Source organism: Leclercia sp. LSNIH1 (genome assembly GCF_002902985.1).
Classification (GTDB): domain Bacteria; phylum Pseudomonadota; class Gammaproteobacteria; order Enterobacterales; family Enterobacteriaceae; genus Enterobacter.
In genome coordinates, this window is the sequence record NZ_CP026167.1 from 4,745,636 (window position 1) to 4,803,306 (window position 57,671).

At 56.9% G+C, this 57,671-nt stretch carries 50 protein-coding genes and 3 tRNA genes (2 of these 53 running past the window's edge); 17 read left to right on the plus strand and 36 right to left on the minus strand.

The annotated features are described in order from the left end of the window. The 10 genes from surE to cysG form a co-directional block, all read right to left on the minus strand. On the minus strand, positions 1-128 hold the beginning of the coding sequence (surE, locus tag C2U54_RS23365) for a 5'/3'-nucleotidase SurE (RefSeq protein WP_103180914.1). Its footprint begins 634 nt before the window's first position; 128 of the gene's 762 nt are visible here — the first part of the coding sequence; its start codon is at positions 126-128; the stop codon falls past the left edge of the window. Further along, on the minus strand, positions 109-1,158 hold the full coding sequence (gene truD / locus C2U54_RS23370) for a tRNA pseudouridine(13) synthase TruD (RefSeq protein WP_103180915.1): 1,050 nt from the start codon (positions 1,156-1,158) through the stop codon (positions 109-111). Before truD ends, surE begins: the two co-directional genes overlap by 20 nt. Then, positions 1,155-1,634, minus strand: coding sequence for a 2-C-methyl-D-erythritol 2,4-cyclodiphosphate synthase (gene ispF / locus C2U54_RS23375; RefSeq protein WP_048959481.1), 480 nt, complete (start codon positions 1,632-1,634; stop codon positions 1,155-1,157). Before ispF ends, truD begins: the two co-directional genes overlap by 4 nt. Continuing rightward, on the minus strand, positions 1,634-2,344 hold the full coding sequence (gene ispD, locus C2U54_RS23380) for a 2-C-methyl-D-erythritol 4-phosphate cytidylyltransferase (protein WP_103180916.1): 711 nt from the start codon (positions 2,342-2,344) through the stop codon (positions 1,634-1,636). Before ispD ends, ispF begins: the two co-directional genes overlap by 1 nt. A gap of 19 nt (positions 2,345-2,363) precedes the next feature. After that, the gene (ftsB, locus tag C2U54_RS23385) at positions 2,364-2,675 is read right to left on the minus strand and encodes a cell division protein FtsB (protein WP_032613637.1); all 312 of its coding nucleotides are present in this window, start codon (positions 2,673-2,675) and stop codon (positions 2,364-2,366) included. Between the two features lie 167 nt (positions 2,676-2,842). Beyond that, a complete protein-coding gene (locus C2U54_RS23390; RefSeq protein ID WP_103180917.1) occupies positions 2,843-3,166 on the minus strand; it encodes a DUF3561 family protein in 324 nt (107 codons plus the stop codon). 58 nt (positions 3,167-3,224) lie between these two features. Further along, positions 3,225-3,830: an adenylyl-sulfate kinase gene (gene cysC / locus C2U54_RS23395; RefSeq protein ID WP_103180918.1), complete on the minus strand. Its 606-nt coding sequence runs from the start codon at positions 3,828-3,830 to the stop codon at positions 3,225-3,227. Next, the gene (gene cysN, locus C2U54_RS23400) at positions 3,830-5,257 is read right to left on the minus strand and encodes a sulfate adenylyltransferase subunit CysN (RefSeq protein WP_103180919.1); all 1,428 of its coding nucleotides are present in this window, start codon (positions 5,255-5,257) and stop codon (positions 3,830-3,832) included. Before cysN ends, cysC begins: the two co-directional genes overlap by 1 nt. Positions 5,258-5,266: 9 nt before the next feature. Further along, positions 5,267-6,175, minus strand: a complete 909-nt coding sequence (cysD, locus tag C2U54_RS23405) for a sulfate adenylyltransferase subunit CysD (RefSeq protein WP_015963247.1) — start codon at positions 6,173-6,175, stop codon at positions 5,267-5,269. A 155-nt stretch (positions 6,176-6,330) separates the two neighbouring features. Further along, complete coding sequence (gene cysG / locus C2U54_RS23410) at positions 6,331-7,689, minus strand: siroheme synthase CysG (RefSeq protein ID WP_103180920.1); 1,359 nt, start codon at positions 7,687-7,689, stop codon at positions 6,331-6,333. A 240-nt stretch (positions 7,690-7,929) separates the two neighbouring features. Here cysG and C2U54_RS23415 point away from each other — a divergent pair, with 240 nt between their 5' ends. Next, on the plus strand, positions 7,930-8,973 hold the full coding sequence (locus tag C2U54_RS23415; RefSeq protein WP_103180921.1) for an aminopeptidase: 1,044 nt from the start codon (positions 7,930-7,932) through the stop codon (positions 8,971-8,973). A gap of 74 nt (positions 8,974-9,047) precedes the next feature. On the opposite strand, the gene cysH is transcribed toward C2U54_RS23415, so the two are convergent. The 3 genes from cysH to cysJ all read right to left on the minus strand — a co-directional run bounded on the left by cysH (position 9,048) and on the right by cysJ (position 13,399). Next, positions 9,048-9,782, minus strand: a complete 735-nt coding sequence (gene cysH, locus C2U54_RS23420; RefSeq protein ID WP_103180922.1) for a phosphoadenosine phosphosulfate reductase — start codon at positions 9,780-9,782, stop codon at positions 9,048-9,050. Between the two features lie 99 nt (positions 9,783-9,881). Next, on the minus strand, positions 9,882-11,594 hold the full coding sequence (gene cysI, locus C2U54_RS23430) for an assimilatory sulfite reductase (NADPH) hemoprotein subunit (protein WP_103180923.1): 1,713 nt from the start codon (positions 11,592-11,594) through the stop codon (positions 9,882-9,884). After that, entirely contained in the window at positions 11,594-13,399 is a 1,806-nt protein-coding gene (gene cysJ / locus C2U54_RS23435; protein ID WP_103180924.1) for an NADPH-dependent assimilatory sulfite reductase flavoprotein subunit, read from the minus strand. Before cysJ ends, cysI begins: the two co-directional genes overlap by 1 nt. Positions 13,400-13,706: 307 nt before the next feature. Here cysJ and queD point away from each other — a divergent pair, with 307 nt between their 5' ends. Continuing rightward, a complete protein-coding gene (gene queD / locus C2U54_RS23445; RefSeq protein WP_103180925.1) occupies positions 13,707-14,069 on the plus strand; it encodes a 6-carboxytetrahydropterin synthase QueD in 363 nt (120 codons plus the stop codon). On the opposite strand, the gene C2U54_RS23450 is transcribed toward queD, so the two are convergent. Beyond that, the gene (locus C2U54_RS23450) at positions 14,070-16,394 is read right to left on the minus strand and encodes a helix-turn-helix domain-containing protein (RefSeq protein ID WP_103180926.1); all 2,325 of its coding nucleotides are present in this window, start codon (positions 16,392-16,394) and stop codon (positions 14,070-14,072) included. Positions 16,395-16,565: 171 nt separating this feature from the next. Here C2U54_RS23450 and C2U54_RS23455 point away from each other — a divergent pair, with 171 nt between their 5' ends. Next, positions 16,566-17,735, plus strand: a complete 1,170-nt coding sequence (locus tag C2U54_RS23455; protein WP_103180927.1) for a M20 aminoacylase family protein — start codon at positions 16,566-16,568, stop codon at positions 17,733-17,735. 26 nt (positions 17,736-17,761) lie between these two features. Beyond that, entirely contained in the window at positions 17,762-19,156 is a 1,395-nt protein-coding gene (locus tag C2U54_RS23460) for an MFS transporter (protein WP_103180928.1), read from the plus strand. Positions 19,157-19,176: 20 nt separating this feature from the next. Here C2U54_RS23460 and queE read toward each other — a convergent pair whose 3' ends face one another. Continuing rightward, the gene (gene queE, locus C2U54_RS23465) at positions 19,177-19,848 is read right to left on the minus strand and encodes a 7-carboxy-7-deazaguanine synthase QueE (RefSeq protein ID WP_103180929.1); all 672 of its coding nucleotides are present in this window, start codon (positions 19,846-19,848) and stop codon (positions 19,177-19,179) included. A 251-nt stretch (positions 19,849-20,099) separates the two neighbouring features. Here queE and C2U54_RS23470 point away from each other — a divergent pair, with 251 nt between their 5' ends. Further along, positions 20,100-21,314 (plus strand): glycosyltransferase, encoded by a 1,215-nt coding sequence (locus C2U54_RS23470; RefSeq protein ID WP_103180930.1) that lies wholly within the window; start codon positions 20,100-20,102, stop codon positions 21,312-21,314. A gap of 57 nt (positions 21,315-21,371) precedes the next feature. On the opposite strand, the gene eno is transcribed toward C2U54_RS23470, so the two are convergent. The 5 genes from eno to rlmD form a co-directional block, all read right to left on the minus strand. Next, on the minus strand, positions 21,372-22,667 hold the full coding sequence (eno, locus tag C2U54_RS23475) for a phosphopyruvate hydratase (protein ID WP_103180931.1): 1,296 nt from the start codon (positions 22,665-22,667) through the stop codon (positions 21,372-21,374). 82 nt (positions 22,668-22,749) lie between these two features. Then, positions 22,750-24,387 (minus strand): glutamine hydrolyzing CTP synthase, encoded by a 1,638-nt coding sequence (gene pyrG, locus C2U54_RS23480; protein ID WP_103180932.1) that lies wholly within the window; start codon positions 24,385-24,387, stop codon positions 22,750-22,752. A 224-nt stretch (positions 24,388-24,611) separates the two neighbouring features. Continuing rightward, the gene (mazG, locus tag C2U54_RS23485; RefSeq protein WP_103180933.1) at positions 24,612-25,403 is read right to left on the minus strand and encodes a nucleoside triphosphate pyrophosphohydrolase; all 792 of its coding nucleotides are present in this window, start codon (positions 25,401-25,403) and stop codon (positions 24,612-24,614) included. A 69-nt stretch (positions 25,404-25,472) separates the two neighbouring features. Continuing rightward, positions 25,473-27,710, minus strand: coding sequence for a GTP diphosphokinase (gene relA / locus C2U54_RS23490; protein WP_103180934.1), 2,238 nt, complete (start codon positions 27,708-27,710; stop codon positions 25,473-25,475). Between the two features lie 52 nt (positions 27,711-27,762). Further along, on the minus strand, positions 27,763-29,061 hold the full coding sequence (gene rlmD / locus C2U54_RS23495) for a 23S rRNA (uracil(1939)-C(5))-methyltransferase RlmD (protein ID WP_103180935.1): 1,299 nt from the start codon (positions 29,059-29,061) through the stop codon (positions 27,763-27,765). A 57-nt stretch (positions 29,062-29,118) separates the two neighbouring features. On the opposite strand from rlmD, the gene barA reads away from it, so the two are divergent. Continuing rightward, positions 29,119-31,890 (plus strand): two-component sensor histidine kinase BarA, encoded by a 2,772-nt coding sequence (gene barA, locus C2U54_RS23500; protein WP_103180936.1) that lies wholly within the window; start codon positions 29,119-29,121, stop codon positions 31,888-31,890. 38 nt (positions 31,891-31,928) lie between these two features. Here the strand turns inward: barA and C2U54_RS23505 are convergent, their stop codons facing one another. The 8 genes from C2U54_RS23505 to syd all read right to left on the minus strand — a co-directional run bounded on the left by C2U54_RS23505 (position 31,929) and on the right by syd (position 40,437). After that, complete coding sequence (locus tag C2U54_RS23505; RefSeq protein ID WP_103180937.1) at positions 31,929-33,068, minus strand: glycerate kinase; 1,140 nt, start codon at positions 33,066-33,068, stop codon at positions 31,929-31,931. Between the two features lie 87 nt (positions 33,069-33,155). Next, a complete protein-coding gene (gudD, locus tag C2U54_RS23510; protein WP_168192060.1) occupies positions 33,156-34,496 on the minus strand; it encodes a glucarate dehydratase in 1,341 nt (446 codons plus the stop codon). Positions 34,497-34,508: 12 nt separating this feature from the next. Further along, a complete protein-coding gene (locus C2U54_RS23515) occupies positions 34,509-35,849 on the minus strand; it encodes an enolase C-terminal domain-like protein (RefSeq protein WP_103181129.1) in 1,341 nt (446 codons plus the stop codon). A gap of 2 nt (positions 35,850-35,851) precedes the next feature. Then, on the minus strand, positions 35,852-37,204 hold the full coding sequence (gene gudP, locus C2U54_RS23520) for a galactarate/glucarate/glycerate transporter GudP (protein WP_103180939.1): 1,353 nt from the start codon (positions 37,202-37,204) through the stop codon (positions 35,852-35,854). 484 nt (positions 37,205-37,688) lie between these two features. Continuing rightward, complete coding sequence (locus tag C2U54_RS23525; RefSeq protein WP_103180940.1) at positions 37,689-38,138, minus strand: flavodoxin; 450 nt, start codon at positions 38,136-38,138, stop codon at positions 37,689-37,691. A 3-nt stretch (positions 38,139-38,141) separates the two neighbouring features. Continuing rightward, positions 38,142-38,936 carry a tRNA pseudouridine(65) synthase TruC gene (gene truC / locus C2U54_RS23530; RefSeq protein ID WP_103180941.1) on the minus strand — a complete coding sequence of 265 codons (795 nt, stop codon included), beginning with the start codon at positions 38,934-38,936 and terminating at the stop codon, positions 38,142-38,144. Next, a complete protein-coding gene (locus tag C2U54_RS23535) occupies positions 38,933-39,259 on the minus strand; it encodes a YqcC family protein (RefSeq protein WP_103180942.1) in 327 nt (108 codons plus the stop codon). Before C2U54_RS23535 ends, truC begins: the two co-directional genes overlap by 4 nt. 632 nt (positions 39,260-39,891) lie before the next feature. Continuing rightward, positions 39,892-40,437, minus strand: a complete 546-nt coding sequence (gene syd / locus C2U54_RS23540; protein WP_103180943.1) for a SecY-interacting protein — start codon at positions 40,435-40,437, stop codon at positions 39,892-39,894. Positions 40,438-40,505: 68 nt separating this feature from the next. Here syd and queF point away from each other — a divergent pair, with 68 nt between their 5' ends. The 5 genes from queF (at position 40,506) to xni (ending at position 46,971) form a co-directional block, all read left to right on the plus strand. Further along, positions 40,506-41,348, plus strand: a complete 843-nt coding sequence (gene queF, locus C2U54_RS23545; protein ID WP_103180944.1) for an NADPH-dependent 7-cyano-7-deazaguanine reductase QueF — start codon at positions 40,506-40,508, stop codon at positions 41,346-41,348. Between the two features lie 116 nt (positions 41,349-41,464). Then, positions 41,465-42,829, plus strand: a complete 1,365-nt coding sequence (ppnN, locus tag C2U54_RS23550) for a nucleotide 5'-monophosphate nucleosidase PpnN (RefSeq protein ID WP_103180945.1) — start codon at positions 41,465-41,467, stop codon at positions 42,827-42,829. 550 nt (positions 42,830-43,379) lie between these two features. Next, positions 43,380-44,669 (plus strand): HAAAP family serine/threonine permease, encoded by a 1,290-nt coding sequence (locus C2U54_RS23555; protein WP_103180946.1) that lies wholly within the window; start codon positions 43,380-43,382, stop codon positions 44,667-44,669. A gap of 63 nt (positions 44,670-44,732) precedes the next feature. Next, positions 44,733-46,100, plus strand: a complete 1,368-nt coding sequence (locus C2U54_RS23560; RefSeq protein ID WP_103180947.1) for an L-serine ammonia-lyase — start codon at positions 44,733-44,735, stop codon at positions 46,098-46,100. Between the two features lie 112 nt (positions 46,101-46,212). Then, positions 46,213-46,971, plus strand: a complete 759-nt coding sequence (gene xni, locus C2U54_RS23565; RefSeq protein WP_103180948.1) for a flap endonuclease Xni — start codon at positions 46,213-46,215, stop codon at positions 46,969-46,971. Between the two features lie 91 nt (positions 46,972-47,062). Here the strand turns inward: xni and rlmM are convergent, their stop codons facing one another. The 4 genes from rlmM to C2U54_RS23585 form a co-directional block, all read right to left on the minus strand. Further along, positions 47,063-48,163: a 23S rRNA (cytidine(2498)-2'-O)-methyltransferase RlmM gene (gene rlmM, locus C2U54_RS23570; RefSeq protein WP_103180949.1), complete on the minus strand. Its 1,101-nt coding sequence runs from the start codon at positions 48,161-48,163 to the stop codon at positions 47,063-47,065. Beyond that, positions 48,156-48,551 carry a DUF423 domain-containing protein gene (locus C2U54_RS23575; RefSeq protein ID WP_039029918.1) on the minus strand — a complete coding sequence of 132 codons (396 nt, stop codon included), beginning with the start codon at positions 48,549-48,551 and terminating at the stop codon, positions 48,156-48,158. Before C2U54_RS23575 ends, rlmM begins: the two co-directional genes overlap by 8 nt. A 45-nt stretch (positions 48,552-48,596) precedes the next feature. Further along, complete coding sequence (gene gcvA, locus C2U54_RS23580; protein WP_103180950.1) at positions 48,597-49,511, minus strand: glycine cleavage system transcriptional regulator GcvA; 915 nt, start codon at positions 49,509-49,511, stop codon at positions 48,597-48,599. Between the two features lie 350 nt (positions 49,512-49,861). After that, positions 49,862-50,089, minus strand: a complete 228-nt coding sequence (locus C2U54_RS23585; RefSeq protein ID WP_039029916.1) for a YgdI/YgdR family lipoprotein — start codon at positions 50,087-50,089, stop codon at positions 49,862-49,864. A gap of 192 nt (positions 50,090-50,281) precedes the next feature. Here C2U54_RS23585 and csdA point away from each other — a divergent pair, with 192 nt between their 5' ends. After that, positions 50,282-51,487 carry a cysteine desulfurase CsdA gene (csdA, locus tag C2U54_RS23590; protein ID WP_103180951.1) on the plus strand — a complete coding sequence of 402 codons (1,206 nt, stop codon included), beginning with the start codon at positions 50,282-50,284 and terminating at the stop codon, positions 51,485-51,487. Further along, positions 51,487-51,927, plus strand: a complete 441-nt coding sequence (gene csdE / locus C2U54_RS23595; RefSeq protein ID WP_103180952.1) for a cysteine desulfurase sulfur acceptor subunit CsdE — start codon at positions 51,487-51,489, stop codon at positions 51,925-51,927. The genes csdA and csdE overlap by 1 nt, the downstream gene beginning before the upstream one ends. Here the strand turns inward: csdE and tcdA are convergent. Both tcdA and mltA read right to left on the minus strand, forming a co-directional pair. Continuing rightward, positions 51,918-52,724 carry a tRNA cyclic N6-threonylcarbamoyladenosine(37) synthase TcdA gene (gene tcdA, locus C2U54_RS23600; RefSeq protein WP_103180953.1) on the minus strand — a complete coding sequence of 269 codons (807 nt, stop codon included), beginning with the start codon at positions 52,722-52,724 and terminating at the stop codon, positions 51,918-51,920. The two genes, csdE and tcdA, sit on opposite strands and share 10 nt — an antisense overlap. 70 nt (positions 52,725-52,794) lie before the next feature. Next, on the minus strand, positions 52,795-53,892 hold the full coding sequence (mltA, locus tag C2U54_RS23605; RefSeq protein ID WP_103180954.1) for a murein transglycosylase A: 1,098 nt from the start codon (positions 53,890-53,892) through the stop codon (positions 52,795-52,797). 207 nt (positions 53,893-54,099) lie between these two features. Here mltA and C2U54_RS23615 point away from each other — a divergent pair. The 3 genes from C2U54_RS23615 (at position 54,100) to C2U54_RS23625 (ending at position 54,397) form a co-directional block, all read left to right on the plus strand. Beyond that, a tRNA-Met gene (locus C2U54_RS23615) sits at positions 54,100-54,176 on the plus strand. Positions 54,177-54,210: 34 nt separating this feature from the next. Then, positions 54,211-54,287, plus strand: a tRNA-Met gene (locus C2U54_RS23620). A gap of 33 nt (positions 54,288-54,320) precedes the next feature. After that, positions 54,321-54,397: transfer RNA gene (locus tag C2U54_RS23625), tRNA-Met, on the plus strand. Between the two features lie 103 nt (positions 54,398-54,500). Here C2U54_RS23625 and amiC read toward each other — a convergent pair. After that, entirely contained in the window at positions 54,501-55,754 is a 1,254-nt protein-coding gene (amiC, locus tag C2U54_RS23630) for an N-acetylmuramoyl-L-alanine amidase AmiC (protein ID WP_103180955.1), read from the minus strand. Between the two features lie 229 nt (positions 55,755-55,983). Here amiC and argA point away from each other — a divergent pair, with 229 nt between their 5' ends. Next, the gene (gene argA, locus C2U54_RS23635) at positions 55,984-57,315 is read left to right on the plus strand and encodes an amino-acid N-acetyltransferase (RefSeq protein ID WP_103180956.1); all 1,332 of its coding nucleotides are present in this window, start codon (positions 55,984-55,986) and stop codon (positions 57,313-57,315) included. Positions 57,316-57,363: 48 nt separating this feature from the next. On the opposite strand, the gene recD is transcribed toward argA, so the two are convergent. Then, positions 57,364-57,671: the 3' portion of an exodeoxyribonuclease V subunit alpha gene (gene recD, locus C2U54_RS23640; protein WP_103180957.1), read on the minus strand. The gene runs 1,513 nt beyond the window's last position; 308 of the gene's 1,821 nt are visible here — the last part of the coding sequence; its start codon lies beyond the right edge, outside the window — the gene reads right to left on this strand; its stop codon occupies positions 57,364-57,366.

The window sequence follows — 57,671 nt, forward strand, 5'->3', positions numbered from 1 at the left end:
TTAGAGGCACCGCTGCGGTTACGATCGGGAGCCACCACCTGCACCTCGGCGAACTCACGTAGCGCTTTCGCCAGCGTCTGAATGCCTGGCGCATGGATCCCGTCATCGTTACTCAGCAATATTCGCATAGTCACCCGAAGTGTTGATAAGTTCCCTGACAACACTGGTGGCAAAGCTGCCTGCCGGCAGCCAGAAACGTAGCTCGACGGTTACGTCATCCCACCAGTTCCAGCTCAACTGTTGCGGATAGAGCAGCATCGCCCGGCGTGCCGCTTCGACTTTTTCCCGCCCCAGCAGTGAGCATAACTCTGTTTCATCGGCGATGGCAGACTGTTCAAAGCGCAGCGCATCACCCTGCGGACCCCAGTCGCCGGTACCCGGCAGGGCCGCAGTGATCATCAGCGTTTTTGCCTCGACGCGCGCCTGCACATCGCGCAGCTCTTCGTCAGTGGCGACAAACCAGCTGCCGCGTCCCGCTAATTGTAGCGCATCGCCGACAACAACTTGATTCGCGTCTGTTTTTTTCAGTCGCTCGCTGACGATTTGATTAAACAACGCGCTGCGGGCTGCCGACAACCAAAAACTGCGTTTATTGCGATCGCGCACCGGGGCATTGCTCTGCGCCCAGCGTAGCGCCCCCTGCAGGTTACTGCCGCCGATGCCAAAACGCTGCGCGCCAAAGTAGTTCGGCACACCCTGCGCCTGGATGGCGTTAAGACGCTGTTCTACCTCGTCGCGGTTGCTTACCTCGCGCAGCACCAGGGTAAAGGCGTTGCCCTTTAACGCGCCGAGGCGCAACTTGCGCTTATGGCGGGCATATTCCAGCACCTGGCAGCCTTCGAGCTGGAACTGGCTTAAATCGGGCATCCCGTTACCCGGCACCCGCGCGCAGAGCCACTGTTCCGTCACGGCGTGTTTGTCTTTCTGCCCGGCGAAGCTTACTTCACGAGCGTGAATTTTCAGGAACTTTGCCAGCGCATCGGCCACAAAACGGGTGTTACAGCCATTCTTCAGGATCCGCACCAGAATGTGCTCGCCCTCGCCATCCGGCTCGAACCCCAAATCCTCGACGACCACAAAATCTTCCGGGTTGGCTTTCAGCAGCCCCGTACCCTGCGGTTTACCGTGCAGGTAGGTCAGGTTGTCGAAGTCCGTCATTTCACCGCCTTCACCAGCAGCGCCACGGCTTCGCAGGCAATGCCTTCACCACGGCCGGTAAAGCCGAGTTTCTCGGTGGTGGTCGCTTTGACGTTGACGTCGTCCATATGGCAGCCAAGATCTTCGGCAATAAAGACGCGCATCTGAGGAATATGCGGCAGCATTTTCGGCGCCTGGGCAATAATGGTCACATCCACGTTGCCAAGGGTATAGCCTTTGGCCTGAATACGGCGCCAGGCTTCGCGCAGCAGCTCGCGGCTGTCGGCCCCTTTGAAGGCCGGATCGGTATCCGGGAACAGCTTGCCGATATCGCCAAGCGCCGCCGCACCAAGTAGCGCATCGGTTAACGCGTGCAGTGCAACATCGCCATCAGAATGCGCGAGCAGTCCTTTTTCATAAGGGATGCGTACGCCGCCAATGATAATTGGGCCCTCGCCGCCAAAGGCGTGTACGTCAAAACCATGTCCAATTCGCATTATGCCTTCTCCTGATGGGTCGAACGGGTAAGATAAAATTCTGCCAGCTGTAAATCTTCGGGGCGCGTCACCTTTATATTATCTGCGCGCCCTTCAATCAGTTCCGGGTGAAAACCGCAGTACTCCAGCGCCGAGGCTTCGTCGGTGATGGTTGCGCCTTCGTTCAGCGCACGGGTTAAGCAGTGGTGCAACAGCTCGCGAGGGAAAAATTGCGGCGTGAGTGCATGCCAGAGGTCAACGCGCTCCACCGTATGGGCGATGGCCGGCAGGCCGGGCTCGCCGCGTTTCATGGTATCGCGGACCGGCGTGGCCAGAATGCCACCAACGCGGCTGGTTTCGCTGATGGCCAGCAGCCGCGCCAGGTCATCCTGATGCAAACAGGGCCGCGCCGCATCGTGCACCAGTACCCACTGTGCGTCACCGGCGGCTTTCAGTCCCGCCAGCACCGAATCGGCACGCTCTGCGCCACCGTCCACCACGGTCACCTGCGGGTGGCGGGCAAGCGGCAGCGCGGCGAAGCGGACGTCGCCCGGGCTGATAGCGATAACGACCCGCGTCACACGTGGGTTCGCCAGCAGCGCCGCCACGGTGTGCTCAAGGATCGTTTTATCACCAATTGAAAGGTACTGCTTAGGACATTCAGTCTGCATGCGCCGGCCAAACCCGGCGGCTGGCACAACGGCGCATACGTTGGAAAATGTTACTGCCATGGCGTAATCCTGGGCCTGATTATCGAGTGTTTTGTACTGAGCCCTGGTTGCGTTTAGACGCATCCGGCACCAGACGATAGAAGGTTTCGCCCGGCTTAGTCATGCTGAGTTCGTTGCGCGCACGCTCTTCAATGGCTTCCTGCCCGCCATTGAGATCGTCAATTTCCGCAAACAGCTGATCGTTTCGCGCTTTTAATTTGCTGTTTGTTGCCTGCTGCGCCGTCACGTCATCGCTGACGCGACTGTAATCGTGAAGGCCGTTCTTACCGAACCACAGCGAATACTGAAGCCAGACCAGCAGAGCCAGCAACAGCAGCGTAAGTTTACCCATCCTGCCCCCTGAAAAACGGCATCATCATCCCATAACTTTCCCCATGACTCTACATCGGGGCTACAGAGATGCCGCAACATTGCGGGCAAATGTACCACATTTTTTTTGCAGATTCGCGCAAGCCAACAATGTCACATAGTTGGTTACGGTTTGAATTATGGATGAACTTATCCCATGAGCCACAAAAATAACAGTCCCACCATAGCGACCACCGTTAACACGGTGATAAACGAACTGTAGAGCAGCTTGCCGTGAAGCAGAGAGTGGAGCGCGATCCCTACCACAACGGCAACGGGCATCAGCGCCAGAAAGAAAGGCCAGGTATAAAGGAAGAAAAACAGCGTATTGCTGCCATAAAACAGGAAAGGGATCCCCAGTGCCATCAGCCATGACGCAAAGCCGACAATCGCCCCAGGAAAAGACCAGGTCGTCTCGTCATGTGCCGATACTGTGTCCGACCCGGTGATGATGTAGTTTTCACTGTTCCGCATAGCTGATCCTGTGACCGTGACATATTGATGGAGATTAAGCATCCCCATCAATACCATCTCAGGATCTGATAATATCGCCCTGCCGGAGCAGGTCTAATAATTGACCCACCAAATTTGTTACCAATTGTTGGCCTTGCAGGTGAATATCGGGGTTTTCCGGCGCTTCGTAAACCGCATCAATGCCGGTGAAGTTCTTCAGCTCGCCAGCGCGGGCCTTTTTGTACAGTCCCTTCGGATCGCGCTGCTCGCATATTTCCAGCGGGGTATCAACAAACACTTCAATGAAGCGGCTGTTCCCCACCCGCTCACGCACCATCTGCCGCTCGGCGCGGTGCGGTGAGATAAAGGCGGTTAACACCACCAGCCCGGCATCGGCCATCAGGCTGGCCACTTCGCCCACCCGACGGATGTTCTCTTTGCGATCCGCATCGCTAAAGCCCAGATCGCTGCACAGCCCGTGGCGCACGTTGTCGCCATCCAGCAGATAGGTGCTGACGCCCGCTTTGTGCAGCGCCTCTTCCAGCGCCCCCGCGACGGTGGACTTACCGGACCCCGAGAGCCCGGTAAACCACAGCACAACCCCACGGTGACCGTGGAGCTGTTCGCGTTCGGCCACCGTGACCGGATGAGGATGCCAGACGACGTTCTCATCATGCTGCGCCATTACTTGCCTCCCAGCAGATCGCGCGCGCCCCAGTGCTGGAAGTGTTTGCGCACCAGCGCGTTGAGCTCCAGTTCAAAGGCGCTGAATTCAGACGGCACCGCGCTCGCCTGCGCTTTAGGTTCGCGCACCATCCCTGCGCCAACGGTGACGTTGGACAGACGATCGATAATAATCAGCCCGCCGGTCACCGGGTTCTGCTGATACTCGTCCAGCACCAGCGGCTCGTCGAAGGTGAAATCCACCAGACCGATGCCGTTCAGCGGCAGTTCAGTCACGCTGTGCTGCGCCAGATTGTTAATGTCGACCTGATACTGAATGCCGTCGACGCGGGCGCGGGTTTTCTTTCCGGCAATCTTGATGTCGTAGCTCTGGCCCGGGCTCAGCGGCTGCTCGGCCATCCACACCACATCCACCGCGGCGCTCTGTACCGCAGGCAGCGACTCCTGCGCATCCACCAGCAGATCGCCGCGGCTGATATCGATCTCATCTTTCAGCACCAGGGTGACCGCTTCGCCGGCCCCCGCTTCCTGCAGATCGCCATCGAAGGTCACGATACGGGCAATGGCCGATTCCACGCCGGACGGCAGTACCTTCACGCGCTGGTCTACGCGCACGCTGCCGGAGGCAATCGTGCCGGAGAAGCCGCGGAAATCGAGGTTCGGGCGGTTAACGTACTGCACCGGGAAGCGCATCGGCTGCGTATCCACGTCGCGCTGGATCTCAACGGTCTCCAGCACTTCCAGCAGCGTTGGGCCGCTGTACCACGGCATGCTCACGCTCTGGGAAGCGACATTATCCCCTTCCAGCGCCGAGAGCGGCACAAAGCGGATATCGAGATTGCCCGGCAGCTGCTCGGCAAAGGTCAGGTAGCTTTCGCGGATCTCGTTAAACTTCTCTTCGCTGAAGTTCACCAGATCCATCTTGTTAACCGCCACCACCAGGTGCTTGATCCCCAGCAGCGTGGAGATAAAGCTGTGACGACGGGTCTGATCCAGCACCCCTTTACGGGCATCGATCAGCAGGATCGCCAGGTCACAGGTGGAGGCGCCGGTCGCCATATTGCGGGTGTACTGCTCATGCCCCGGGGTATCGGCGATGATAAATTTGCGCTTCTCGGTGGAGAAATAGCGATAGGCCACGTCGATGGTGATGCCCTGCTCGCGCTCCGCCTGCAGGCCATCCACCAGCAGGGCCAGATCGAGTTTTTCGCCCTGGGTACCGTGACGCTTGCTGTCGTTATGCAGGGAGGAGAGCTGATCTTCATAGATCTGACGGGTATCGTGCAGCAGACGGCCAATCAGGGTGCTTTTTCCGTCGTCCACGCTGCCGCAGGTCAGAAAACGCAGCAAACTTTTATGCTGCTGGGCGTGCAGGTAGGCTTCGACGCCGCCTTCATTGGCGATCTGTTGAGCAATAGTGGTATTCATGGCGGCTCCTTAGAAATAACCCTGACGTTTCTTCAGCTCCATCGAGCCTGCCTGGTCGCGGTCAATCACGCGCCCCTGTCGCTCGCTGGTGGTGGACACCAGCATCTCTTCGATGATCTCCGGCAGCGTTTGCGCGTCGGATTCCACCGCGCCGGTCAGCGGCCAACAGCCGAGGGTACGGAAGCGTACCATCCGCTTTTTGATCACTTCGCCAGGCTGCAGGTCGATGCGATCGTCGTCGATCATCATCAGCATGCCGTCGCGCTCCAGAACCGGGCGTTCAGCCGCCAGGTAAAGCGGAACAATCTCGATATTTTCCAGATAGATGTACTGCCAGATATCCAGCTCGGTCCAGTTGGAGAGCGGGAAGACGCGGATGCTTTCGCCCTTGTTGATCTGGCCGTTGTAGTTGTGCCACAGCTCAGGACGCTGATTTTTAGGGTCCCAGCGGTGGAAGCGGTCACGGAAGGAGTAGATACGCTCCTTGGCGCGGGATTTCTCTTCATCGCGGCGGGCGCCGCCGAAAGCGGCATCAAAGCCGTATTTGTTCAGCGCCTGCTTCAGCCCTTCGGTCTTCATGATGTCGGTGTGCTTGGCGCTGCCGTGGACAAACGGGTTAATGCCCATCGCCACCCCTTCCGGGTTTTTATGCACCAGCAGTTCACAGCCGTAGGCTTTGGCGGTACGGTCACGGAACTCATACATTTCGCGGAATTTCCAGCCGGTATCCACGTGCAGCAGCGGGAACGGCAGCGTGCCCGGATAAAACGCTTTACGCGCCAGGTGCAGCATTACGCTGGAGTCTTTGCCGATGGAGTACATCATTACCGGATTTGCAAACTCAGCGGCCACTTCGCGGATAATATGAATACTCTCCGCTTCCAGTTGCCGCAGGTGCGTCAGTCGTTTTTGATCCATAACTGTTCCTTATAAGGCCTGGTGCAACAGGCGTTATTGTTGCAGCCAGTTTTGTCACGGCCTGCGCACAGCAACCGGAGCGTACTCAAGTACGTGAGGATTGCGAGCACAGCCCGGGGCAAAAATGGCAAATAAAATAGCCTGTTGCTCCAGGACTAAGCCAAATTGACAACAGAAGAACTAAAGCCTTCTGTGTCGGTTGTATGTTGGAACCAGGCGAGGGTGCTGTGGAGCTGCACCACTTCCCCCACCACAATCAGGGCGGGCATCGGGGCGTCTTTCGCCAGGGTTGCAAGGTGTTGTAATGTGCCGGTCACCACGTGCTGATCGACGCGCGTGCCGCGGGATATCACTGCCACAGGCGTATCTGCATCGCGCCCGTGACCAATAAGTTGTTCACTGATTTCCGCTGCCTTCATGGTGCCCATATAGATCGCCAGCGTCTGACGGCTCTGCGCCAGATGCGTCCAGTCAAACGGGGTGCTGTCGGCCTTGTAGTGGCCGGTGACAAAAGTAACGCTCTGGGCGTAATCACGGTGCGTCAGGGGAATGCCGGCATAAGCCGTGACCGCCGAGGCCGCGGTGATCCCCGGCACCACCTGGAAAGGTACGCCCGCTTCGGCTGCCGCCTGCAACTCTTCGCCACCGCGACCAAAGATGAACGGATCGCCGCCTTTCAGGCGTACCACGGTTTTGCCCGCTTTGGCCGCCGCAATCAGCATCTGGTTGGTATCGTGCTGGGGAACAGCGTGCCCGCCCGCGCGTTTGCCCACACAGATTTGCTCGGCGTCGCGACGAATCAGCTCGCGCACGCCGTCGCTCACCAGGTGGTCATAGAAAACCACATCGGCGTCCTGCAGAACCTGCAACCCCCGCAGGGTCAGCAGGCCAGCATCGCCTGGCCCGGCGCCCACCAGAATGATCTCCCCGCCAGTGCTGCCGGGGTTATCGAGTTCGTCTTCAAGAAGCTGTTGCGCTGCCGTCTCATTACCGGCCTGCATCAGGCTGGCAAAACGGCCACGAAATACGCGCTCCCAGAAGCGACGGCGTTCCGCCACGCTGGTCAGGCGGGTTTTCAGATGGTTGCGCCAGTAGCTGGCCTTCTCGGCCATGCGGCCCAGGCTTGTCGGCAGCAGCGCTTCGATTTTTTCCCGCAAGACGCGGGCCAGCACCGGGGCAGTCCCGCCAGAAGAGATCGCCACCAGCAGCGGCGAGCGATCGACAATTGACGGAAAGATAAAGGAGCAGAGCGGCTGGTCGTCCACCACGTTCACCAGGCGGTGACGGGCGTGGGCGGCATCGGAGACGCGCTGGTTGAGCGCCCGGTTTTCGGTGGCGGCAATCACCAGCACCACATTGTCGATTTGCGATTCAGCAAAGTCCGCTTCGGCAACAACCTGCACGCGAGCGCCTGCCCGATGTAAAAAGGCAATTTTGCGCTCAGCGATTTCGCCGCTGCCGACAACCAGCACCGGGCGGTCTTTTACAGCAGCGAATAAAGGAAGGTAATCCACAATGCTACAACTCGCTAACAACCAGGAATAGGGGGACTATAGGGGGCGGCTACGAGCGAATGAAATTACGAATTGGAATGAGTAGTTACTCAATGGAATAACGCCCTGAAAAAGCTCATATCAAAAAGTGCTTAACGCGCGACATTCCGGGCATTTAAGCGCAAATCAAATTGTGTAAGCGCGGTCACAGTTTCATACTAAGCGCGTTAAAATTTTGCGTTATTTTTTTAAGGACTCACTATGTTTTCCGCAATGCGCCACCGATACGCTGCCCTGGCGCTCGGCGTTTGCTTAATCGGAACGGTTCAGGCTAAGACCTCGCCCCTGGGTGAGATGGCCGCGACGCAGGCACGTCATATTGCCACCTTTTTCCCGGGTCGGATGACCGGCACCCCCGCCGAAATGCTCTCCGCTGACTACGTGCGCCAGCAGTTCGCCGGGATGGGCTACCAGAGCGATATCCGCACATTTCAGAGCCGCTACATCTATACCTCACGTAATCTGAATAAAAACTGGCACAACGTCACCGGCAGTACCGTGATTGCGGCCCATGAAGGCAAAGCCGCGCAGCAGATTATTATTCTGGCGCACCTCGACACCTATGCTCCGATGAGCGACAGCGATGCCGACAACAATCTTGGCGGCCTCACGTTACAGGGCATTGATGATAATGCCGCTGGGGTCGGCGTGATGCTGGAGCTGGCCGATCAGCTAAAAAATATTCCCACCCAGTACAGCATCCGCTTTATCGCCACCAGCGGCGAGGAAGAGGGACGGCTGGGTGCCGAGAATGTCCTTAAACGCATGAGCGCGGCCGAGAAGAAAAACACCCTGCTGGTGATCAACCTCGATAATTTGATTGTGGGGGATAAGCTCTATTTCAACAGCGGCAAAACCACCCCAGGACCGGTACGCAAGTTAACCCGCGACCGCGCGCTGGCGATTGCCCGCGCCCACGGCATCTATGCTGCCACCAACCCGGGCGGCAACGCCGCGTATCCGAAAGGCACCGGCTGCTGCAATGATGGCGAGGTGTTCGATAAAGCCGGGATCCCGGTGCTGTATGTCGAAGCGACCAACTGGTCCCTGGGCAAAAAGGATGGTTATCAGCAGCAGGCAAAATCAAAAGCGTTTCCAGCGGGAACAAGCTGGCACGACGTCAGGCTGGATAATCTGCAGCACATCGACAAGGCATTGCCGCAGCGGATTGAACACCGCAGCCGGGATGTGGTACGGGTGATGCTGCCGCTGGTGAAAGAGCTGGCGAAAGCGGGGAAAGCCTGAGGCCCTGGGCTTACCGGGGCGACAGGGTGCGCAAGTGTAGACCAGGTAAGGGGTAGTCGCCACCGGGCAAAACATTACCCTTCGTGCAGCCCGCACTCGCGCTTGAGGCCAAAGAAACGGGTCTCTTCTTCTGCCATACCCGGCTCCCATTTACGGGTAGTGTGGGTATCCCCTACCGACAGATAGCCCTGATCCCACAGCGGGTGATACTTCAGGCCATGCTGTTGCAGGTACTGGTATACGGTCCGGTTGTCCCAGTCGATAATCGGCAGCACTTTGAACACCCCGCGCTGGATCGCCAGAACCGGTAAAGAGGCCCGGCTACCGGACTGATCCCGGCGCAGGCCGGCAAACCAGGTTTTGGCGTTGAGCTCGGACAGCGCCCGGTTCATCGGCTCAACTTTGTTGATGGCATTATATTTCTCAATGCCCTCGACGCCCTGCTCCCACATCTTGCCGTAGCGTGCTTCCTGCCAGGCCGCGCTCTGCTCTGCGCGGTAGACCTTCAGGTTCAGCTTAAGCTTATCCGTCAGCTCATCGATAAACTGATAGGTTTCCGGGAAGAGGTAGCCGGTATCGGTGAGGATCACCGGGATATCCGGGCGAATTTTATTCACCAGATGCAGGCTGACCGCCGCCTGAATACCGAAGCTCGACGACAGCACATATTCGCCCGGCAGATTCTCCAGCGCCCAGGCGACACGCCCTTCGGCGTCCAGCTTCTCCAGCTGGGCGTTGGTTTCGGCCAGCGCCAGAATGCGTTCGACTTTTGGCAGATCGTTAAGGGCGTTTAGATCGAGTACGGACATAAGAACCTCGTTTGCCTGTTTTGCCGGACGGCACTGCGTTTGCCCGGCCTACAAAACCCGTAGGCCCGGTAAGCGAAGCGCCACCGGGCAAAGGGTGGGTTACTCCCAGAAATCCCGTGCGGGATCGAGCACCGGGCGAATGATGCCCGCACGCACCGTAAAGTCGCCGAAGCCTTCACCCGCTTCGCGCTCTTTCGCCCAGCGCCCGATAAGCAGGTCGATGGAATCAAGGATTTCCGGCTCGGTGATGTTTTCCCGGAACATGCGCGGAATACGGGTGCCGATACGGTTGCCGCCCAGGTGCAGGTTATAGCGCCCTGGCGCTTTGCCCACCAGCCCCAGCTCGGCCAGCATCGCGCGGCCGCAGCCGTTCGGGCAGCCGGTCACGCGCATCACGATATGTTCGTTCGGAATGCCATGTTTTTCCAGAATCGCTTCAACCTTGTCGGTGAACGACGGCAGGAAACGCTCAGCTTCAGCCATCGCCAGCGGACAGGTCGGGAACGAGACGCAGGCCATGGAGTTTTCGCGCTGCGGTTTAACCGCCTCCATCAGAGCATGATCCCGCGCCAGCTTCTCGATCTTCGCCTTCTGGCTTTCCGGCACGCCGGCAATGATCAGGTTCTGGTTGGCGGTGATACGGAACTCGCCCTGGTGGATCTTCGCGATCTCCAGCAGGCCGGTTTTCAGCGGGCGACCCGGATAGTCCAGGATACGGCCATTTTCAATAAACAGCGTCAGGTGCCATTTATCGTCGATACCTTTTACCCAGCCAATACGATCCCCACGCCCGGTGAATTCGTACGGGCGGATCGGCTCAAACTTGATACCCGCACGGCGTTCCACTTCGGCTTTGAACGTCTCAACGCCCACGCGCTCAAGGGTGTATTTGGTCTTGGCGTTTTTACGATCGGTACGGTTACCCCAGTCGCGCTGGGTGGTCACTACCGCTTCCGCCACCGCCAGGGTGTGCTCCAGCGGCAGATAGCCAAACTCGCTCGCGGTACGGGCGTAAGTCTTTTTGTTACCGTGTTCAATAGAGAGACCGCCGCCCACCAGCAGGTTAAAGCCCACCAGCTTGCCGTTCTCGGCAATGGCCACGAAGTTCATGTCGTTGGCGTGCAGATCGATATCGTTCTGCGGCGGGATCACCACCGTGGTTTTGAACTTACGCGGCAGGTAGGTCTGGCCCAGAATTGGCTCTTCGTCGGTGGTCGCCACTTTCTCCTGATCGAGCCAGATCTCGGCATAAGCGCGGGTACGCGGCAGCAGATGCTCGGAGATCTTCTTCGCCCACTCGTACGCTTCGGCATGCAGCTCGGACTCGTACGGGTTAGAGGTGCAGAGCACGTTACGGTTCATGTCGTTGGCGGTCGCCAGCGCGTCCAGCCCGACGGAGTGCAGCATCTGGTGTACCGGCTTCACGTTCTTCTTCAGAATGCCGTGGAACTGGAAGGTCTGACGGTTGGTCAGACGGATGCTGCCGTAAATTGTATTTTCACCGGCAAACTTGTCGATCGCCTGCCACTGTTTGGTGGTGATGATGCCACCCGGCAGGCGGCAGCGCAGCAGCATCGCATGACGCGGCTCCAGCTTCTGTTCAGCACGCTCGGCGCGGATATCGCGGTCGTCCTGCTGGTACATGCCATGGAAACGGATCAGCAGGAAGTTGTCGCCTTTGAAACCGCCGGTCAGACCGTCATTTAAATCTTCGGCAATGGTGCCGCGCAGGTAGTTACTCTCAACCTTCATGCGCTCGGCATCAGACAGTTTGCCTTCGACCACCAGTGGGCCAGGATGTTTTTCGCTCATTAGTAGACATCTCGCTGATAACGGCGCTCGACGCGCAGCTCACTTAAATATTCATCCGCCGCTTCGGCATCCATACCGCCGAATTGGGCAATCACTTCCAGTAAAGCCTGCTCAACGTCTTTCGCCATGCGATTGGCGTCGCCGCAGACATAAATGTGGGCACCGTCATTGATCCAGCGCCACAGCTCTGCGCCCTGTTCGCGCAGTTTGTCTTGTACGTAGATTTTTTCTTTCTGATCGCGAGACCAGGCCAGATCGATGCGGCTCAGTACGCCCTCTTTAACGTAGCGCTGCCACTCCACCTGATAGAGGAAATCTTCGGTGAAGTGCGGGTTGCCGAAGAACAACCAGTTTTTACCTGGCGCTTCGTCAGCGGCGCGCTGCTGCATAAAGGCGCGGAACGGCGCAATACCGGTGCCCGGACCAATCATGATCACCGGGGTTTCCGGGTTAGCGGGCAGGCGGAAGTTGTCGTTGTGCTCGATAAAGACCCGCACCTCGCCCTCTTCTTCCACGCGATCCGCAAGGAAGCTCGACGCGCCGCCGGCGCGGGCGCGCCCTTCGATGTCGTAACGCACGACGCCCACGGTGACGTGGACTTCGTTCTCCACCTCGGCCTGCGCAGAAGCGATAGAGTAGAGGCGCGGCGTCAGCGGACGCAGCAGGTCGATTAACGCCTGGGCATCCAGCTGGGCTGGCGCGAAACGCACCATATCCACGATGGGCGTGGCGGCGGCGTAGTGTTGCAGCCTGGCTTTATCGCCCACCAGCGGCAGCAAGGATTCGCTGCGGGTCAGCGTGGCGTAGTTCTCCACGATGTTCGCGGTATTAACGGTCAGCTCGAAATGCCACTGCAGCGCTTCAGAGAGCGGCAGCGTTTTGCCTTCCACGCTGACCGACTCGTCACCCTTCAGCCACAGCAGCTCAACCAGCTCTTTCACCAGCGCCGGATCGTTCTGGTACCAGACGCCAAGGGCATCACCCGGCTGGTAGCGCAGACCCGAGTCGCCGAGATCGATTTCGATATGGCGCACATCTTTCTCTGAATCGCGACCGGTGATTTTCTGGTTCACCGAGAGGCTCGCCGTCAGCGGGGCCTCTTTGGTGTAAGGGCTGGTGTGAATGTCGTTGACTGCGCCAGCGGCGGTGGCTGCCGCCTGGGCTGGCGTCCCGGTCGGTACGCGGGCTTTCAGCACCTCGACAATGCGCGCGCGCCATTCGGCCGCCGCAGACTGGTATTCAACGTCGGTATCGACGCGGTCCAGCAGGCGTTCTGCCCCCAACTCGGCCAGTTTGCTGTCGAAATCTTTGCCCGACTGGCAGAAGAATTCATAGGAAGAGTCGCCAAGGCCGAAGACCGCAAAGGCGGTGCCCGCCAGTTTTGGCGCTTTTTTCGAGAACAGGAACTTATGCAGCGCAACCGCTTCTTCAGGCGGCTCACCTTCGCCCTGGGTTGAGGTCACAACGATAACCAGCTTCTCTGACGCGATTTGCTTAAATTTATAGTCCCCGGCGTTCACCAGGTTCACGTTCAGTTTGGCTGCGAGCAGATCGTCGCGCAGGGCTTCCGCCACGCGACGGGCGTTGCCGGTTTGCGAGGCGGAGATAAGCGTGATTGCCGGGATCTCTACAGCCGTAGCCGGCGCACTCGCCACAGCACCCGGCTGTTGATTGAGCATTCCCCAGAAATAACCGGATACCCAGGCCAGCTGGGTGGGTGAAAAGTCAGTGGTGGCCGCCTGCAGGCGTGCCAGTTGCTCCGGGTTCAGGGGAAGCAAATTTGAAGGTGGGGCCTGTGTTGTCATGCGTCGTTATGTTCCAGTAGCAAAGCTGAATTTTTATCTGAAAGACAGAACAGAGTGTAAGGTTAACGGCGCGGATCATAACAATTAAAGACAGGATGGAAATAATAAATAACCAAATGGACTAACCTCTTTTAGCTATTGTTCTTAACAATAAAAGTGATTAACCATCTCTTTGAAAAATAAAACAAAAAACAGCCATTATTACGCTGTCAGGTGCTCCTGACCATAATGCCCGTTTTAGTTAATGATAAAAAATGTACTTTCCGGTACTCTACGGCGGTTTTTTCCGCATTTTTGAGAGTCCACGATGTCCACCACACTGTTTAAAGATTTCATCTTCGAAGCCGCCCACCATCTGCCTCACGTCCCGGAAGGGCATAAATGTGGTCGTCTGCACGGACACTCCTTTATGGTGCGTCTGGAGATCACGGGTGAAGTCGATCCGTATACCGGTTGGATCATGGATTTTGCCGAGCTGAAGGCCGCCTTCAAGCCGACCTACGATCGCCTCGATCATTACTATCTGAACGATATTCCGGGTCTTGAAAATCCGACCAGCGAAGTGCTGGCAAAATGGATCTGGAACGAGATCAAACCGCTGGTGCCGCTGCTGAGTGCGGTAATGATCAAAGAGACCTGCACCGCGGGCTGCGTCTACCGCGGCGAATAATTACGTCTCATGAGAGAGCAACGGCGCGAGCTCAAAGAGCATCAGCGCGTTGCTTTCCAGCGACGCCGTAATCTGCCAGCCATCATGAAGCCGTTCATCACGCATTGACAACGTTGGACGCGCTTTATGCTCCATCCAGCGCCACATCTCTTCGTCAGGTCCCCTTTCACTGCGCACGCCTTCAATCAAGGGGTACAGCGCGCCGTTGTGCTGATCAAACAGATGACACTTAATCCGCCACCTGCCGCTTAGCCCCTTCAGCTGAACGTAGTACTGCTGGCGAAAACGCTGAATGAAAGCCTCTTCGCTGGAGAGTAACGGGTTAAACACCACCGTATTGCGCAGCAGCAGTTGGTATCCGTTGTGGTGGCGCAATAGCAGAAGATTCTTTTCGTTGACTAACACCTCACCGCGCAGGCGTCGCCACAGCCAGACTACCCAATAGATCGGGCGCGGCAGGCCGTGGTTATACTGCAGCGCCAGGCTCGAGGTATCGATGGTATTGTTGGCCCGCGCTTCCCCCTGTAAGCCCGAGTTGAGCCAGAACCCGGCCAGCCACACCTGTTCCGACAGTCCGAGCAGGTTTTGCATCAGCAGTGCCCCACGAAAAAACCAGCCGTTGGTGGCGCGCGTGTTGCCGGTGAGGGTATTCCACGACAGCAGCCATACCGGAAGCGAGAGCTTTCGCTGACGAAGCGAGGTCAGGATCTGCCGGACCTTCTGCACCGGATAGTTTTCAGAGGAAGAGAGATGAGCCGGATCCAGCTGCGCCAGATCGAGAAGCTCATTGGCATCGGCCGGACAGGCCAAAAAATCGGCCTGGGTGAGGAGAGTCGAGTCCAGCAGAGCCTCATCGTTATGCCCCGTGTGCCCGGGCGCAAAACGGTGCCACACGCCGAACGTCGCCTGCGGCAGATATTCCCGCAGCGTCGCCCGCTGAGCCTGCCAGACCTGCGCTCTTGTCTCCTCGCTCGCCTGCGTTGACCAGTGCATCACAAATTGCCAGCGATCGGTAATCTCAGGCGAAAAGTGATTGACCGACTGCTGTAAGAAACGCGCCAGCAGGTCGGTGCGGGTTGTCAGGCCGGTATGCAGCAGCACCGTCCACTGTTTTTGAGCAAGCCAGCTGAAGACCTGATGAAGGTTGTACCAGCAGGCATAACCTGCCATCAGCGGATCGTCCCAGCCGCTGGCAAACAGGCGGCTACTGAGAAATGGCTCAGCGATATCAATCCCGAAAAGAGGCATCGCCTCCCCCAGCTTTTCCAGCTCCCGGCGCACATCCTCCCGCAGCAGATCGTCCAGCTCACGCACCGTCACTACCATTCGGGTATGACGCAGCGGCGCGGCGGGCTTGAGAAGATGCAGATCGAGCACCCTCTCCTGCACCGGATGCGGGGTTAATGGCAACGGCTCCCGACCGCGCGTTTCGGCTTCATTTAGCAGGCTGAAGAGCTTGTCCACTGCCACCGGATAACGCTGCTCCCCATTGCCTGGACGTAGACGGGGCATCCCGGCGTGATGACGACGTTGTTTGCGATACGCTCCCGGGGCCATCTGGTGATGACGCCGGAACAGATCGCTCATCATCCGCGTACTGGCGAACCCCTGCTCCAGCGCAATCTGATGCAGCGGACGGTTGGTCAGGCGAAGCGCGTCGGCCGCCTTCTCAAGGCGCAGGGTGGTAATGTACTGCATAAAACTGACGCCCATCTCTTTGCGAAAAAGACGGGAGAGCCAGGCTTCTGAAACAAATTCGCTTCCGGCGATTTCAGCAAGCGTAATGCGTCGGGTGTAGCTGGCGTTGATGCGTTCCACCACTCGGGCGATGCGTTTGCTTACGCCCGGATGATGTTCCCGCAGAAGCAGGCGGGCGGGTTGCTGAAACCGGCTGGTCAGCAGGAGCAGGATCTCGCTCAGCCAGCGGGTCGCCTCCAGCCGGTAGCGATGCTGATCGTTGATCAGGGTGCAGACCAGCAGTTGGCGCAGAAGATGGCGTAGCTCATCACCAGGAGGCCAGCCGCTCCCGGCTTCGGGCGGGATGGCGTAATCATGGGTAAAAAAGTCGCTACAGAGCTGCTGGATCCAGCGCCCGGAAAGCATGACACACATCGTCGTATTGCCGCTCTCGCTGGTGAGCTGCCAGCGTTGATTGCGATTAACGATCGTCAGGCTATCCGCTGTCAGGGTCATCTGCCGCTGGTCGGTGTGCAGGTCGGCGCTCCCTTCCAGCAGCCACAGCAGCGTCAGCGCGTCGTCCTCCTCCTGATGAAACTGACGAATATCCTGCACCTTCACCCAAAACTCGCTACCCCGTTGCTCCATGTGTTCCTCCAGGGAAGACAAATTATGACGCGCTGTTTTTTGTCATAACGGAATTGTATGAAAAACAATCAGAAATAATGCGTCGCTTCACAACAAAAAAGTGCATTTTCCGTCGCTGCGATCGGCATAAACTCGAAATTAGCATTGTTTGATAAAAAAAGGATAACAAAAATGACACATCCGATTGTTGAAGCACTGCAGGGCAACGAAGCGCAGTTTATTGAGCTGCGGCGACATTTTCATCAGCATCCTGAGATCGGTTTTGAGGAGCAGCAAACCAGCCAGCGCGTTGCGGAACTGCTTCAGCAATGGGGATATGAGGTACATCACGGGATGGCAAAAACCGGGGTGGTCGGCACCCTGAAAGTGGGCAACGGCAGCAAACGTCTTGGTCTTCGCGCCGATATGGATGCGTTGCCGATGCAGGAGGAGAGCGGCAAAGCGTGGAGCAGCACCGTTGAAGGCAAATTCCACGGCTGCGGTCACGACGGCCACACCACCACCCTGCTCTATGCCGCCGAGTACCTGGCGCGCACCCGCAACTTTAACGGCACGCTGCACCTGATTTTCCAGCCAGCGGAAGAGCTCCTGTATGGCGGACGGGTGATGGTCGAAGATGGCCTGTTTGAGACCTTCCCCTGCGACCATATTTTTGGCCTGCATAATATGCCGGGGCAGAAACTGGGCAAAATTGGCCTGCGCGATGGCGCCATGATGGCTTCCTCGGACACTATACACATTGAAGTTAATGGCGTGGGTGGGCACGGTGCCCTGCCGGAACATACCGTCGATGCGACGCTGGTGGCCTGCCATATTACCCTCGCCCTGCAGTCGATTGTGTCGCGCAATATCACTCCATTTGAACCCGCCGTGGTGACGGTCGGCAGTATTCAGGCCGGTCATGCGCCCAACATCATCAACGACAAAGTTCTGATGAAACTGACCGTGCGCACCCTGAACGAAAAGGTGCGTCAAACCGTTCTGCAGCGCATCCACGATATCGCCGTTGCGCAGGCAGAGAGCTTCAACGCCACGGCCACCATCCGTCATATCAACGGCAGCCCGGTGCTCATCAATAATCCTGCGGCCAACGAGATGGTGCGTACCGTCGCCCAGGATCTGTTCGGACAGGATGCTGTGGCCGCTATCGGTTCATTCATGGGCAGTGAAGACTTCGCCTTTATGCTTGAAAAGAACCCTGACGGCTGTTACTTCACCATCGGCGCTGGCGATGAAGCGGATCGCTGCATGGTGCATAACCCGGGCTATGACTTTAACGACAAGATCCTGATCACCGGTGCCGCACTCTGGAGCGCCCTGACCGAACACTATCTGCGTTGATCCCATATCCCCAGGAGGGCTGCACAATGAGTACCGTTCCCCTGACAGGCACCCCGGCTTTCGCAGGTAACGATCGACTGCTGGCGGGTATTGTTCTGAGCGTTCTGACATTCTGGTTATTTGCCCAGTCGGTGATTAACGTCGTGCCGGCCATGAAAAATAGCCTCGACATATCCCTGGAGACGCTCACGCTGGCAGTCAGTCTCAGCGCGTTATTCAGCGGCTGCTTTGTGGTTGCCAGCGGTGGCTTTGCCGATAAGTTTGGCCGCGTGCGCCTGACGGTTATCGGCCTGGTGCTGAGTATCATCGGCAGCGGCCTGCTGTTTCTGACCCGGGAACCGGTGCTTTTCCTGCTGGGACGGGCGATCCAGGGGCTGTCGGCAGCCTGCATTATGCCCGCGACACTGGCGCTGATTAAAACCTGGTACGACGGTAAAGCGCGCCAGCGGGCGATCAGCTTCTGGGTCATTGGCTCCTGGGGCGGCAGTGGCCTGAGCTCGTTTGTTGGCGGCGCGATTGCCACCAGCCTGGGCTGGCGCTGGATTTTTGTTTTTTCCATCGCGATGGCCCTGGCTGCACTGCTGTTGATCCGCGGTACGCCGGAAAGCCGAAGCGCCAGTGCTGGTCAGCACAAGCTGGATATTGGCGGGTTGGTGAGTTTTGTCTGTATGCTGGTGCTGCTCAACCTGTTTATCAGCAAAGGGCATAGCTGGGGCTGGGGCAGCGGCCTGTCACTGACGGTGCTGGGGGCAACGATCCTCGCGGCACTCGGTTTTATCTATACCGGCCTGCGCAAAGGCGATGCGGCGCTGATTGATTTTGCGCTGTTTAAAAACCGGGCCTACAGCGCGGCGGTGCTCTCAAACTTCATGCTCAACGGCTGTATTGGCACCATGATGATCACCAGCATCTGGTTACAGCAGGGCCATCATCTGACGCCTTTACAAACCGGAATGATGACGCTGGGGTATCTGGTGACGGTGCTCGCCATGATTCGCGTTGGAGAAAAGCTGCTTCAACGCTATGGCGCCCGCCTGCCGATGATGACCGGCCCGGTGTTGACCGCAATCGGCATCACCTTTATCTCCTGCACTTTCCTGAGCAAAGAGATCTATATCGTGACCGTCTTTTTCAGCAACGTCCTGTTTGGCCTCGGGCTGGGCTGTTATGCCACGCCATCGACAGACACGGCGGTGATGAACGCCCCAGAGAGCAAAGTTGGGGTGGCATCAGGGATCTATAAGATGGGCAGTTCGCTGGGCGGAGCAATGGGGATCGCCGTAACGGCTTCACTGTATGCCCTGCTGCTGCCGCTGGGCATGGCCAGCGCCGCACAGTACGCGCTGCTGTTTAACAGTGCGATTTGTCTCGGTTCGGCGGTGGTGGCCTGGGCGTTATTACCCAAATTGCGGGCCCCTTAGTAACAGAGGCCGCAGGGCTATCAGGCGATGTTCAGGTATTTGTGCGTCTGCATCGACAGACGCCAGTTACGCGCAATACAAGTCTCAATACACAGACGGGTGGCATCCTCTTTCTGGCTGATGGGCTGCAGCGCAATAACGCGCTGTTTTTCGTCCGTCAGCGTTGCCAGCAGCTCGTCCAGCGCTTCGATATCGCGCGTGCGCCCGACCGGGTGTTTGATCTCATCGGCACGCTCCAGCGCCTGGGAGAGGATGTCGTAACCGCCACGCATATTGACTTTTGGCGATACCGTCACCCAGGTGGTGTGGGAGCAGCGCACTTCATGGGTGCCGCTGGTCTCAATCTGACAGCTAAAGCCGTTCTTCTCCAGCAGCATGGTGAGCGGCATAAGATCGTGAATGCAAGGTTCACCGCCGGTGATCACCACATGGCGCGCCGTCCAGCCCTGACGACCAATGATCGCCAGCAGATCTTCCGGATTTGCTGCGCCCCATTTGTCGCTCTCTTTGGTTTTCGCCAGAATGCTGAACAGTGACACTTCCCGATCGCTAAGCGTTTCCCAGGTATGTTTGGTATCACACCAGGCACAGCCAACCGGGCATCCCTGCAGACGAATAAAAATAGCGGGAACGCCGGTGAAGTAACCCTCGCCTTGCAGGGTCTGGAACATCTCGTTAATCGGGTACTGCATAGTTATCTCTGGTCAGATTTACGGGGGGGCATTATTGCAGATCGCACATAATCAGGCAAAACAACCCCGGTCACGATTTTATTCCTGTCAGTTTAAGGATAGCCAGGTTAACAGCCTTAGGGTGGAAAGCCGTGGTCAGAAGGCAATGTTAAAAACATTAAAACTTACGCTACGCTTTTAAGATATCGCCCACCCGGCTGTCGACGTTAACCCCTTTGACTGAGTAGCCATCAGAATACTGGACAAGCAGAATGAGCCATTTTGCGGTAATAACGCTACCGTTATACAGCCATATGCGCGCTATGGAAGCACTGGCAAAACACCTTATCGTGCGCGGCCATCGGGTCACTTTTTTTCAGCAGGAAGAGGCCCGCACGCTGCTCAGGGAACCGCAGGCGCACTTCATCGCCGTGGGTCACCCGACGCCGTCTGCGATGCACGAGCCGGGTTTTTTCCGCCTGATATCAGACATGGCAAGCGTTACCGATATGCTGTGCCGTGAACTGCCTCTTGCCTTCAGACAGCACAATATTGACGCCGTGATTGTTGATCAGATGGAGCCGGCAGGAGGGCTGGTTGCACAAGCGCTCAACCTGCCCTTTATCTCTATCTGCTGCGCCCTGCCGGTAAACCGGGATAACACCATTCCCTTGCCGGTGATGCCTTTTCGCTATGGCACCAGCAATCGCAGCCGGAAATTATACGCCTCCAGCGCGGATGTTTATGACTGGCTGATGTCGAAACAGGGGCGGGTCATTGCCTGTCATGCCCGGGCGTTTGGTCTACCCTCGCGCACCAGGCTGGATCAATGCCTGTCGCCGTTGGCGCAAATCAGCCAGACCATCCCGGGCTTTGATTTTCCACGCACCTTGCCCGCCTGCTTCCATGCGGTAGGCCCGCTACGCTACGATCCGCCAACGGTCTCTACCGGCAATAAGAAGCCGTTTGTTTTTGCCTCACTGGGCACGCTCCAGGGCTACCGCTACGGGCTGTTCCGCACGATTGCCCGCGCCTGCCGACAGGCTGGTGTGCCCTTGCTTATTGCCCACTGTGACAGACTCAATGCAAGTCAAACCGCCCGGCTGGCGCGTGCGGGGGCGCAAACCGTAGGATTTACCGATCAGCTGGCGGTCTTGCGCGATGCCAGCGCCGTCATCACCCACGCAGGGCTGAATACGGTTATGGATGCCATCGCCACCGCCACGCCGATCCTCGCCGTACCTCTGGCGTTTGATCAGCCAGGCGTCGCCGCCCGAGTGGTCTTCAGCGGCATTGGCCTGAAGGCCTGCCGTTTTTCGCCGAGCCGCACGCTCAGCCAGCATCTTCTCGACCTGCTGGAAAATAAGCAATACACGCAGCGCATCACCGCCCTCCAGACTCAGCTGATAAATGCCGGAGGGGCAGCACGGGCTGCCGAAATTATTGAACAGGCGGTATGCACACGTCATCGCGTACCGACGGTGTAATGATAAAAAAAAAACCCGCCGAAGCGGGTTTTTCTAAAGATGAAAGTTCAGCGTGAATTACTGACCTTTGATCTCTTTACGACCGTTGTAAGGTGCTTTCTCGCCCAGCGCTTCTTCGATACGAATCAGCTGGTTGTATTTAGCAACACGGTCAGAACGGCTCATAGAACCGGTTTTGATCTGGCCAGCAGCGGTACCAACAGCCAGGTCAGCGATGGTCGCGTCTTCAGTTTCGCCTGAACGGTGAGAGATAACGGCAGTGTAGCCAGCGTCTTTCGCCATTTTGATCGCAGCCAGAGTTTCGGTCAGAGAACCGATCTGGTTGAATTTGATCAGGATGGAGTTAGCGATGCCTTTCTCGATACCTTCTTTCAGGATTTTGGTGTTGGTTACGAACAGGTCATCACCAACCAGCTGGATTTTGTCGCCCAGGACTTTAGTCTGGTATGCGAAACCATCCCAGTCAGACTCGTCCAGACCATCTTCGATGGAGACGATTGGGTACTGTTTGGTCAGCTCTTCCAGGAAGTGAGTGAACTCTTCGGAAGAGAAGGCTTTGTTGCCTTCGCCAGCCAGAACGTATTTACCGTCTTTGTAGAATTCAGATGCTGCACAGTCCATCGCCAGGGTGATGTCGGTGCCCAGCTCGTAGCCTGCTGCTTTAACTGCTTCAGCGATTACGGCCAGTGCTTCGGCGTTAGAACCCAGGTTAGGTGCATAACCACCTTCGTCACCAACAGCGGTGTTCATGCCTTTGGCTTTCAGAACTTTTGCCAGGTGATGGAAAACTTCAGAACCCATACGGATGGCTTCTTTAACAGTTTTCGCGCCAACCGGCTGAATCATGAATTCCTGGATGTCGACGTTGTTGTCAGCGTGCTCACCGCCGTTGATGATGTTCATCATCGGAACTGGCATAGAGTATTTGCCTGGAGTGCCGTTCAGTTCAGCAATGTGTTCGAACAGTGGCTGACCTTTAGAAGCAGCTGCTGCTTTGGCGTTAGCCAGGGAAACAGCCAGGATTGCGTTCGCACCGAAGTTAGATTTGTTTTCAGTACCGTCCAGATCGATCATGATCTTGTCAATGCCAGCCTGATCTTTGGCATCTTTGCCAAGGATTGCCTGAGCAATAGGACCGTTTACTGCGCCAACCGCTTTGGTTACGCCTTTGCCCAGGAAGCGGGATTTGTCGCCATCGCGCAGTTCCAGCGCTTCGCGGGAACCAGTAGAAGCACCTGACGGCGCAGCAGCCATACCTACGAAACCACCTTCCAGGTGTACTTCGGCTTCAACAGTCGGGTTACCACGGGAGTCGATGATTTCACGACCGATGACTTTAACGATTTTGGACATTAGATTTTCCTCAGTACAAGTTAAACTAAAACTCCAGACAAACAACGCGTACCTCTGGTACGCGTTGCCGTTCTAACTTTTCTTACTTCGCCTGACGCTTCTGGAACTCCGTCGCGGCTTTCACAAAGCCAGCAAACAGCGGATGTCCATCACGCGGCGTAGAAGTAAATTCCGGGTGGAACTGGCAGGCAACGAACCACGGGTGGTTCGGCACTTCGATGATCTCGACCAACTGATCATCCCCGGAGCGGCCCGCAATACGCAGACCCGCAGCTTCAATTTGTTTCAACAGCAGGTTGTTCACTTCATAACGGTGACGATGGCGTTCAGTGATGACTGGCGCACCGTACATCTGGCGTACCAGGCTGTCATCAGAGAGCTGACAAGCCTGAGAACCCAGACGCATCGTGCCACCCAGATCGCTTTTCTCGGTACGGACTTCGACGTTACCTTCTTCGTCGCGCCATTCGGTAATCAGCGCCACAACAGGGTACTTACAGTCTGGCACAAATTCCGTAGAGTTCGCGTTTTCCATGCCCACCACATTACGGGCAAATTCAATCAGTGCAACCTGCATACCCAGGCAAATGCCGAGGTAAGGAATATTGTTTTCACGCGCATAGCGTGCGGTGGCGATCTTGCCTTCAACGCCACGGTAGCCGAAGCCGCCAGGGATCAAAATAGCATCCAGATCTTTCAGAATTTCTACACCGCGGGTTTCAACATCCTGCGAATCGATCAGCTTGATGTTGACGGTTACGCGGTTTTTCAGGCCACCGTGTTTCAGCGCTTCGATAACGGACTTATAGGCGTCCGGCAGTTCGATGTACTTGCCGACCATACCGATAGTCACTTCGCCTGCCGGGTTCGCTTCTTCGTAAATAACCTGTTCCCATTCAGACAGGTTAGCTTCCGGACAGTTCAAGCTGAATCGTTTACAAATATAATCGTCCAGGCCCTGTGATTTCAACAGGCCCGGGATTTTATAAATGGAATCGACATCTTTCATTGAAATAACGGCTTTTTCTGGCACGTTACAGAACAATGCAATTTTTGCACGTTCGTTGGCCGGAACCGCACGATCGGAGCGGCAGACCAGAATATCTGGCTGAATACCGATGGAGAGCAGCTCTTTAACGGAGTGCTGAGTCGGTTTGGTTTTCACTTCACCTGCGGCAGCCATGTAAGGCACCAGGGTCAGGTGCATGAACAGCGCGTGTTCGCGACCAATATCAACCGCCAGCTGACGGATCGCTTCGAGGAACGGCAGGGATTCGATATCGCCTACGGTACCGCCGATTTCTACCAGCACGACGTCGTGGCCTTCACCACCAGCAATGATGCGCTCTTTAATGGCGTTGGTGATGTGTGGGATAACCTGAACGGTTGCGCCCAGGTAGTCACCGCGACGCTCTTTACGCAGAACGTCGGAGTAGATACGGCCAGTCGTGAAGTTGTTACGGCGGGTCATTTTGGTGCGAATGAAGCGCTCGTAGTGACCCAGGTCCAGGTCGGTTTCAGCGCCGTCTTCAGTAACGAACACTTCCCCGTGTTGGATCGGGCTCATGGTACCTGGATCGACGTTGATGTACGGATCCAGCTTCATCATGGTCACATTGAGGCCACGGGCTTCAAGAATGGCTGCGAGGGAGGCTGCGGCAATGCCTTTACCCAGAGAGGATACAACCCCGCCGGTCACAAAAATATAGTTCGTTGTCATGCTGAACCTGAGAAGTTAGGGTGAAACGATGGAATAACCAGGACGGGAAAGTAGTATACCCGAACACGGCGAGCGCCACAAACTTTCATTCTCCGTCTCCTGTCTCAGGCTTTGACTCATATTGGGAGTGAGAAAATAGCCCCTTTTGGGTAAATGTTTTTGACGCAAATCAAGCGCTTGTCATTTAAAAAATCACACAAATTGCGCTTGATCGCAAAAACCCGTTAGAGATCAGATTCCTGGCGTTTTACTTCCTGCCAGACTTCTTCCATCGCGTCGAGGTCCACGCCGGTCATTTCCAGGCCGCGCGCCGCGATAATGCGCTCCACTTCCCGGAAGCGGCGCTCGAATTTGAGGTTCGCTTTCTGCAGCGCCATTTCGGCTTTGACGCCCAGATGACGAGAAAGATTGACGGTGGCAAACAGCAGATCGCCCATCTCCTCTTCAAGCTTCTCCTGGTCCACTACCGCCTGCTGCGCTTCGTGCATCACCTCGTCAATCTCTTCATGCACTTTGTCGAGCACCGGGCCTAAGGATGTCCAGTCAAACCCCACCGTCGAGCAGCGTTTCTGAATCTTGTGCGCGCGCATCAGCGCCGGCAGGCTTAACGGAATATCGTCCAGCGCCGAATGTTGCGACTTTTCAGCCCGTTCCGCGCTTTTAATCTGTTCCCAGCGGGCCAGAACCTCGGTACTGTTTTCGGCGGTGGCATCACCAAAGATGTGCGGGTGACGGCGCTCCAGCTTGTCGCTGATGGCGGCACAGATATCGTTGAAATCGAAGCGTCCCTCCTCCTGGGCCATCTGCGCATAGAACACCACCTGGAATAGCAGGTCTCCCAGCTCGCCGCGCAGATCGTCAAAATCTTCCCGGGAGATAGCGTCCAATACCTCGTAGGTCTCTTCAAGCGTGTAGGGGGCGATGGTGGCGAAAGTCTGCTCTTTATCCCACGGACAGCCGTTTTCCGGGTCGCGCAGACGTTGCATAATGCCGAGCAGGCGGTCGATTTGGGTCATAGTTTTGTCCTGATAAAAAAATGCCGGGTGGCGGCTTGCGCCTTACCCGGCCTACAAAAGAAGGTGCGATTATCCGCCGTGCAGACGACGGGCGTCGATCACATCCGGCACCTGGTTCAGCTTGCCGAGCACACGGCCCAGCACCTGCAGGTTATAGATTTCGATGGTCATATCAATGGTGGCGAGCTGCTGGCGCGTATCGCTGCGGCTGGCGACGCCCAGCACGTTCACCTTCTCGTTCGCCAGAATGGTGGTGATATCGCGCAGCAGGCCGCTGCGATCGTTGGCTGAGACCCGCACTACCAGTGAATAACCGGCGGAATAGCTCTCGCCCCACACCGCATCCACGATGCGTTCCGGCGCGTGAGACTGTAAATCGTCCAGCTGATCGCAGTCCGCACGGTGAATGGAGATCCCGCGCCCCTGGGTGATAAAGCCGACAATCTCATCCCCCGGGATTGGCTGGCAGCAGCGGGCAATATGGTGCATCAGGTTGCCGACGCCCTCCACCACCACTCTGCCTTTGTCTTTTTCTTTGCCACGGTGCGAGGGGGCGTAGCTCTTCTGCTGAAGCTGCTTCAGCGCCGCCGCATCCTGCTCTTCCGCGCTCGGTTTGTTGAACTGCGCCTGCAGGAAATTCACCATCTGGTTAAGACGAATATCCCCACCGCCAATGGCGGCCAGCAGCTCATCCAGCTCGTTAAAGTTGTAGCGCGGCAGAAGGAATTTTTCTGCCTCTTTCAGGTGGATGCCTAAATGCTCCAGCTCGTCATCGAGGATCTGGCGTCCGGCAAGAATATTCTTGTCGCGATCCTGCTTGCGGAACCAGGCATGAATTTTTGAGCGCCCGCGGCTGGTGGTGACATAGCCGAGGTTCGGGTTCAGCCAGTCGCGGCTCGGGTTCGGCTGTTTCTGGGTGATGATCTCAATCTGGTCGCCCATCTGCAGCTGGTAGGTGAACGGCACGATACGCCCGCCGATTTTGGCGCCGATGCAGCGATGCCCCACATCGCTATGGATGTGGTAGGCGAAGTCCAGCGGCGTTGAGCCTGCCGGCAGGTCAACCACGTCGCCTTTCGGCGTAAAGACGTAGACCCGGTCGTCAAAGACCTGGCTGCGCAATTCGTCGAGCATTTCACCGGAGTCGGCCATCTCCTCCTGCCACGCAATCAGCTTACGCAGCCAGGCGATACGATCCTCGTGACCGGAGCGCGCCCCGCTTGTGGGCCCCTCTTTATACTTCCAGTGCGCGGCGATGCCGAGCTCGGACTCCTCATGCATCTGCTTAGTACGGATCTGGATTTCGACGGTTTTGCCGCCCGGCCCCAGCACCACGGTATGGATCGACTGGTAGCCGTTCGGTTTCGGATTGGCGACATAGTCGTCAAACTCATCCGGCAGGTGACGGTAATGGGTGTGGACAATCCCCAGCGCGGCGTAGCAGTCCTGCAACCGCTCGGCAACGATACGCACGGCGCGCACATCAAACAGCTCGTCAAAGGCGAGATGCTTTTTCTGCATTTTGCGCCAGATGCTGTAGATATGCTTCGGACGGCCATAGACTTCAGCCTTCACCCCCTCTTCTTTCATCGACTTACGTAAGCCGCCGACAAACTCATCGATGTAGTGTTCCCGATCGATACGGCGTTCGTGCAGCAGCTTAGCAATGCGTTTGTATTCCGCCGGGTGCAGGTAGCGGAAGCAGTAATCCTCCAGCTCCCATTTCAGCTGGCCGATGCCCAGACGGTTCGCCAGCGGGGCATAGATGTTGGTGCACTCTTTCGCCGCCAGCACGCGTTCGTCTTCCGGCGCGTCTTTGACTTCCCGCAGGTGGGCGACGCGTTCGGCAAGCTTAATGACCACACAGCGGAAATCATCCACCATCGCCAGCAGCATACGACGCACGTTATCCACCTGTTCAGACGAGACCGAATCGGTGTGGGTGGCTTTGAGCTGACGGATGGCCGCCATATCGCGCACGCCGTGGATCAGCGCCACGATCGATTTCCCGACGCTTTCGCGCAGCACCTCTTCTGTGACCACCTCGGCGTCGGCCAGCGGGAAGAGCATAGCCGCACGAAGGGTGTCGATATCCATACTCAGCATGGAGAGGATCTCAACCATCTCTACGCCGCGCCACAGCAGCAGCTCGGCATCGGGATGCCCCTGCGTGGTGCGCAGACAGTAGGCCCATGTTTCGGTTAAGCGTTCACACGACTGCTGGCTGGCAATCCCCAGACTTGCGATCCATTTTTGTGGGTCAAACTCACCAGCTTTATTGAGATGTGCACTTCTTACCGCAACCATTGTCCTCTCCTTTAGGGACCCCTGCCTGTCGAATTCGACAAGCCGAAACTCATCAATTGTGTTCAAACAACGCCATTGATTCCAGATGCCCAGTGTGCGGGAACATATCAAGCATTGCCAGACGCTGAATCTGGTAACCCGCCGCTAATAACGCCTCGCTATCGCGGGCAAGCGTTGCCGGATTACAGGAAACATAGACCACGCGTTTGGGCGCCAGTTTAATAATATGCTGCATCACGCCTGGCGCGCCCGCGCGTGCCGGATCAAGCAGGATTTTATCGAAACCGTGCGCCGCCCATGGCTGCTGGGTAACATCCTCTTCAAGATTTTCGTGAAAAAATGTCACGTTTTGCAGCGCATTGTGAACAGCGTTATCGCGCCCCTTTTCCACCAGCGCCGCCACGCCTTCAACGCCGACCACGCTTCGTGCCCGTTTTGCCAGCGGCAGGGTAAAGTTGCCCATCCCGCAAAACAGGTCGAGTACCCGGTCCTCCGGCTGAATATCCAGCCACGCCAGCGCGGTCGCGACCATCTGCTGGTTAACGCCGTCGTTAACCTGAATGAAGTCGCGCGGGCTGAACGTTAAGCGTAGCCCGTCTGAATCATACCAGGGCGTTTCGCCGCTCAGTTGCTCAAGTATCTCGCTTTGCGGGGCGAGATAAAGCGCAAGGTCATGAGAATGCGAAAAGCGTTCCAGTTTTTCACGATCCCGGGCCGACAGCGGCGCCGTATGGCGCAGCACCATCAGCGGGCCACTGTTCGCCAGCACCAGCTCAACGTGCCCAAGATGGCGGACGCCCTGCAGGTCAGAGAGGCATTTGCGCACCTCTGGCAGCAATGCCTCAAGACGGGGCACCAGAATGGGGCACGCTCTGACATCAACGATGTCGCTGGAGTTGGCCTTGCGAAAGCCCATCTCCAGACGCGCGGTTTTCGGCTGATAATTGAGGCTCAGACGCGCCCGGCGGCGGTAGCCCCAGGGTTTATCTGCGATCACTTCATCAACGTCGTGCTTCAGCAGGCGCGCCAGGGCGTTGCTTTTGCTGCGCTCCTGCAGCGCGACGCTGGCGTGCTGTTGTTGGCAGCCGCCGCAGACGCCAAAGTGCGGGCAGCGAGGCGTTTCACGTTCCGGGCTATCATTAAGACGGCGCTTTACCTGCCCGCGTGCGTACTGACGTTTCTCTTCCGTCAGGGTGATTTCCGCACGCTCCTGGGGCAGCAGGCCGGGAATAAATACGGTCTTGCCCTCATGGCGCGCCACCCCCTGTCCGAACGGATCGAGGTCTGTCACTTCAACAGTTATGATCTGACGCGTCGTCACGCGTCGCTTTGCAGAGTAGAATTGCGCCATCGCCGGGAATTTTCTCAAATGAACATATTGACTCTAATTGTCCCATAACGGAACTCCATGACCAACTACAGCCTGCGTGCGCGCATGATGATTTTGATCCTCGCCCCTACCGTACTCATTGGTTTACTGCTGAGTACCTTCTTCGTGGTGCACCGTTATAACGACCTGCAACGTCAGCTCGAGGACGCCGGTGCCAGCATTATTGAGCCGCTCGCGGTCTCCAGCGAGTACGGCATGAACCTGCAAAATCGCGAGCCCATCGGCCAGCTCATCAGCATTCTGCACCGTCGTCATTCGGACATTGTGCGGGCGATTTCAGTGTATGACCAAAACAATCATCTGTTTGTGACCTCCAATATTCAGCTTGATCCCGACACCCTGAAGCTGCCGGATGGTACGGCGTTTCCAAAACGGCTGAGCGTGATCCGCCAGGATGAAAAAATGATCCTGCGCACCCCTATTATTTCGGAAAGCTATTCACCGGATGAATCTCCCGCGTCGGACGCTAAGCCCAATAACAATCTGTTGGGATATGTGGCGCTGGAGCTGGATCTCAAGTCCGTGCGGCTGCAACAGTACCGGGAGATCTTTATCTCCACGGTGATGATGCTGTTCTGTATCGGCATTGCGCTGATCTTCGGCTGGCGTCTGATGCGGGATGTAACCAGCCCCATCCGCAACATGGTGAATACCGTCGACCGGATCCGCCGGGGCCAGCTCGACAGCCGCGTCGAAGGCTTTATGCTCGGCGAGCTGGATATGCTGAAAAACGGCATCAACTCAATGGCCATGTCGCTGGCGGCATACCATGAGGAGATGCAGCATAACGTCGATCAGGCCACTTCCGACCTGCGCGAAACGCTGGAGCAGATGGAGATCCAGAACGTTGAGCTGGATCTGGCTAAAAAACGCGCCCAGGAGGCGGCACGCATCAAGTCGGAGTTCCTGGCGAATATGTCCCACGAGCTGCGCACCCCGCTCAACGGGGTGATTGGCTTTACTCGCCTGACCCTGAAAACCGAGCTCAACCCGACCCAGCGTGACCACCTGCATACCATTGAACGCTCCGCCAACAACCTGCTGGCGATCATCAATGACGTACTGGACTTCTCCAAGCTCGAAGCGGGCAAATTGATCCTCGAGAGTATTCCGTTCCCGCTGCGCAACACCCTGGATGAGGTGGTCACCCTACTGGCGCACTCCTCCCACGACAAGGGGCTGGAGCTTACGCTGAACATTAAAAATGATGTGCCGGACAACGTCATTGGCGATCCGCTGCGCCTGCAACAGGTGATCACCAACCTGGTGGGTAACGCCATTAAGTTCACCGAGAGCGGGAACATCGACGTGCTGGTCGAAAAACGCTCCATCAGCAATACCAAAGTGCAGATTGAGGTGCAGATCCGCGACACGGGGATCGGTATTCCTGAGCGCGATCAGTCCCGGCTGTTCCAGGCCTTCCGCCAGGCCGACGCCAGTATCTCCCGCCGCCACGGCGGTACCGGGCTGGGGCTGGTCATCACGCAAAAACTGGTTAATGAGATGGGGGGCGATATCTCCTTCCACAGCCAGCCTAACCGGGGTTCGACCTTCTGGTTCCATATCAACCTCGACCTGAACCCGAACGTGCTGACCGATCGTCCGGCCATGGATTGCCTGCAGGGTAAACGGCTGGCGTACGTGGAGCCCAATACCGCCGCCGCGCAAAGCACCCTCGATGTGTTAAGCACGACGCCGCTGGAGGTGGTCTACAGCCCGAACTTCTCCACGCTGCCGGTTGACCATTACGACATCCTGCTGCTGGGGATCCCGGTGACCTTTACCGGCGATCTGACCATGCAGGAGGAGCGGCTGGCGAAAGCGGCCTCGATGACCGATTACCTGCTGCTGGCCCTGCCCTGCCATGCCCAGATCAACGCCGAGGAGCTAAAACATGACGGGGCGGCCGCCTGCCTGCTGAAACCGCTGACGGCCACGCGCCTGTTGCCAACGCTGACGGAATATTGCCGTCTGAACCATCACATTGCACCGATTACCAGCGATGAGAGCAAACTGCCGATGACCGTGATGGCGGTGGATGACAACCCCGCCAACCTGAAGCTGATCGGGGCGTTGCTGGAGGATCAGGTTCAGCATGTCGAACTGTGCGAGAGCGGTCTGCAGGCGGTGGAGCGAGCGAAGGAGAAGCAGTTTGACCTGATCATGATGGATATTCAGATGCCCGGTATGGACGGCATCCGCGCCTGTGAACTGATTCGCCAGCTTCCTCATCAGCAGCAAACCCCGGTGATTGCCGTGACGGCGCATGCGATGGCGGGGCAAAAGGAGAAGCTGCTGAGCGCCGGGATGAACGACTATCTGGCGAAGCCGATTGAAGAAGAGAAACTGCACAGCCTGCTGCTGCGCTACAAACCCGGCCCTACCACAGGCAACTGGATCCCCGCACCGGAGATTCCGCCGGCGGCCCCGGAGATTGTGACTAACGTCAGTGCCACCCTCGACTGGCAGCTGGCGCTGCGTCAGGCGGCGGGCAAAAATGACCTCGCGCGGGAGATGCTGCAGATGCTGGTCGCGTTCCTGCCAGAGATCCGCAATAAAGTGGAAGAACAACTGGTGGGAGAAAACCCGGAAGACCTGGTCGGGGCGATCCATAAGCTGCACGGCAGCTGCGGGTACAGCGGGGTGCCGCGTCTTAAGAATCTCTGTCAGCTGCTGGAGCAGCAGTTACGTTCCGGTACGCCGGAAAGCGAGCTGGAGCCGGAGTTCCTGGAGTTGCTGGATGAGATGGATAACGTCACGCGGGAAGCGATGAAGGTGCTGGGGTCGTAAGGCCCCTCTCCCGACAGGAAGAGGGGGAACAGAAGGGATTACAGCCCCCTTCCCACTTTTAATACGGCGGCGATATTGCGGGCCGCCATCCGCACGTTTTCTTCGGCCTCTTCCAGCGCCTCTTCCAGCGTACAGACGGTATAAATCACGCTGAACACCGCGTCGATGCCATGGTCATGCACCACGCCGACGTCCGCCGTCAGGCTGCCCGCGAGGCCAATGACCGGTTTATTGTAGCGTTTGGCAATCTTCGCCACCCCTACCGGCACTTTGCCATGAACGGTCTGGCTGTCGATCCGCCCTTCGCCGGTGATCACCAGATCGGCATCGGCCACCAGGCCGTCGAGATTGAGCGCATCGGTGACGATTTCAATACCCTGGCGCAGCTGCGCGCCGCAAAACGCATACAACGCCGCGCCCATACCGCCCGCCGCGCCGCCACCCGCCAGCCCGAGCACGTCAACGTCCAGGTCGCGGGCGATGATCCGGGCATACTGCGTCAGCGCGCGATCGAGGCGCACGATCATCTCTGAGGTCGCCCCCTTTTGCGGACCAAACACGGCGGACGCGCCATTGTCGCCGGTCAGCGGGTTAGTGACATCGCATGCCACCTCAATGCGGCACGCCGTCAGTCGTTTATCCAGACCGCTGATATCGATACGTGCCAGCCTTTCCAGTTCACCGCCGCCGGGACCGATGGCGTGACCCTGTTCGTCCAGCAGTTTCGCACCAAGCGCCTGCACCATCCCTGCGCCGCCATCGTTAGTGGCGCTGCCGCCAATCCCAATGATGATATGTTTTACGCCTGCATCCAGGGCATGGCGGATCAGCTCCCCGGTTCCCCAGGAGGTGGTTTTCAGCGGATTGCGCTGGGCCGGGGGAACCAGCTCCAGACCGCTGGCCGCCGCCATCTCGATGAATGCGCTTTTTCCATCGCCGGAGCGGCCATAAAAACCGTCAACATGCTCGCCGAGCGGCCCCGTTACGCGTACCTGAATAATTTCACCCTGGGTGGCGGCGACCATCGCTTCCACGGTGCCCTCCCCGCCATCGGCAACCGGCAGTTTCACGTACTCCGCCGTGGGGAAAATCTCGCAAAATCCTTGCTCTATCGCCGTTGCCACTGCCAGGGCACTCAGGCTCTCTTTGTAAGAGTCCGGTGCGATCACTATTTTCATAAGCCGTCCTTACGCATGTTGACTACCATAAGCATACACCCGTCACGCAAGAGATAATGCCGACTCCCGCAGGAACCGGCACCGGACTTAACGCACCATGCAAGGGCGTTTGTTGTTGAAGGTCCACTCCGGAATCAGGTACTGCATCGCCATCGCGTCGTCGCGTGCGCCCAGACCGTGCTGCAGGTAGAGCTCGTGCGCCTTCATCACCTGATCCATATCCAGCTCCACGCCCAGACCCGGTGTGGTTGGTACCTGCACCATACCGCCCTTGATTTCGAACGGCTGTTTGGTCAGGCGCTGGTTGCCCTCCTGCCAGATCCAGTGGGTGTCGATGGCGGTGATGTTGCCCGGCGCGGCAGCGGCCACGTGGGTGAACATCGCCAGCGAGATATCAAAGTGGTTGTTGGAGTGTGAGCCCCAGGTCAGGCCGAACTCGTGGCACATCTGCGCCACGCGCACCGAGCCCTGCATGGTCCAGAAGTGCGGATCCGCCAGCGGGATATCCACCGACTGCAGCGACAGGGTATGCCCCATCTGACGCCAGTCGGTGGCGATCATGTTGGTGGCGGTTGGCAGACCGGTGGCGCGGCGGAACTCGGCCATCACTTCACGCCCGGAGAAGCCCTGCTCGGCACCGCACGGATCTTCCGCATAGGCCAGCACGCCCTTCAGACGTTTACCGATGCGGATCGCCTCGTCCAGCGACCATGCGCCGTTTGGATCGAGGGTGACGCGCGCCTGTGGGAAGCGTTTCGCCAGCGCAATGATCGATTCGGCTTCTTCTTCACCCGCCAGCACGCCGCCCTTGAGTTTGAAATCGTTAAAGCCGTACTTCTCGTAGGCGGCTTCCGCCAGACGGACCACCGCATCAGGGGTCATCGCCTCTTCATGGCGCAGGCGATACCAGTCGCACTGCTCATCCGGCTGGCTCTGGTACGGCAGCGGGGTCAGCTTGCGGTTGCCCACAAAGAACAGGTAGCCCAGCATCTCAACTTCGGTGCGCTGCTGCCCGTCACCCAGCAGGGAGGCGACGTTAACGCCCAGATGCTGGCCCAGCAGGTCGAGCATCGCCGCTTCAATACCGGTCACCACGTGGATAGTGGTGCGCAGGTCGAAGGTCTGCAACCCGCGGCCACTTGCGTCACGGTCGGCAAATTCGTTACGGACGGCGTTAAGAACGTTTTTATAGGCGCCCAGGGTTTGACCCACCACTAACGGGATCGCATCTTCCAGCGTTTTACGGATCTTCTCGCCACCCGGGATTTCACCTACCCCGGTGTGACCGGCGTTATCTTTGATAATCACAATATTACGGGTGAAGAACGGGGCATGGGCGCCGCTCAGGTTCATCAGCATGCTGTCATGACCCGCGACCGGGATAATCTGCATGGAGGTCACAACAGGAGTAGTAGACGTGCTCATAATTCCATCCTTTAATCAGTGGCGACCGAACGCCGGGCGTTTACGGTCAAAGGTCCAGCCGGGGATAAGGTACTGCATCGGGCCTGCGTCATTACGCGCGCCGCCTGGCAGTTTCTTATACGCCTCATGCGCTTTGTGGATCTGATCCCAGTCAAGTTCCACGCCAAGCCCCGGAGCGTCAGGTACGGCAATCTTGCCGTGTTTAATTTCGAGTGGATTTTTAGTCAGGCGCGCTTCGCCTTCCTGCCAGATCCAGTGGGTGTCTATAGCGGTCGGCGTGCCCGGTGCGGCGGCACCGACATGGGTAAACATCGCCAGCGAAATATCAAAGTGGTTGTTGGAGTGACAACCCCAGGTCAGGCCCCAGTCATCGCACAGCTGCGCCACCCGTACCGCGCCGGAAAGGGTCCAGAAGTGCGGGTCCGCCAGCGGAATATCGACCGCGTTGAGCATGACCGCATGTCCCATCTCGCGCCAGTTGGTGGCGATCATGTTGGTCGCTACCGGCAGGCCCGTGGCGCGGCGGAACTCCGCCATCACCTCACGGCCAGAGAAACCCTGCTCGGCGCCGCACGGATCTTCGGCGTAGGTCAGGACATCGCCCAGCCCTTTGCACAGGGCGATAGCTTCATCCAGCAGCCAGGCGCCGTTGGGATCCACGGTAATGCGGGCATCCGGGAAGCGTTTTTTCAGGGCGCGGGCGCTCTCAATTTCCTGCTCGCCCGGCAGAACGCCGCCTTTCAGTTTGAAATCCTTAAAGCCGTAGCGATCCTGCGCCGCTTCCGCCAGACGCACCACCGCCTCACTGGAGAGCGCCTCCTGATGGCGCAGGTGATACCACTCGTGGCTGCCCGGCGAACGTTCCAGGTAAGGGAGATCGGTTTTGGTGCGATCGCCCAGGTAGAAGAGATAGCCCAGCACGGTGACCGCATCGCGCTGTTTTCCAGGGCCGAGCAGTTCACACACCGGCACGTTCAGCGCTTTGCCGAGCAGGTCCAGCAGCGCCGCTTCCAGCGCCGCCACCGCATTCACCCGCAGCTCAAAGGTCCAGGCACCTTTGCCGAACGTATCGAAATCGGCAGACTGGTTGCCTTTGTGTACGCGCTGCACCACTTTGTTCAGGCGCGCCACCTCCTGACCCACCACCTGCGGAATGGCATCCACCAGGGTCTGGTAGATCACCTCGCCGCCAGGCGCTTCACCTACGCCGGTATTCCCGGCGTTATCGGTCAGTACCACGATATTACGGGTAAACCAGGCGTTATGCGCGCCGCCAATGTTCAGCAGCATACTGTCCTGGCCGGCAACCGGGATAACCTTCATTTCAGTGACGACAGGGCTGGATTGCATACTCATCATCAACGCTCCGTAACAGGTTTCAGCTCGATACGTTTGATATCACCCACCAGGACCAGGTAGCTCAGTACCGCTACCAGGGCATGGATACCGACGTAGATCAGCGCCCCGTTGAACGAACCGGTGGTACCGACAATGTAGCCAATGGCGATCGGGGTGACGATCCCGGAGATGTTGCCGAACATGTTGAACAGACCGCCGCTCAGACCGCTGATCTCTTTCGGCGCGGTATCTGCCATCACCGCCCAGCCCAGCGCCCCGATACCTTTACCGAAGAAGGCCATCGCCATAAAGCCGATAATCATCCACTCGGCGTTCACGTAGTTACACATCACCATCGTCATGGAGAGCAGCATACCCAGCACGATTGGCGTTTTACGGGCGATATTCAACGAGCCAGTACGACGCATCAGCCAGTCGGAAATTACCCCGCCCAGTACGCCGCCGACAAAGCCGCAGATTGCCGGAACGGAGGCGACAAACCCGGCTTTCAGAATTGACATGCCGCGCGCCTGCACCAGATAGACCGGGAACCAGGTAATAAAGAAGTAGGTTAAGGCGTTGATGCAGTACTGGCCGAGATAGATCCCGAGCATCATGCGGGAACCCACCAGCTGTTTGATTTGGCCCCATTTCTGGCTGAAGGGGACTTTCGCTTTGCTGCTCGCCTGATCCATGTTGATCAGCGCGCCGCCTGCGGCAATGTAGTCCAGCTCTTTCTGGTTTACGCCGGGATGCTGGTTCGGTTCGTGGATCACTTTCAGCCAGATAAAGCTGATCACAATGCCCAGACCGCCCATAAAGAAGAACACATGCGACCAGCCCACCTCGTGCGTCAGCCAGCCCATGATGGGCGCAAAGATGACGGTGGCAAAGTATTGTGCAGAGTTAAAAATGGAGACCGCCGTTCCCCTCTCCTGAGCCGGGAACCAGGCAGCCACGATTCGGCTGTTGCCGGGGAAGGATGGGGCTTCTGCCAGCCCGACGAGGAAGCGCAGGGTAAAGAGCGCGACAATGATGCCAAAGCCGTTAAAGATATCGACAAAGCCCTGCAGCAGGGTAAACATGGACCAGATGAAAATGGACCAGAAATAGACGCGTTTTGAACCGAAGCGATCCAGCAGCCAACCGCCAGGAATTTGGCCGATAACATAGGCCCATGAAAATGCCGAGAAAACATACCCCATACCGACCGGATCCAGACCGATATCTTTTGCCATTTCTGAACCGGCAATCGACAGGGTGGCGCGGTCGCCATAGTTGAAGGATGTGACGATAAACAGCATCACCACTATCCAGTAGCGGGCGTTAGTACGCTTTTCAGCGCTGCTCGCCGCTTGGCTTAATGAACTCATTCTTGCACTCCTGAATCATAGCGTTTTCGCTACGTTCATTCTGAACAGCTCAACCGTAGGGTAATCAGAATGACGTGTATGTGTTTTTGCAGTTCGAACATGTAGGTCGTTTCGCCTTACTGACTGCATTTTTATTAACTGGCGGAAAAAGTATAAGAAAGGAACCTGGCCCCTCTCACCGTGCATCAACACAACATTGGCACGGCTCTGTGCGGTTGTTTGTGGCAAAAGCCCAGGACAATGGAAGAGACTTCACGGAAATGAAAACTGCCTGCCCGTAAGGGGGAGGCCAGTGCCAGGGAATAACGGGAGTGTGAAACAGGTCGCTTGACGCAGTGAAAATGCCTGCTAATAACCGCGCTTCAGATGAGGATTTACGGGCGATTGCCCAAAGCTTACTCGATTCAGTTAACTTATACTGGCTGCATGGTCGCTTTGTTAACTGGCAAAGAGTTCTGGCCCTCCGCTCAGGGAGGGCAGGAACTTATTTTAGCAATGTGCCCCACTGTTCAACCCAGGGATTGGATTCGCCTTCCGGCTCAGGGTGTTCAGAGGCGTCAATCATCAGCATATCACCCACGCGCTGCGCGCTTTGCTCCTGTAACAGAGCGTCGAACAGCTTACCGCCACCGCAGAAATTCGCGTAAGTGCTGTCACCGAGCGCAATAATGCCGTAACGCATTTCCGGCTGATAACCCAGCTTATCTTTAATTCCCTGGAATAGCGGAACAATGCTGTCCGGGAGATCGCCCTGCCCGGTTGTCGAGGTGACCACCAGCACATACTGGCCCTGATATTTTTCCCAGTCGGCCAGATCGGGATCTTCATAGACCGTGGCTTTATGACCCATGCCTGCCAGAATCGCTTCGGCCTCTTCTGCCACCAGCAGCGAGTTACCGTACATCGTGCCGACAAAAATTCCGATTACCGCCATGTTTTACTCCCTGATTAAACGCTCGTTCCGATCATCCTGAACGTTGGTTACGTCAAACTCAACCCTTTCATTTTCGGGGAGTTGTCCGCGCCATCCAAACTGTGACAACGCCTGCATCCACACCTCGTCCAGCCCGGCCCGGATCGTCAGTGGCTTGCCGGTAAACGGATGGATAAGTTGCAGCTGGCTGGCGTGTAGCATCAGACGATGGCAGCCGAAATGCTCCGCGGCGCTGCGGTTTTGCCGCAAGTCGCCATGCTTGCTGTCGCCGATGATCGGATGGCGAAGATGGGCAAGGTGGCGTCGCAGCTGGTGCTTACGCCCGGTTTTCGGCTCCAGTTCAATCAGACTATAGCGCGTGGTGGGAAACTTACTGGTGGGAACGGGCATTTCAGTGGTCGCCATGCCGCGATAGTCGGTTACCGCGGGCTGCGGGCCTTTGTCGTCGCGGGCATACTTATCGGCAATTTTATCCAGCTCTTCCGTCAGGGGGTAATCGAGCGTGGCGCACTCTGTCAGCCAGCCCCGGACAATCGCATGGTAGCGTTTCTGGATCTGATGCTGCTCAAACTGCTGCGCCAGACGTCGACCGGCCTCGCTGGAGAGCCCCATCAGCAGAACGCCGGAAGTGGGTCTGTCCAGACGGTGGGCAGTGAAGACATGCTGACCGATCTGGTCGCGCACCGTCTGCATCACCACCACTTTTTCATCCCGGTCCAGCCAGCTACGGTGCACCAGCCAGCCGGAGGGCTTATTAACAGCGACCAGCCACTCATCCTGATAGAGGATCTCGATCATGCTTCGTCGCCGAAGAGCGTATCGAGGGCCAGCAGCACGGCCAGCACCGCGTCGCGTGACGGATGAGCAGCGTCCAGCGCCATTTCATAATAGGGCGCCACGGCAAAGCTCTGGGGTAGCGGATGGCCGCTGTCGAGCAGTGCATGCATGCGGGGAATGAGGACCCATTGCAGCCACTCAAACGGCTCCAGGGTATCCATACAGAAAGGTTGCGTGCTCTCAAAAGCCTCTGGCTGCGGCGCCGTCTCCTGCCACAGCTGATGGTCGCGCAGTAAAGCTTCAATGGCGTGCAGTTGCGCGCGCACGTTGTCGTGATGGGTCATACAAACCTCAACTGAAAATGTGAACGGCGCGCAGCATAGCAAAGACCACGCAGAAATAAAAAAAGGGAGCACTGTAAAAACAGTGCTCCCGGTTCGTTTCGTAGCAATCCAGCTACTTTTAGTGCTCCCTGCTCATCCGTGACAACTTTTCCTCTGACCCTAAGGCCTGGTCTTCCCTTGACCGCTGCATCCTGCGCACATCGTCCTGATGTGACTGCTTCTTCCTGAAGCGTCCTGGTCTTCCTGACCCACCGGACATCTGTACCGGCTCTCATTCTCCTTCCTGGAGGTGTCCTTCAACGCGTCCTGCGTGATCCTCTTGCTTCATCCTGAAGCCTTCCTTGTAGCGTCTTCCTGACGTGTCCTTATTAAGAAACGTCATCATCCTGATGTTCGTTTCTTGTGTCGGCTTCCTGTCGACGGAGATAGAATCCATGATTCCGCTTCGTCTTACAAGGTACTACGTAAGCCAAATTAAAAAGTTTGCGTATCTGTGCTAAGCGTTTTAAAAAGACAAGTTACTGATAAATTAGTGATTATTAAATAGCGGGATGGTTAAAGCATTCAACTAATAAGGGCGATCTCTCACAAACTCTGTAAGAGATCTCTCACACGCGCAGTAGTATGCAGGATTACACGACGGGATGAAGATGATTAAGAAAATCCGCAAGGGAAGCGGAGAGGATCTGACGCTTCTGCGTACCCAGCGTCTCTTTTATCACGTTACCTGTAAGGTTGCAGACAGAGATAACGTCCATTTCACTGTCGAGCGTGGCGATAAACAACGTTGGCGATAGCTTCAGGCGCTTCTGAGTAACAAGGTGCCCAATCAGGTTCTCCTGCACGCGCAGCAGGTCTTCTTCGCTCCAGGTTTGCAGCAGCGTCATCGCTTCATTATCAAAGCGAGCGCACATATCCCCGGCGAACTGTGTGGTATAGAACGCGTGAACCGGAGGTTGTACCACAATGTCCATGGCACGTTCAATGGCTTTTACACTCTGCTCAGCGGTAAACGGCTGCGGCTGCCAGGTCACGGTCTCGCCGGAAGAGGTGATAATGCAGGGTGAAGGCACGCCGTACAGCTCTTCGCTTTGCGGCCATGACGCTTTCTGTTCATGCCAGGCGTCACAGTAACGCGTGGTAAATGCGGTTAACGCAGCAGCAGTCTCTTTATCCACCGGTTTCTCTCTTCATATAAGCCAGGATACACTCAGCCCATAGTTTACCTTTAAAGTGACAATGAAACATGTCTTACGAAAACCATGATGCCTTATCGGGCCTGACGCTGGGCAAAAGCACAGCCTACCGCGACATCTACGATGCCAGCCTGTTGCAGGGTGTGCCGCGCAGCCTCAACCGCGATCCGCTGGGCCTGAAGGCCGATGCCCTGCCTTTCCACGGCGGAGATATCTGGACGCTCTACGAGCTCTCCTGGCTTAACGCCCGCGGTTTACCGCAGGTGGCAGTGGGTCATGTTGAGCTGGATTACACCAGCGTCAATCTGGTGGAGTCCAAAAGCTTTAAGCTCTACCTCAACAGCTTTAACCAGACCCGCTTTGAGAGCTGGGAAGCGGTACAGCGCACTCTGGAGAGGGATTTAAGCGCCTGTGCCCAGGGCAAGGTCACGGTGGCGCTCTACCGGATTGATGAGCTTGAAGGCCAGCCCATCGCCCACTTCCACGGCACCTGCATCGACGATCAAGATATTGAGATTGACAACTATCAGTTTGACACCGCGTGGCTGGAAAAGAGTGCCAGCGGCAAAGTGGTGGAAGAGACGCTGGTCAGCCACCTGCTCAAATCCAACTGCCTGATTACCCATCAGCCTGACTGGGGTTCGGTGCAGATCCAGTATCGCGGGGCAAAAATCGATCGTGAGAAGCTGCTGCGCTACCTGGTCTCCTTCCGTAACCACAATGAGTTCCACGAGCAGTGCGTGGAGCGCATCTTCAACGATATTCTTCATTTCTGCCAGCCGGAGGCGCTCAGCGTCTATGCCCGCTATACCCGACGCGGCGGACTGGATATCAACCCGTGGCGCAGCAATACCGATTTTGTTCCTGCCATCGGTCGGTTAGTACGTCAGTAAAATAAATAAATTTATAATATGCGCGGTATGTTCCGCGCTTTAGGTTGTGAAAGGTCATAAGCCAGGGCTATTGTAATCAACGGGGAAAGACGATAAACGTCCCGTAAGGAGCTCACTTGATTACACATATTAGCCCGCTTGGCTCAATGGATATGTTGTCGCAGCTGGAAGTGGACATGCTCAAGAGCACGGCCAGCAGCGATCTTTATCAATTGTTTCGCAACTGTTCACTTGCCGTTCTGAACTCCGGTAGCCTCACCGACAACAGCAAAGAGTTGCTGTCGCGCTTTGAAAGCTTTGATATCAATGTCCTGCGCCGCGAACGTGGCGTAAAGCTGGAACTGATTAACCCGCCAGAAGAGGCCTTTGTTGACGGGCGCATCATTCGTGCGCTGCAGGCCAACCTGTTTGCGGTCCTGCGCGATATCCTGTTTGTGAACGGCCAGATCAATAACGCCGGTCGTTTTCAGCATCTGAACCTGGAAAGCTCCGTTCATATTACCAACCTGGTCTTCTCTATTCTGCGTAACGCCCGTGCTCTGCACGTGGGCGAAGCGCCAAGCATGGTGGTGTGCTGGGGTGGTCACTCCATTAACGAAACCGAATATCTCTACGCCCGTCGCGTGGGCACCCAGTTGGGTCTGCGCGAGCTGAACATCTGCACAGGCTGTGGCCCGGGTGCGATGGAGGCGCCAATGAAGGGAGCGGCAGTGGGCCATGCGCAGCAGCGCTACAAAGAGGGCCGCTTCATCGGTATGACCGAGCCGTCTATTATCGCCGCTGAACCACCCAATCCGCTGGTTAACGAACTGATCATCATGCCGGACATTGAGAAACGTCTGGAGGCGTTTGTCCGTATCGCCCACGGGATTATCATCTTCCCGGGCGGCGTAGGGACAGCAGAAGAGTTGCTCTATCTGCTGGGCATTCTGATGCATCCGGCAAACCACGATCAGGTGCTGCCGCTGATCCTCACCGGCCCGAAAGAGAGCGCCGACTACTTCCGCGTCCTGGATGAGTTCATTGTGCATACGCTGGGAGAAACGGCCCGTCGTCACTATCGCATTATTATTGACGATGCCGCAGAAGTGGCACGCCAGATGAAAAAGGCCATGCCGCTGGTGAAAGAGAACCGCCGGGATACCGGGGATGCCTACAGCTTTAACTGGTCGATCCGTATTTCGCCCGATCTGCAGATCCCGTTTGAGCCATCCCATGAAAATATGGCTAACCTGAAGCTCTACCCCGATCAGCCGGTTGAAACGCTGGCCGCCGATCTGCGTCGCGCCTTCTCAGGCATCGTGGCCGGTAACGTTAAAGAGGTGGGTATCCAGGCCATCGAGGAGTTTGGTCCCTATAAAATTCATGGCGACCGCGAAATGATGCGCCGCATGGACGATCTGCTCCAGGGCTTTGTCGCTCAGCATCGTATGAAACTTCCGGGCAGCGCCTACATCCCCTGCTACGAGATTTGCGCATAACACCCGTGCCCGGCTGCGTGTCGGGCACCTTCTCACTCTCCCCCGCCGGGAATCGCCTTCAGCCGCCCGGCTTTTTTATTCCCTTCAGCCACATGGCGTGGCTTGAGATATCACCGTAACTTATCTTTTTGCGTTTAGATAACCAAACGCAAACGATTACGTACAATTTCTAAGCGTTATTTATTAGCTACAAACGTCTTAAATCACGAAAAAATCCTCTAAAAACTCACTTTTACAGCGTATGACACCTATATTCCCGGGCTCTCTATCACGCTACATATCGTTAATGTTAGCCTTCGCGCCCAGAAATTCGCTGTGATGTTTTATTAGCAGATAAATGGTCTAAAGATATCCACCTCAAAAGTAGATTATTGCATTTGAGATCGGGATCACTGATAGATCCATTACGAAAATGTATCTTTCCGCCCGCCGATAGTTACGGAGAAAAATTATATAAAAACCGTCACTGAGCGAATTTCATATTACGATTAGCCCTTTTTGCATCGAATTTGACCAGAAACCTGACATTAGCTACTTCCTGGAGACACAGATGGAAACCACTCAAACCAGCACCGTTGCTTCGATTGAAACCCGAAGCGGATGGCGTAAAACCGATACAATGTGGATGCTTGGCCTGTACGGCACAGCAATCGGCGCTGGTGTTCTCTTCCTGCCTATTAACGCGGGTGTTGGCGGCTTAATTCCGCTGATCATCATGGCAATCATTGCGTTCCCGATGACCTACTTCGCACACCGCGGCCTGACCCGTTTTGTGCTATCCGGCAAAAATCCGGGCGAAGACATCACTGAAGTGGTTGAAGAGCACTTCGGGATTGGCGCAGGTAAGCTGATTACCCTGCTCTACTTCTTTGCCATCTACCCAATCCTGCTGGTGTATAGCGTGGCTATCACCAACACCGTTGACAGCTTTATGACCCACCAGCTGGGCATGACGCCGCCACCGCGCGCCATTCTGTCGCTGATCCTGATTGTCGGCATGATGACTATCGTGCGCTTCGGTGAGCAGATGATTGTAAAAGCGATGAGCGTGCTGGTGTTCCCGTTCGTTATCGCCCTGATGGTGCTGGCCTGCTACCTGATCCCTCAGTGGAACGGCGCAGCGCTGGAAACCCTCTCCCTGAGCAGCGCGTCCGCCACCGGTAATGGCCTGTGGATGACCCTTTGGCTGGCAATCCCGGTAATGGTCTTCTCCTTTAACCACTCGCCGATCATCTCCTCCTTCGCCGTGGCGAAGCGTGAAGAGTACGGCCAGGGCGCCGAGAAGAAGTGCTCCAGCATCCTGGCTCGCGCTCACGTGATGATGGTGCTGACCGTTATGTTCTTCGTCTTCAGCTGCGTACTGAGCCTCTCCCCGGCGGATCTGGCGGCAGCGAAAGAGCAGAACATCTCGATTCTCTCTTACCTGGCGAACCACTTTAATGCCCCGGTGATTGCCTGGATGGCGCCAATCATTGCCATTATCGCTATCACTAAATCCTTCCTCGGCCACTATCTGGGCGCACGTGAAGGTTTTAACGGTATGGTAATTAAATCTCTGCGTGGCAAAGGTAAGAGCATTGAAATCAACAAGCTGAACAAAATCACTGCGCTGTTCATGCTGCTGACCACCTGGGCGGTTGCGACCCTGAACCCGAGCATCCTCGGCATGATCGAAACCCTGGGCGGCCCGGTCATCGCGATGATCCTGTTCCTGATGCCGATGTACGCCATTCAGAAAGTGCCAGCGATGCGTAAATACAGCGGCCAGATCAGCAACGTCTTCGTTGTGGTTATGGGTCTGATTGCTATCTCCGCTATCTTCTATTCGCTGTTCGCGTAATGCCTCCCGCGCCATCTTCGGATGGCGCAATCTACTCCTCTGACGTAAAGCAACGGACGCATCATGATTAGCGTTTTCGATATTTTTAAAATTGGTATTGGTCCTTCCAGCTCGCACACCGTCGGGCCAATGAAAGCAGGTAAACAGTTCACGGACGATCTTATTGCGCGCGGAATACTGCACGACACCACCCGCGTGGTTGTAGATGTCTATGGCTCCCTGTCGCTGACCGGCAAAGGTCACCATACCGATATCGCCATCATTATGGGCCTGGCGGGCAACATGCCGGATAGTGTTGATATTGACGCCATCCCGGGCTTTATCCAGGACGTTAACACCCATGGCCGACTGCTGCTGGCCAACGGTGAGCATGAAGTTGAATTCCCGGTTGATCGCTGCATGAATTTCCACGCCGACAACCTGTCGCTGCACGAAAATGGTATGCGCATCACCGCGCTGGCAGGCGACAAGGCGATTTACAGCCAAACCTATTACTCTATCGGCGGCGGTTTTATCGTCGACGAAGACCATTTTGGGCAGCCAGAGAGCGCGCCTGTCGCGGTGCCGTACCCGTATAAAACGGCTGCCGACCTTCAGCGTCATTGCCAGGAGAGCGGCCTCTCCCTCTCCGGCCTGATGATGAAAAACGAGCTGGCGCTACACAGCAAAGAGGAACTGGAGCAGCACTTTGCTAACGTCTGGGAAGTGATGCGCGGCGGTATTGAGCGCGGTATCACCACCGAGGGCGTGCTGCCCGGTAAACTGCGTGTTCCACGCCGTGCTGCGGCCCTGCGTCGTATGCTGGTGAGCAGCGATAAAACCACCAGCGATCCGATGGCGGTCGTGGACTGGATCAATATGTTCGCGCTGGCGGTGAACGAAGAGAACGCCGCGGGTGGCCGCGTAGTAACGGCCCCAACGAACGGTGCCTGCGGTATCGTTCCTGCGGTGCTGGCTTATTACGACAAGTTTATCCGCGAAGTAAACGCCAACTCACTGGCCCGCTATCTGCTGGTAACCAGCGCCATTGGCTCGCTGTATAAGATGAACGCCTCGATCTCTGGCGCCGAAGTGGGCTGTCAGGGCGAAGTGGGCGTGGCTTGCTCCATGGCGGCAGCGGGTCTGGCAGAGCTGCTGGGCGGCAGTCCGGCGCAGGTCTGCATTGCGGCAGAAATTGGCATGGAACATAACCTCGGTCTGACCTGCGATCCGGTTGCCGGCCAGGTGCAGGTGCCCTGTATCGAGCGTAATGCCATTGCCTCCGTGAAGGCGGTGAACGCCGCACGTATGGCGCTGCGCCGCACCAGCGAGCCGCGCGTCTGCCTCGATAAAGTGATCGAGACCATGTATGAAACCGGTAAAGATATGAACGCCAAATACCGTGAAACCTCTCGCGGTGGTCTGGCGATGAAGATCGTGACCTGCGACTAAGCCTCAAAAGGAGCCTTGTTTTGCGAGGCTCCTTCCCGTTCTTCCCGCCTCTCGTAGTTTCATTCTGCCGACGGTGTTACCCTTAATCCACTGGATATAAGAGGGATTATCTGTGGCTGTTCATTTGCTTATTGTCGACGCGCTGAATCTTATCCGCCGCATTCATGCGGTACAGGGCACCCCCTGCAAGGATACCTGCCTGCATGCTCTGGAGCAGCTTATTCGTCACAGCCAGCCCAGCCATGCGGTTGCCGTTTTTGACGATGAAGCCCGCAACAGCGGCTGGCGTCACCAGCGTCTGCCGGATTACAAAGCTGGCCGCGCGCCGATGCCGGACGATCTGCACGCCGAAATGCCTGTGATACGCGCCGCCTTTGAGCAGCGAGGGGTTCCCTGCTGGGGTGCTGAGGGCAACGAAGCCGACGATCTCGCGGCGACTCTGGCGGTCAAAGTGGCCAGTGCAGGCCATCAGGCTACCATTGTTTCGACAGACAAAGGCTATTGTCAGCTGCTTTCCCCTACCATTCGCATTCGCGACTATTTTCAGAAACGCTGGCTCGACGCGCCCTTTATCGCCAGTGAGTTTGGCGTATCACCCCAGCAGCTGCCGGATTACTGGGGACTGGCGGGGATCAGCAGCTCAAGGGTGCCGGGCGTGGCGGGCATTGGCCCGAAAAGTGCCGCCCAACTGCTGGCTGATTTTCAGGATCTGGAAGGGATTTACGCCCGTCTGGATGAGGTGCCGGAGAAGTGGCGCAAAAAGCTGGAGGCGCACAAAGAGATGGCCTTTATCTGCCGGGACGTGGCGCGATTGCAGACGGATTTACAGCTAGACGGGAATTTGCAGCAGCTCAGGTTAGAGCGAGTGTGACGTCATGCCCGGAGGCGCTGCGCTTACCGGGCCTGCGGGACGAGGGGTGTTGTAGGCCCGGTAAGCGTAGCGCCTCCGGGCGTTGTACAGATTACCGCTCGTCGCGACGGCCACCTACGGCAGCCCACCAGCGGCGTACATGCACGGTAACCTCTTCGCGGTCGTGGTACAGTTGACGCGCCTGGATCTCCGCATTGATGCCATGCTCTGCAAGCTGGGTCTGGATGTATGCCAGGTTCTGGGAAACCTCTTCGTAGCGCTTTTTCATCGGGAGCTTGAGGTTGAAAATCGCCTCGCGGCACCAGCCGTTGACCAGCCAGGTAGCCATCAGCGCGGCCACCTTGGCCGGCTTTTCTACCATATCGCACACCAGCCACGAGATGTTATTGCGGTTCGGACGATAGCGGAAACCATCCTCGCGCAGCCAGGTCACCTGGCCTGTGTCCATCAGGCTTTGCGCAATCGGGCCATTATCAATGGAGTAGACCCACATGTTGCGTTTCACCAGCTGATAGGTCCAGCCCCCCGGACAGGCCCCCAGATCCACCGCATACATCCCGTTTGCCAGACGCTCATCCCACTCGTCGGCCGGAATAAAGATATGGAACGCCTCTTCCAGCTTGAGGGTGGAACGGCTCGGCGCGTCGGACGGGAACTTAAGACGCGGGATCCCCATGTAAAACGGCGAATTGTTGGTGGTATAGGAATACCCGGCGTAGCAACAGCCCGGGGCGATAAAGAAGACATGCACCACCGGACGCTTTGGCGTCTCGTAGTTGGTCAGCACGCCGCTGTCACGCAGTGCGGCGCGCAGCGGCACGGTGAATTTGCGGCAGAACTTCATCAGCTCTTTGCTTTCGTTAGTATCGGCCACCTCAACGCGCAGCTCACCGCCCTTCTCCACAACGCCCTGCAGCATACCGGCAATAGGGGTAATACGATCCTCTGGCGGCAGATCCTGCAGCAGCTCACCAGCCACAAACATCTGACGGGCAAAAATCAGCGAGCTGAACGGCAGTTCGCGAACCAGTTTATCGGCATCTTCGGGCTGATAGCATTCGAAAACAACGTAGCCCGCATTCTCTTTCACGCGAGCGAAACCAAAGACTTCACGCTTCGCGGCTTTATCAGTAATTTCCGCGGCACACTCTTTTTCAAAGCCCGGGCGACAATATAAGACAACTTTATTCATGAACAACGCCCTTGCGTTTCAGACGGAACGAACCGATTAACATTAATACCCACCCGACCAGGAAGCTGACGCCGCCCACCGGGGTAACAAACGCCCACAGGCGTAAATGCGACAGCGCAAGGCAATAGAGGCTACCGCTGAACAACACGGTGCCCAGCGCCATAAATACGCTGCTCCAGTAAAACCAGATGCTGATGCGACGCTGCATCGCCACAGCCAGTCCGAAGATTGCCAGGGTATGAAACGCCTGATATTCCAGACCGGTATGGATCCAGCCCATCTCCACCACACCCAGGGATTTGCGTAATACATGTGCGCCAAAGGCGCCCAGCGCAACAAAAATAAAGCCACTCACCGCGGCGAAAATCAGCATAAAACGGCTGGTCATGTTTCTGTCCTGAAGTTATGCGCGCCCTGCACGCAAAAGAAAGTATTACTCGTACCGAAAGCGGAATTTTTCTTGCTCGTTGGCCGCCTTTGCCAGGATCCACTGGCGAAACGCGGCTATTTTACCCAGTTCTGCCTGACTGTCATGACAAACCAGATAAAATGCGTTCTTGCTGACCAAAACATCATTAAAAGGGCAGACCAGGCGGCCAGCCTCAATTTCGGACTGCGCCATCACGTTGTTTGCCAACGCCACGCCCTGTCCGTGGATGGCAGCCTGTAACACCATCGCACTGTGGCTGAAGATGGGCCCCTGCTGCACATTGATATGGTTAAGACCGAGCTGCCGGGTATACGTTTGCCAGTCGCGGCGAGAAGCATCATGCAAAAGCGTGTGTTGCGCCAGATTGTCCGGCGTTTTTAACGCTTTTTCGCCTGTTAAGAGTAGTGGCGAGCAGACCGGCAGCAAATATTCTGCGTACAATTTTTCAACACGTAGCCCTGGCCAGTTGCCCCGGCCATAAAAAATCGCTACGTCGACATCGTCTGCCAGCTTCTCTTCCTGACGGTCGACCGCCTGGATGCGAACGTCGATTCCCGGATAAGCTGAGTTAAAGCTTGAGAGTCTCGGCACCAGCCATTGAATGGCAAAACTTGGCAATAAACTGACCGTCAGTGCCCCTTTGGCACTGCGCGCCTGCAGCTTACGGGTAGCCTCGGTAAGCTGGGAAAATATCTCTTTGATATCCTGAAAATAGCTCTGCCCCTCTTCCGTCAGAAGCAGGGAACGGTTGCGGCGGCGGAACAGCTTGAGGCCCAGAAAATCCTCAAGGGACTTGATTTGATGACTGACTGCGGCCTGCGTCACAAAAAGCTCATCGGCCGCGCGCGTGAAGCTCAGATGGCGCGCAGCAGCATCAAATACACGTAATGCATTAAGTGGTGGTAATCGCTTGGACATGGTTATCTGGCTTAGATGTTAACAGCTTTTAACAAACAGGAAACAACGTTTAACCTATTAGTTTTTTTTATCTGAGCCATTATAAATTGTCCGTTGAGGAACTACCAGCAAATACCTATAGTGGCGGCACTTCCTGAGCCGGAACGAAAAGCTTTTTTTTGGAATGCGTGTTCTGATGGGCTTTTGGCTTACGGTTGTGATGTTGTGTTGTTGTGTTTGCAATTGGTCTGCGATTCAGACCACGGTAGGAAAACTACCACCTTTTCACTTCCTGTACATTTACCCTGTCTGTCCATAGTGATTAATGTAGCACCGCCCAATTGCGGTGCTTTTTTTTGTCTGCTGTATCCTTACTTATTCAGCTCAACCATCTCTTTCACATCACTACGGTTAATCTGCTGTTTATTCCCGTTAGCATCCTTATACGAGATCATGCCGGTATCATTATCAGTTTGCGGCTTACCTTCTGATACGATAGAGCGGCCATCGTTAGTGTGCATGACATAGTTGTTGCCAGAACAGGCGCTCAGGGCAAAGGTAAGCATACAGGCAGAGGCGATTGCGATAGTCTTTTTCATTTTCTTCTCCTTCAGCAATTAATGCTATTTCAAGCGTGTTTATTAACAGGCTAAGACATTCTCCTGACTCTATTTCAGCATAACCTGCTTCGTCTGTTGCGCCAGGATAAACAGACAATTCCGATAGAGATCAACCTTCTTGCCCTGCTGCGGAATTTGCGCGACGATCTCATCATCACGAAGAGGAATTCCATGAACGCATTCAGCCCTGCCCATTTTCGCGCCCAGTTTCCGGCCCTGGCCGATGCCGGTGTCTATCTTGATAGCGCTGCGACAGCCCTTAAGCCTCAGGCAGTGATTGAGGCCACCAACCAGTTTTACAGCCTGAGCGCTGGCAATGTGCATCGCAGCCAGTTTACCGAGGCGCAGCGCTTAACCGCACGCTATGAAGCGGCGCGCGATCAGGTTGCCCGTCTGCTTAACGCTGAAAGCGGCAAAAATATTGTCTGGACGCGGGGCACCACCGAAGCCATCAACATGGTGGCGCAATGTTATGCCCGCCAACGCCTGCAGCCGGGCGATGAGATTATCGTCAGCGAGGCGGAGCACCACGCTAATCTCGTGCCGTGGCTGATGGTGGCCGAACAGACCGGCGCAAAGGTGGTTAAGCTCCCGATTGGCACAGACTGCCTGGCGGATGTGGCTCGCCTGCCTGAGCTGATCACCCCGCGTAGCCGCATTCTCGCGCTCGGGCAGATGTCCAACGTCACCGGCGGCTGCCCGGATCTGGCCCGCGCCATCCGCCTCGCCCATGAGAGCGGGATGGTGGTGATGGTGGATGGCGCCCAGGGTGTGGTCCACTTCCCGGCGGACGTACAGCAGCTGGATATCGATTTCTATGCCTTCTCCGCACATAAGCTGTACGGTCCTACCGGTATTGGCGCACTGTACGGCAAAGCGGCGCTGCTGGAGGAGATGACCCCGTGGCTCGGCGGCGGCAAGATGATCACCGAGGTGACTTTCGAGGGCTTTAAAACTCAGCAGGTGCCTTATCGTCTGGAAGCCGGGACGCCAAATGTCGCAGGCGTCATTGGCCTGAGCGCGGCGCTGGAGTGGCTGGCGGATCTCGATCTGCAACAGGCAGAGAGCTGGAGCCGCGGGCTGGCAACGCTGGCGGAAGAGGCGCTGAAACAACGCCCCGGTTTTCGCTCCTTCCGGGTACAGGATTCGAGCCTGCTGGCATTCGATTTTGCCGGGGTTCATCACAGCGACATGGTGACGCTGCTGGCGGAGTATGGCATTGCCCTGCGCGCCGGCCAGCATTGCGCCCAGCCGCTGCTGGCGGCGCTGGGCGTCAACGGCACGTTGCGCGCCTCGTTTGCTCCCTATAACACCCAAAGCGATGTCGACGCGCTAGTTGCCGCCGTCGATCGCGCTCTAGCTTTACTGGTGGATTAATGACAAGCCCAACCCTGGCCGGACATCCGTTCGGCACCGTCATCACTGAAGAGACGTTAAAACAGACCTTTGCCCCGCTGACCCAGTGGGAAGACAAATATCGCCAGCTGATCCTGCTGGGCAAGCAGCTCCCTGCGCTGTCCGATGAACTCAAAACGCAGGCGAAAGAGATCCCCGGCTGCGAGAACCGCGTCTGGCTTGGCGTTACAAAAATTGGGGATAAGCTGCATTTTTATGGCGACAGCGAAGGACGGATTGTTCGCGGCTTGCTGGCCGTGCTGCTGACGGCCATTGAGGGGAAAAGCGCCGCGCAGATCCTGGAGGAGAACCCGCTGGCGCTGTTCGATGCGCTGGGGCTACGCGGCCAGCTTAGCGCCTCGCGCAGCCAGGGGCTGGCTGCGCTCAGTGACGCGGTACTGGAAGCGGCGCGTCAGGCCTGACGTTCCGCCTTCGCCATCATCTTTTTCAGCGCATGAGAGACGGCGATAAAACCAAAGCTCGCGGTCACCATCGTGGCCGCGCCAAACCCGGAGGCACAATCCATCCGTTTTGGCCCTTCCGCACTGCTTTTCATGGCGCAGACTGAACCGTCCGCTTGCGGATAGACCAGCGCTTCCGTTGAAAAGACGCAGTCGATGCCGAGCTTGCCTTTGCTGTTTTTCACCACGCCAAAATCGCTTTTCAGACGCTCGCGCAGCTTGGCCGCGAGCGGATCCTGAATGGTTTTCGCCAGGTCCGTCACCTGGATCTGCGTCGGGTCGATCTGCCCGCCCGCGCCGCCGGTGGTCACCAGCGGCACTTTATTGCGGCGACACCAGGCGATCAGCGCCGCTTTCGGGCGCACGCTGTCGATGGCGTCAATCACGTAGCTGTAGCCAGCTCCCATATACTGCGCCACGTTATCGGCGGTCACAAAATCATCAATGACGGTGACGCGACACTCCGGGTTGATCTGGCGAATGCGATCCGCCATCACCTCTGACTTCGCCAGCCCGACGCTGTCGCGCAGGGCGTGGATCTGCCGGTTAGTGTTGGTGACGCAGACGTCGTCCATGTCGATAAGCGTAATGGCGCCGATCCCGGTTCGTGCCAGCGCTTCCGCTGCCCATGAGCCGACGCCGCCAATGCCGACCACGCAGATGTGCGCATCGGCAAACAGTTGCAGGGCTTTTTCACCATATAAACGTGCGGTGCCACCAAAACGCTGGCGCCAGGCTTCGCTCATTACCACAGACATAAGACCTCAGATGTAAAAAGGGTGAGAGTTACCCCTCACCCCGGAAAACATAGCGTCAATATTACCACACTCAGCCGCTAAAGACGTTGCCCGTACTTGCGGCAGTTTTCAGCACCCACACGCGGCCGTAATGGTTATACCAGCCCGCGCGGTGGCCGGCATCGGCGCCAATGCCCTGATAGATATCAAAGTGCTGGCCTTTAATCGCGCCACCCACATCCAGCGCCACCATCAGGCGCAGCTCGTACTGGCCGCTGAATTTGCCTTCGTTATTCAACAGCGGGACTTCGGCCAGCAGCGTGGTACCCGGCGGGATCACTGTCTTGTCAGAGGCGACCGACGCGCGGCCAATCAGCGGCACCGCGCTGGCGCCTTTCACCGGGGCAAAGTTTTGCGGTTTGAAGAAGACAAACGACGGGTTCTGCTCAAGCAGCTCACGCACTTCATATTCGCTGTGCTTCTCCCCCCACTCGCGGATCGCCTGCATCGACATATCTTCGCGTTTCACTTCTCCGCGATCGATCAGCACTTTACCGATACTGCGGTAGGCATGGCCGTTTTTACCCGCATAGCTGAAGAAGTTAAGCGGGCTGCCGTCGCCAAAATCGATATAGCCGCTGCCCTGCACATCCATGATGAAGTTATCCATCAGCGAGTTGCTGTAAGCGAGGACATAGTTGTCGCTCAGCGCGCCCGAGTAGATTTCGGCCCGGGACGGCAGGCGGCCACGTTTTGGCGGCATGCGGTAGATAGGGTATTTGAACTCACCCTGAGCGGTATGGCGGGCTTGTACCACCGGGGTGTAGTAGCCGGTAAACTGGACGTTACCGTAGTTATCGGTGCCCTCCATCTGCCAGGCATCAATGCCGAACTGGCGCATGGTGCGGGTATCGCCCCCGGCGCGTAGCCAGTCCTGTACTGCGTTATAGACGGCGTTCTGCGAGCCATACAGCCGCGGCGATGCGGTGCGGATCTGGCTTACCTGCTCCGCGAAGTCACCGCCATTGATGGGTGCACCCACGGCATCCGGCTGGTTTACTAAAGAGAAAGGCTGGGTCAGTTTCCCGTCTTTATATTGCTGACCGCGATCGGTCGGTTTGGAGGAACAGGCGGCGAGGATTGCTACCATTGCGCCTGTCATCAGATACTTCGCCCAACGTCCTTTCATATATCCCATCTTCAAGTTGCCCCATTCTGCGCAACGAAGATAACAAACCGGCAAAGGTATTGAAATGCGATTGCCTCCCCTTAGGCAAATTTTGCGTAAAAAACAGCCAAATCGACGGCAGAGCAGGCAATTCAACGTCTAATTTGGTGATTTTTACGAAAAAGGGTTGCAACAAAAAGTCAGCAGAGTATAGTGCGCATCCACGGACGCGGGGTGGAGCAGCCTGGTAGCTCGTCGGGCTCATAACCCGAAGGTCGTCGGTTCAAATCCGGCCCCCGCAACCAATTAAAATTTGATGAAGTACAAGCAGTACGGTGACGCGGGGTGGAGCAGCCTGGTAGCTCGTCGGGCTCATAACCCGAAGGTCGTCGGTTCAAATCCGGCCCCCGCAACCAATCAAATTTGAAGAAGTAGAAGCAGTACGGTGCCGCGGGGTGGAGCAGCCTGGTAGCTCGTCGGGCTCATAACCCGAAGGTCGTCGGTTCAAATCCGGCCCCCGCAACCAACACTTCTTAAAACAATAAACACCCTTCCGGGTGTTTTTTTGTTTTTGTCGTCAGCCCACCCGTAGGCCCGCGCAGGCGCAGCGCCGCCGGGCAGTGTTGATCTTATCCGCGTCTCGCCAGCGTCGCCCCGTCAGAGAAATAGGCTTTAATCCCCGCCAGTATTGACTCCGCCACTTCCTGCTGGAACTTAGCCGTTTTAAGTTTGCGCTCCTCTTCCACGTTACTGATAAAGGCGGTTTCCACCAGAATCGACGGGATGTCCGGCGCTTTCAACACCGCAAATCCGGCCTGCTCGACGCTGTTCTTATGCAGCTTGTTCACATGCCCGAGCCTGCCCAGCACCGCTTTACCAAACTTCAGGCTGTCGGTAATGGTCAGCGACTGGACCATATCGAACATGGTGTGGTCGACGTAGCGATCGCCGCTCCGCCCTACCCCACCGATAAGGTCGGAGGCGTTCTGGGTATCGGCAAGATAGCGTGCTGCGGTACTGGTCGCCCCTTTGGTGGAGAGGGCAAACACTGATGACCCGCTGGGCTGGCGACTGGTAAAGGCGTCCGCATGGATAGAGATGAAGAGATCCGCACGCTGCTTTTGCGCTTTCGCCACACGCACTTTTAACGGAATAAAGACATCTTCGTTGCGCGTCATGTAGGCGCGCATGTTGCCTTCTCTGTCGATCATCGCCTTCAGGCGACGGGCGATTTGCAGCACCACATCTTTTTCCCGGGTCCGGTATTTGCCTACCGCGCCGGAGTCCTCACCGCCGTGCCCCGGATCGAGCATGATCACAATCGGACGATCGCGTCCCGCTTTGCCGGGCTGCGGGCCGCTTTGCGCAGGCGGTACCTGTTTTTCCAGATCGCCTTTGTTGTAATCTTCCAGCAGGGCCAGCAGCGGATCCTGAATATCGGTCGCGTTGGCAGGATAGAGATCCATAACCAGACGTTCTTTAAAACCGGCCACCGGTGCGAGGGCAAACAGCTGCGGTTTGACGTTCTGCTTGAGCTCAAACACCATGCGCACGGTTTTCGGATCAAACTGCCCTACCCGCGCGGATTTGATAAAGGGATCGTCGCCGCGGATCTGGGCGCTCATTCCTTTCAGCACCGAGTTAAGATTTACGCCTTCGATATCCACCACCACCCGCTCCGGGTTGCTCAACGCGAATTGCTTATAGTTCAGCACCCGGTTTGACTCGACCGTCACGCGCGTATAGGTCGAAGACGGCCAGACGCGCACCGCAACAACCTGGCTGACAGCGGCAAACCCGACCTGACTGACGCTAAGCAACCACATTGCTCCGGCCCCTTGTAACAGGCGACGACGACTTAATGCTTTACTGGATCCCGACATGCTTCTCCCGAGCAAAGATATCGAATAACTTTTCATAACGTCCAAATTGACCGAAAACTTTAACGAATGATGCATAACCTGTCATCCCTAAAAGGGTAAACAATCATGCGTTAACGATAACTTAGCTGAATCTTTTCTTTGCTTCGCAGAAAAGTTTGGCTTGCGCACAGAGCGATAATCGAATAAAAATACAAAAATTACGAATAAACATTCATTAAGGGGTTGTGCCGTGGTGAAGGAACGTAGAATCGAACTGGTCCAGGGATTCCGCCATTCTGTTCCCTATATCAACGCCCACCGGGGAAAGACGTTTGTCGTCATGCTGGGTGGCGAAGCCATTGAGCATGAGAATTTCTCCAGTATTGTCAATGATATCGGCCTGCTGCATAGCCTGGGTATTCGTCTGGTTGTCGTGTATGGCGCTCGCCCGCAGATCGAGGCGAATCTGGCCGCGCATCATCACGAGCCGATCTACCACAAACATACCCGCGTCACCGACGCTAAAACGCTGGAGCTGGTTAAGCAGGCCGCCGGTCTGCTGCAGCTGGACATCACCGCGCGCCTGTCGATGAGCCTTAACAACACCCCGCTGCAGGGGGCGCATATTAATGTGGTCAGCGGTAATTTTATTATCGCCCAGCCGCTCGGCGTGGATGATGGCGTGGACTACTGCCACAGCGGACGTATTCGTCGTATTGATGAAGAGGCGATCCACCGTCAGCTCGATGGCGGCGCGATTGTGCTGACCGGCCCGGTGGCCGTCTCTGTCACGGGCGAAAGTTTCAACCTCACCTCTGAAGAGATTGCCACCCAGCTGGCGATCAAGCTGAAAGCAGAAAAAATGATCGGCTTCTGCTCCTCGCAGGGGGTGATGAACGAGCTCGGGAATATTGTCTCTGAGCTGTTCCCTAACGAGGCTCAGGCGCGCGTCGATGCCCTTGAGGCGCAGGGGGACTACTACTCCGGTACCGTGCGTTTTCTGCGGGGCGCAATCAAAGCCTGCCGCAGCGGCGTGCGTCGCAGCCATCTGATCAGCTATCAGGAAGATGGCGCCCTGCTGCAGGAGCTCTTCTCCCGCGACGGTATCGGGACGCAGATTGTGATGGAGAGCGCCGAGCAGATCCGTCGCGCCACCATCAACGACATCGGCGGCATTCTGGAACTCATCCGCCCGCTGGAGCAGCAGGGGATCCTGGTGCGCCGCTCCCGCGAACAGCTGGAGATGGAGATCGACAAGTTCACCATTATTCAGCGCGATAACCTCACCATCGCCTGTGCGGCGCTCTACCCCTTCCCGGAAGAGAAGATCGGTGAAATGGCCTGCGTGGCGGTACATCCGGATTACCGCAGCTCATCGCGCGGCGAAGTGTTGCTGGAGCGGATCGCCCTCCAGGCGCGGCAGATGGGGCTGAGCAAGCTGTTTGTGCTGACGACCCGCAGCATTCACTGGTTCCAGGAGCGGGGTTTCACGCCGGTGGATATTGATTCGCTGCCGGAAACCAAGAAAGAGATGTACAACTACCAGCGCCGTTCAAAAGTGCTGATGGCGGACCTGGGATAACGGTCATCACCCACAGGCCGGGCAAGCGCCGCCCGGCTTTTCACACGCTTATAAGGCTTCAAAAATCGCGCTCAGCCCGCTGCGTCGCTCTGTACGGGTAGTGACAGCCTGGGTCAGCACCCCTTCATCCGCATACAACGACAACCGCCGACGGGCGCGGGTAATGGCGGTATAGACCAGCTCGCGGGTCACGACGGGCGACATCTGGTTAGGTAAAATCAGCGCCGCGTGATCGAACTCAGAGCCCTGGGATTTATGCACCGTCATGGCCCAGGCGGTTTCATGTTCCGGCAGGCGGCTGGGCTGCACGGACTTCACGCTGCCATCCGGCATCTGGAACCAGACGCGCAGCCCCT

Coding starts and splice junctions, on each gene's coding strand:
- cysJ (WP_103180924.1), bottom strand. CDS start 13,399: ATGACAACACAGGCCCCACCTTCAAATTTGCTTCCCCTGAACCCGGAG.
- C2U54_RS23450 (WP_103180926.1), bottom strand. CDS start 16,394: ATGGAGCAACGGGGTAGCGAGTTTTGGGTGAAGGTGCAGGATATTCGT.
- csdE (WP_103180952.1), top strand. CDS start 51,487: ATGACAAGCCCAACCCTGGCCGGACATCCGTTCGGCACCGTCATCACT.
- C2U54_RS23470 (WP_103180930.1), top strand. CDS start 20,100: ATGAGCCATTTTGCGGTAATAACGCTACCGTTATACAGCCATATGCGC.
- cysI (WP_103180923.1), bottom strand. CDS start 11,594: ATGAGCGAAAAACATCCTGGCCCACTGGTGGTCGAAGGCAAACTGTCT.
- cysC (WP_103180918.1), bottom strand. CDS start 3,830: ATGGCGCAGCATGATGAGAACGTCGTCTGGCATCCTCATCCGGTCACG.
- queD (WP_103180925.1), top strand. CDS start 13,707: ATGTCCACCACACTGTTTAAAGATTTCATCTTCGAAGCCGCCCACCAT.
- queF (WP_103180944.1), top strand. CDS start 40,506: ATGTCTTACGAAAACCATGATGCCTTATCGGGCCTGACGCTGGGCAAA.
- pyrG (WP_103180932.1), bottom strand. CDS start 24,387: ATGACAACGAACTATATTTTTGTGACCGGCGGGGTTGTATCCTCTCTG.
- cysN (WP_103180919.1), bottom strand. CDS start 5,257: ATGAATACCACTATTGCTCAACAGATCGCCAATGAAGGCGGCGTCGAA.
- ftsB (WP_032613637.1), bottom strand. CDS start 2,675: ATGGGTAAACTTACGCTGCTGTTGCTGGCTCTGCTGGTCTGGCTTCAG.
- truD (WP_103180915.1), bottom strand. CDS start 1,158: ATGACGGACTTCGACAACCTGACCTACCTGCACGGTAAACCGCAGGGT.
- C2U54_RS23535 (WP_103180942.1), bottom strand. CDS start 39,259: ATGACCCATCACGACAACGTGCGCGCGCAACTGCACGCCATTGAAGCT.
- cysD (WP_015963247.1), bottom strand. CDS start 6,175: ATGGATCAAAAACGACTGACGCACCTGCGGCAACTGGAAGCGGAGAGT.
- C2U54_RS23585 (WP_039029916.1), bottom strand. CDS start 50,089: ATGAAAAAGACTATCGCAATCGCCTCTGCCTGTATGCTTACCTTTGCC.
- C2U54_RS23575 (WP_039029918.1), bottom strand. CDS start 48,551: ATGACCAGCCGTTTTATGCTGATTTTCGCCGCGGTGAGTGGCTTTATT.
- gudP (WP_103180939.1), bottom strand. CDS start 37,204: ATGAGTTCATTAAGCCAAGCGGCGAGCAGCGCTGAAAAGCGTACTAAC.
- C2U54_RS23390 (WP_103180917.1), bottom strand. CDS start 3,166: ATGCGGAACAGTGAAAACTACATCATCACCGGGTCGGACACAGTATCG.
- C2U54_RS23460 (WP_103180928.1), top strand. CDS start 17,762: ATGAGTACCGTTCCCCTGACAGGCACCCCGGCTTTCGCAGGTAACGAT.
- mltA (WP_103180954.1), bottom strand. CDS start 53,892: ATGAAAGGACGTTGGGCGAAGTATCTGATGACAGGCGCAATGGTAGCA.
- amiC (WP_103180955.1), bottom strand. CDS start 55,754: ATGTCGGGATCCAGTAAAGCATTAAGTCGTCGTCGCCTGTTACAAGGG.
- cysH (WP_103180922.1), bottom strand. CDS start 9,782: ATGTCCGTACTCGATCTAAACGCCCTTAACGATCTGCCAAAAGTCGAA.
- mazG (WP_103180933.1), bottom strand. CDS start 25,403: ATGACCCAAATCGACCGCCTGCTCGGCATTATGCAACGTCTGCGCGAC.
- rlmM (WP_103180949.1), bottom strand. CDS start 48,163: ATGAATAAAGTTGTCTTATATTGTCGCCCGGGCTTTGAAAAAGAGTGT.
- tcdA (WP_103180953.1), bottom strand. CDS start 52,724: ATGTCTGTGGTAATGAGCGAAGCCTGGCGCCAGCGTTTTGGTGGCACC.
- eno (WP_103180931.1), bottom strand. CDS start 22,667: ATGTCCAAAATCGTTAAAGTCATCGGTCGTGAAATCATCGACTCCCGT.
- rlmD (WP_103180935.1), bottom strand. CDS start 29,061: ATGGCGCAATTCTACTCTGCAAAGCGACGCGTGACGACGCGTCAGATC.
- barA (WP_103180936.1), top strand. CDS start 29,119: ATGACCAACTACAGCCTGCGTGCGCGCATGATGATTTTGATCCTCGCC.
- csdA (WP_103180951.1), top strand. CDS start 50,282: ATGAACGCATTCAGCCCTGCCCATTTTCGCGCCCAGTTTCCGGCCCTG.
- gcvA (WP_103180950.1), bottom strand. CDS start 49,511: ATGTCCAAGCGATTACCACCACTTAATGCATTACGTGTATTTGATGCT.
- C2U54_RS23515 (WP_103181129.1), bottom strand. CDS start 35,849: ATGAGTATGCAATCCAGCCCTGTCGTCACTGAAATGAAGGTTATCCCG.
- C2U54_RS23560 (WP_103180947.1), top strand. CDS start 44,733: ATGATTAGCGTTTTCGATATTTTTAAAATTGGTATTGGTCCTTCCAGC.
- C2U54_RS23415 (WP_103180921.1), top strand. CDS start 7,930: ATGTTTTCCGCAATGCGCCACCGATACGCTGCCCTGGCGCTCGGCGTT.
- truC (WP_103180941.1), bottom strand. CDS start 38,936: ATGATCGAGATCCTCTATCAGGATGAGTGGCTGGTCGCTGTTAATAAG.
- ispF (WP_048959481.1), bottom strand. CDS start 1,634: ATGCGAATTGGACATGGTTTTGACGTACACGCCTTTGGCGGCGAGGGC.
- queE (WP_103180929.1), bottom strand. CDS start 19,848: ATGCAGTACCCGATTAACGAGATGTTCCAGACCCTGCAAGGCGAGGGT.
- C2U54_RS23505 (WP_103180937.1), bottom strand. CDS start 33,068: ATGAAAATAGTGATCGCACCGGACTCTTACAAAGAGAGCCTGAGTGCC.
- ispD (WP_103180916.1), bottom strand. CDS start 2,344: ATGGCAGTAACATTTTCCAACGTATGCGCCGTTGTGCCAGCCGCCGGG.
- C2U54_RS23455 (WP_103180927.1), top strand. CDS start 16,566: ATGACACATCCGATTGTTGAAGCACTGCAGGGCAACGAAGCGCAGTTT.
- C2U54_RS23525 (WP_103180940.1), bottom strand. CDS start 38,138: ATGGCGGTAATCGGAATTTTTGTCGGCACGATGTACGGTAACTCGCTG.
- C2U54_RS23555 (WP_103180946.1), top strand. CDS start 43,380: ATGGAAACCACTCAAACCAGCACCGTTGCTTCGATTGAAACCCGAAGC.
- relA (WP_103180934.1), bottom strand. CDS start 27,710: ATGGTTGCGGTAAGAAGTGCACATCTCAATAAAGCTGGTGAGTTTGAC.